Source organism: Haemophilus sp. C1 (assembly GCF_001276515.1).
GTDB lineage: Bacteria > Pseudomonadota > Gammaproteobacteria > Enterobacterales > Pasteurellaceae > Haemophilus.
This window is the reverse complement of sequence record NZ_LDVZ01000009.1, coordinates 1-56,259: the sequence shown is the minus strand read 5'-3', so window position 1 is coordinate 56,259 and position 56,259 is coordinate 1. Positions and strand designations below refer to the sequence as shown.

Annotated in this window: 67 protein-coding genes and 3 pseudogenes (1 of these 70 only partly in view); 23 read left to right on the top strand and 47 right to left on the bottom strand. The window is 38.4% G+C overall.

Annotated elements, in window-relative coordinates; all coding sequences use genetic code 11:
- The 4 genes from ABW51_RS05155 to xylF all read right to left on the bottom strand — a co-directional run.
- Positions 1–303 carry the 5' portion of a MalY/PatB family protein gene (locus ABW51_RS05155; RefSeq protein WP_053465837.1) on the bottom strand. Its footprint begins 870 nt before the window's first position, so 303 of the gene's 1,173 nt are visible here — the first part of the coding sequence; the start codon lies at positions 301–303; the stop codon falls past the left edge of the window.
- A 274-nt stretch (positions 304–577) separates the two neighbouring features.
- Positions 578–1,705 (bottom strand): sugar ABC transporter permease, encoded by a 1,128-nt coding sequence (locus ABW51_RS05150; protein ID WP_053465836.1) that lies wholly within the window; start codon positions 1,703–1,705, stop codon positions 578–580.
- Positions 1,706–1,708: 3 nt separating this feature from the next.
- Positions 1,709–3,220, bottom strand: a complete 1,512-nt coding sequence (gene xylG / locus ABW51_RS05145) for a D-xylose ABC transporter ATP-binding protein (protein WP_053465835.1) — start codon at positions 3,218–3,220, stop codon at positions 1,709–1,711.
- A gap of 50 nt (positions 3,221–3,270) precedes the next feature.
- Positions 3,271–4,269 carry a D-xylose ABC transporter substrate-binding protein gene (gene xylF / locus ABW51_RS05140; protein ID WP_053465834.1) on the bottom strand — a complete coding sequence of 333 codons (999 nt, stop codon included), beginning with the start codon at positions 4,267–4,269 and terminating at the stop codon, positions 3,271–3,273.
- Between the two features lie 233 nt (positions 4,270–4,502).
- On the opposite strand from xylF, the gene xylA reads away from it, so the two are divergent.
- Together xylA and xylB are read left to right on the top strand one after the other, a co-directional pair.
- Entirely contained in the window at positions 4,503–5,822 is a 1,320-nt protein-coding gene (xylA, locus tag ABW51_RS05135) for a xylose isomerase (protein WP_053465833.1), read from the top strand.
- A 56-nt stretch (positions 5,823–5,878) separates the two neighbouring features.
- Positions 5,879–7,360: a xylulokinase gene (xylB, locus tag ABW51_RS05130; protein WP_053465832.1), complete on the top strand. Its 1,482-nt coding sequence runs from the start codon at positions 5,879–5,881 to the stop codon at positions 7,358–7,360.
- Between the two features lie 50 nt (positions 7,361–7,410).
- Here the strand turns inward: xylB and rfaD are convergent, their stop codons facing one another.
- Positions 7,411–8,337: an ADP-glyceromanno-heptose 6-epimerase gene (gene rfaD, locus ABW51_RS05125; RefSeq protein WP_053465831.1), complete on the bottom strand. Its 927-nt coding sequence runs from the start codon at positions 8,335–8,337 to the stop codon at positions 7,411–7,413.
- A gap of 52 nt (positions 8,338–8,389) precedes the next feature.
- Complete coding sequence (locus tag ABW51_RS05120; protein ID WP_053465830.1) at positions 8,390–8,893, bottom strand: protein disulfide oxidoreductase; 504 nt, start codon at positions 8,891–8,893, stop codon at positions 8,390–8,392.
- Between the two features lie 109 nt (positions 8,894–9,002).
- Here ABW51_RS05120 and deoC point away from each other — a divergent pair, with 109 nt between their 5' ends.
- Complete coding sequence (gene deoC / locus ABW51_RS05115) at positions 9,003–9,674, top strand: deoxyribose-phosphate aldolase (protein WP_053465829.1); 672 nt, start codon at positions 9,003–9,005, stop codon at positions 9,672–9,674.
- A gap of 33 nt (positions 9,675–9,707) precedes the next feature.
- Here deoC and ABW51_RS05110 read toward each other — a convergent pair whose 3' ends face one another.
- Together ABW51_RS05110 and yihA are read right to left on the bottom strand one after the other, a co-directional pair.
- A complete protein-coding gene (locus ABW51_RS05110; RefSeq protein WP_053465828.1) occupies positions 9,708–11,237 on the bottom strand; it encodes a YifB family Mg chelatase-like AAA ATPase in 1,530 nt (509 codons plus the stop codon).
- Between the two features lie 114 nt (positions 11,238–11,351).
- The gene (gene yihA / locus ABW51_RS05105) at positions 11,352–11,969 is read right to left on the bottom strand and encodes a ribosome biogenesis GTP-binding protein YihA/YsxC (RefSeq protein WP_053465827.1); all 618 of its coding nucleotides are present in this window, start codon (positions 11,967–11,969) and stop codon (positions 11,352–11,354) included.
- 103 nt (positions 11,970–12,072) lie between these two features.
- Between yihA and ABW51_RS05100 the strand changes: the two genes are divergently transcribed.
- Positions 12,073–12,939: a VirK/YbjX family protein gene (locus tag ABW51_RS05100; RefSeq protein ID WP_053465845.1), complete on the top strand. Its 867-nt coding sequence runs from the start codon at positions 12,073–12,075 to the stop codon at positions 12,937–12,939.
- Positions 12,940–13,062: 123 nt separating this feature from the next.
- Positions 13,063–14,016, top strand: coding sequence for a transaldolase (tal, locus tag ABW51_RS05095; RefSeq protein WP_053465826.1), 954 nt, complete (start codon positions 13,063–13,065; stop codon positions 14,014–14,016).
- Positions 14,017–14,103: 87 nt separating this feature from the next.
- Here tal and aspA read toward each other — a convergent pair whose 3' ends face one another.
- From aspA to ABW51_RS10345, 3 genes and pseudogenes are all read right to left on the bottom strand, one after another.
- Complete coding sequence (gene aspA, locus ABW51_RS05090) at positions 14,104–15,522, bottom strand: aspartate ammonia-lyase (protein ID WP_053465825.1); 1,419 nt, start codon at positions 15,520–15,522, stop codon at positions 14,104–14,106.
- A gap of 155 nt (positions 15,523–15,677) precedes the next feature.
- Positions 15,678–15,764: pseudogene (locus ABW51_RS10555) on the bottom strand (urease accessory protein UreD); the annotation flags it as partial.
- Between the two features lie 40 nt (positions 15,765–15,804).
- A pseudogene (locus tag ABW51_RS10345) lies at positions 15,805–15,888 on the bottom strand (urease subunit gamma); the annotation flags it as partial.
- A 39-nt stretch (positions 15,889–15,927) separates the two neighbouring features.
- On the opposite strand from ABW51_RS10345, the pseudogene ABW51_RS09810 reads away from it, so the two are divergent.
- Positions 15,928–16,173 (top strand): annotated as a pseudogene (locus ABW51_RS09810) (IS1595 family transposase); the annotation flags it as partial.
- Between the two features lie 203 nt (positions 16,174–16,376).
- Here the strand turns inward: ABW51_RS09810 and ABW51_RS05085 are convergent.
- Complete coding sequence (locus ABW51_RS05085; protein WP_053465824.1) at positions 16,377–17,297, bottom strand: glycosyltransferase family 2 protein; 921 nt, start codon at positions 17,295–17,297, stop codon at positions 16,377–16,379.
- A 268-nt stretch (positions 17,298–17,565) separates the two neighbouring features.
- Positions 17,566–18,396 (bottom strand): YadA C-terminal domain-containing protein, encoded by an 831-nt coding sequence (locus tag ABW51_RS05080; RefSeq protein ID WP_197271844.1) that lies wholly within the window; start codon positions 18,394–18,396, stop codon positions 17,566–17,568.
- A gap of 183 nt (positions 18,397–18,579) precedes the next feature.
- Here ABW51_RS05080 and ABW51_RS05075 point away from each other — a divergent pair, with 183 nt between their 5' ends.
- The 13 genes from ABW51_RS05075 (at position 18,580) to ispC (ending at position 33,357) form a co-directional block, all read left to right on the top strand.
- Positions 18,580–18,870 (top strand): co-chaperone GroES, encoded by a 291-nt coding sequence (locus ABW51_RS05075; protein ID WP_005629492.1) that lies wholly within the window; start codon positions 18,580–18,582, stop codon positions 18,868–18,870.
- 22 nt (positions 18,871–18,892) lie between these two features.
- Positions 18,893–20,539: a chaperonin GroEL gene (gene groL / locus ABW51_RS05070; RefSeq protein ID WP_053465822.1), complete on the top strand. Its 1,647-nt coding sequence runs from the start codon at positions 18,893–18,895 to the stop codon at positions 20,537–20,539.
- A 109-nt stretch (positions 20,540–20,648) separates the two neighbouring features.
- On the top strand, positions 20,649–21,197 hold the full coding sequence (locus ABW51_RS05065) for a YecA/YgfB family protein (RefSeq protein ID WP_053465821.1): 549 nt from the start codon (positions 20,649–20,651) through the stop codon (positions 21,195–21,197).
- 11 nt (positions 21,198–21,208) lie between these two features.
- Positions 21,209–22,501 (top strand): Xaa-Pro aminopeptidase, encoded by a 1,293-nt coding sequence (gene pepP, locus ABW51_RS05060; protein WP_053465820.1) that lies wholly within the window; start codon positions 21,209–21,211, stop codon positions 22,499–22,501.
- A 101-nt stretch (positions 22,502–22,602) separates the two neighbouring features.
- Complete coding sequence (uspA, locus tag ABW51_RS05055) at positions 22,603–23,028, top strand: universal stress protein UspA (RefSeq protein ID WP_005629483.1); 426 nt, start codon at positions 22,603–22,605, stop codon at positions 23,026–23,028.
- Positions 23,029–23,215: 187 nt separating this feature from the next.
- Positions 23,216–25,840 (top strand): alanine--tRNA ligase, encoded by a 2,625-nt coding sequence (gene alaS, locus ABW51_RS05050; RefSeq protein ID WP_053465819.1) that lies wholly within the window; start codon positions 23,216–23,218, stop codon positions 25,838–25,840.
- Between the two features lie 78 nt (positions 25,841–25,918).
- Positions 25,919–26,110, top strand: a complete 192-nt coding sequence (gene csrA, locus ABW51_RS05045) for a carbon storage regulator CsrA (RefSeq protein WP_053465818.1) — start codon at positions 25,919–25,921, stop codon at positions 26,108–26,110.
- A gap of 23 nt (positions 26,111–26,133) precedes the next feature.
- Positions 26,134–27,021 carry a UTP--glucose-1-phosphate uridylyltransferase GalU gene (galU, locus tag ABW51_RS05040; RefSeq protein ID WP_053465817.1) on the top strand — a complete coding sequence of 296 codons (888 nt, stop codon included), beginning with the start codon at positions 26,134–26,136 and terminating at the stop codon, positions 27,019–27,021.
- A 123-nt stretch (positions 27,022–27,144) separates the two neighbouring features.
- Positions 27,145–28,518 carry an argininosuccinate lyase gene (argH, locus tag ABW51_RS05035; RefSeq protein ID WP_053465816.1) on the top strand — a complete coding sequence of 458 codons (1,374 nt, stop codon included), beginning with the start codon at positions 27,145–27,147 and terminating at the stop codon, positions 28,516–28,518.
- Positions 28,519–28,674: 156 nt separating this feature from the next.
- The gene (gene hslO / locus ABW51_RS05030; protein ID WP_053465815.1) at positions 28,675–29,556 is read left to right on the top strand and encodes an Hsp33 family molecular chaperone HslO; all 882 of its coding nucleotides are present in this window, start codon (positions 28,675–28,677) and stop codon (positions 29,554–29,556) included.
- Positions 29,557–29,729: 173 nt separating this feature from the next.
- Entirely contained in the window at positions 29,730–31,346 is a 1,617-nt protein-coding gene (gene pckA / locus ABW51_RS05025; RefSeq protein WP_046939458.1) for a phosphoenolpyruvate carboxykinase (ATP), read from the top strand.
- Positions 31,347–31,496: 150 nt separating this feature from the next.
- On the top strand, positions 31,497–32,054 hold the full coding sequence (gene frr / locus ABW51_RS05020; protein ID WP_005632773.1) for a ribosome recycling factor: 558 nt from the start codon (positions 31,497–31,499) through the stop codon (positions 32,052–32,054).
- A gap of 109 nt (positions 32,055–32,163) precedes the next feature.
- Positions 32,164–33,357 (top strand): 1-deoxy-D-xylulose-5-phosphate reductoisomerase, encoded by a 1,194-nt coding sequence (gene ispC / locus ABW51_RS05015; RefSeq protein ID WP_053465814.1) that lies wholly within the window; start codon positions 32,164–32,166, stop codon positions 33,355–33,357.
- Between the two features lie 31 nt (positions 33,358–33,388).
- Here ispC and ABW51_RS05010 read toward each other — a convergent pair whose 3' ends face one another.
- Positions 33,389–34,198 carry a sulfite exporter TauE/SafE family protein gene (locus ABW51_RS05010; protein ID WP_053465813.1) on the bottom strand — a complete coding sequence of 270 codons (810 nt, stop codon included), beginning with the start codon at positions 34,196–34,198 and terminating at the stop codon, positions 33,389–33,391.
- Positions 34,199–34,334: 136 nt separating this feature from the next.
- Between ABW51_RS05010 and ABW51_RS05005 the strand changes: the two genes are divergently transcribed.
- Both ABW51_RS05005 and ABW51_RS05000 read left to right on the top strand, forming a co-directional pair.
- Positions 34,335–35,414, top strand: a complete 1,080-nt coding sequence (locus ABW51_RS05005) for an anaerobic sulfatase maturase (RefSeq protein WP_053465812.1) — start codon at positions 34,335–34,337, stop codon at positions 35,412–35,414.
- Positions 35,415–35,535: 121 nt separating this feature from the next.
- A complete protein-coding gene (locus tag ABW51_RS05000) occupies positions 35,536–36,132 on the top strand; it encodes a Crp/Fnr family transcriptional regulator (protein ID WP_053465811.1) in 597 nt (198 codons plus the stop codon).
- A gap of 120 nt (positions 36,133–36,252) precedes the next feature.
- Here ABW51_RS05000 and rplQ read toward each other — a convergent pair whose 3' ends face one another.
- The 32 genes from rplQ to ftsY all read right to left on the bottom strand — a co-directional run bounded on the left by rplQ (position 36,253) and on the right by ftsY (position 54,229).
- On the bottom strand, positions 36,253–36,639 hold the full coding sequence (gene rplQ, locus ABW51_RS04995) for a 50S ribosomal protein L17 (RefSeq protein ID WP_046939463.1): 387 nt from the start codon (positions 36,637–36,639) through the stop codon (positions 36,253–36,255).
- Between the two features lie 40 nt (positions 36,640–36,679).
- Positions 36,680–37,669, bottom strand: coding sequence for a DNA-directed RNA polymerase subunit alpha (locus ABW51_RS04990; RefSeq protein ID WP_053465810.1), 990 nt, complete (start codon positions 37,667–37,669; stop codon positions 36,680–36,682).
- A 31-nt stretch (positions 37,670–37,700) separates the two neighbouring features.
- Positions 37,701–38,321, bottom strand: coding sequence for a 30S ribosomal protein S4 (gene rpsD / locus ABW51_RS04985; RefSeq protein ID WP_053465809.1), 621 nt, complete (start codon positions 38,319–38,321; stop codon positions 37,701–37,703).
- Between the two features lie 28 nt (positions 38,322–38,349).
- On the bottom strand, positions 38,350–38,739 hold the full coding sequence (rpsK, locus tag ABW51_RS04980) for a 30S ribosomal protein S11 (RefSeq protein ID WP_012072238.1): 390 nt from the start codon (positions 38,737–38,739) through the stop codon (positions 38,350–38,352).
- Between the two features lie 16 nt (positions 38,740–38,755).
- Positions 38,756–39,112: a 30S ribosomal protein S13 gene (rpsM, locus tag ABW51_RS04975; RefSeq protein ID WP_005625867.1), complete on the bottom strand. Its 357-nt coding sequence runs from the start codon at positions 39,110–39,112 to the stop codon at positions 38,756–38,758.
- A 140-nt stretch (positions 39,113–39,252) separates the two neighbouring features.
- The gene (gene rpmJ / locus ABW51_RS04970; protein WP_053465808.1) at positions 39,253–39,366 is read right to left on the bottom strand and encodes a 50S ribosomal protein L36; all 114 of its coding nucleotides are present in this window, start codon (positions 39,364–39,366) and stop codon (positions 39,253–39,255) included.
- Positions 39,367–39,396: 30 nt separating this feature from the next.
- The gene (secY, locus tag ABW51_RS04965; RefSeq protein WP_053465807.1) at positions 39,397–40,722 is read right to left on the bottom strand and encodes a preprotein translocase subunit SecY; all 1,326 of its coding nucleotides are present in this window, start codon (positions 40,720–40,722) and stop codon (positions 39,397–39,399) included.
- Positions 40,723–40,729: 7 nt separating this feature from the next.
- Positions 40,730–41,164 carry a 50S ribosomal protein L15 gene (gene rplO, locus ABW51_RS04960; RefSeq protein ID WP_053465806.1) on the bottom strand — a complete coding sequence of 145 codons (435 nt, stop codon included), beginning with the start codon at positions 41,162–41,164 and terminating at the stop codon, positions 40,730–40,732.
- Positions 41,165–41,167: 3 nt separating this feature from the next.
- Positions 41,168–41,347 carry a 50S ribosomal protein L30 gene (gene rpmD / locus ABW51_RS04955; protein WP_005543631.1) on the bottom strand — a complete coding sequence of 60 codons (180 nt, stop codon included), beginning with the start codon at positions 41,345–41,347 and terminating at the stop codon, positions 41,168–41,170.
- A 6-nt stretch (positions 41,348–41,353) separates the two neighbouring features.
- The gene (gene rpsE / locus ABW51_RS04950; protein WP_046943115.1) at positions 41,354–41,854 is read right to left on the bottom strand and encodes a 30S ribosomal protein S5; all 501 of its coding nucleotides are present in this window, start codon (positions 41,852–41,854) and stop codon (positions 41,354–41,356) included.
- Between the two features lie 14 nt (positions 41,855–41,868).
- The gene (gene rplR, locus ABW51_RS04945) at positions 41,869–42,222 is read right to left on the bottom strand and encodes a 50S ribosomal protein L18 (RefSeq protein WP_053465805.1); all 354 of its coding nucleotides are present in this window, start codon (positions 42,220–42,222) and stop codon (positions 41,869–41,871) included.
- A 13-nt stretch (positions 42,223–42,235) separates the two neighbouring features.
- Positions 42,236–42,769 carry a 50S ribosomal protein L6 gene (gene rplF, locus ABW51_RS04940; RefSeq protein WP_053465804.1) on the bottom strand — a complete coding sequence of 178 codons (534 nt, stop codon included), beginning with the start codon at positions 42,767–42,769 and terminating at the stop codon, positions 42,236–42,238.
- Between the two features lie 15 nt (positions 42,770–42,784).
- On the bottom strand, positions 42,785–43,177 hold the full coding sequence (rpsH, locus tag ABW51_RS04935; RefSeq protein ID WP_005632761.1) for a 30S ribosomal protein S8: 393 nt from the start codon (positions 43,175–43,177) through the stop codon (positions 42,785–42,787).
- A 36-nt stretch (positions 43,178–43,213) separates the two neighbouring features.
- Entirely contained in the window at positions 43,214–43,519 is a 306-nt protein-coding gene (gene rpsN, locus ABW51_RS04930; protein ID WP_053465803.1) for a 30S ribosomal protein S14, read from the bottom strand.
- An 11-nt stretch (positions 43,520–43,530) separates the two neighbouring features.
- Positions 43,531–44,070, bottom strand: a complete 540-nt coding sequence (gene rplE / locus ABW51_RS04925) for a 50S ribosomal protein L5 (protein ID WP_005625881.1) — start codon at positions 44,068–44,070, stop codon at positions 43,531–43,533.
- A gap of 17 nt (positions 44,071–44,087) precedes the next feature.
- A complete protein-coding gene (rplX, locus tag ABW51_RS04920; RefSeq protein WP_053465802.1) occupies positions 44,088–44,399 on the bottom strand; it encodes a 50S ribosomal protein L24 in 312 nt (103 codons plus the stop codon).
- A 10-nt stretch (positions 44,400–44,409) separates the two neighbouring features.
- The gene (rplN, locus tag ABW51_RS04915; RefSeq protein ID WP_005548786.1) at positions 44,410–44,781 is read right to left on the bottom strand and encodes a 50S ribosomal protein L14; all 372 of its coding nucleotides are present in this window, start codon (positions 44,779–44,781) and stop codon (positions 44,410–44,412) included.
- Between the two features lie 541 nt (positions 44,782–45,322).
- Positions 45,323–45,850 carry a hypothetical protein gene (locus tag ABW51_RS04910; protein ID WP_053465801.1) on the bottom strand — a complete coding sequence of 176 codons (528 nt, stop codon included), beginning with the start codon at positions 45,848–45,850 and terminating at the stop codon, positions 45,323–45,325.
- A gap of 278 nt (positions 45,851–46,128) precedes the next feature.
- Entirely contained in the window at positions 46,129–46,386 is a 258-nt protein-coding gene (rpsQ, locus tag ABW51_RS04905; RefSeq protein ID WP_053465800.1) for a 30S ribosomal protein S17, read from the bottom strand.
- Positions 46,386–46,577 carry a 50S ribosomal protein L29 gene (gene rpmC / locus ABW51_RS04900; RefSeq protein ID WP_005625888.1) on the bottom strand — a complete coding sequence of 64 codons (192 nt, stop codon included), beginning with the start codon at positions 46,575–46,577 and terminating at the stop codon, positions 46,386–46,388. The genes rpsQ and rpmC overlap by 1 nt, the downstream gene beginning before the upstream one ends.
- Positions 46,577–46,987 (bottom strand): 50S ribosomal protein L16, encoded by a 411-nt coding sequence (gene rplP, locus ABW51_RS04895; protein ID WP_005625890.1) that lies wholly within the window; start codon positions 46,985–46,987, stop codon positions 46,577–46,579. Before rplP ends, rpmC begins: the two co-directional genes overlap by 1 nt.
- Positions 46,988–47,000: 13 nt before the next feature.
- Entirely contained in the window at positions 47,001–47,708 is a 708-nt protein-coding gene (gene rpsC, locus ABW51_RS04890; protein ID WP_049357257.1) for a 30S ribosomal protein S3, read from the bottom strand.
- Positions 47,709–47,725: 17 nt separating this feature from the next.
- Positions 47,726–48,058, bottom strand: a complete 333-nt coding sequence (gene rplV / locus ABW51_RS04885) for a 50S ribosomal protein L22 (RefSeq protein WP_005625897.1) — start codon at positions 48,056–48,058, stop codon at positions 47,726–47,728.
- An 11-nt stretch (positions 48,059–48,069) separates the two neighbouring features.
- Positions 48,070–48,345: a 30S ribosomal protein S19 gene (rpsS, locus tag ABW51_RS04880; RefSeq protein WP_005539416.1), complete on the bottom strand. Its 276-nt coding sequence runs from the start codon at positions 48,343–48,345 to the stop codon at positions 48,070–48,072.
- Between the two features lie 24 nt (positions 48,346–48,369).
- Positions 48,370–49,191, bottom strand: a complete 822-nt coding sequence (rplB, locus tag ABW51_RS04875; protein WP_053465799.1) for a 50S ribosomal protein L2 — start codon at positions 49,189–49,191, stop codon at positions 48,370–48,372.
- A gap of 17 nt (positions 49,192–49,208) precedes the next feature.
- Entirely contained in the window at positions 49,209–49,508 is a 300-nt protein-coding gene (gene rplW / locus ABW51_RS04870) for a 50S ribosomal protein L23 (RefSeq protein WP_005625900.1), read from the bottom strand.
- Positions 49,505–50,107, bottom strand: coding sequence for a 50S ribosomal protein L4 (gene rplD, locus ABW51_RS04865; RefSeq protein ID WP_005625901.1), 603 nt, complete (start codon positions 50,105–50,107; stop codon positions 49,505–49,507). Before rplD ends, rplW begins: the two co-directional genes overlap by 4 nt.
- 15 nt (positions 50,108–50,122) lie before the next feature.
- Positions 50,123–50,749 (bottom strand): 50S ribosomal protein L3, encoded by a 627-nt coding sequence (gene rplC, locus ABW51_RS04860; protein WP_005632753.1) that lies wholly within the window; start codon positions 50,747–50,749, stop codon positions 50,123–50,125.
- Positions 50,750–50,765: 16 nt separating this feature from the next.
- The gene (rpsJ, locus tag ABW51_RS04855; protein ID WP_001181005.1) at positions 50,766–51,077 is read right to left on the bottom strand and encodes a 30S ribosomal protein S10; all 312 of its coding nucleotides are present in this window, start codon (positions 51,075–51,077) and stop codon (positions 50,766–50,768) included.
- 317 nt (positions 51,078–51,394) lie between these two features.
- Positions 51,395–52,327, bottom strand: a complete 933-nt coding sequence (ftsX, locus tag ABW51_RS04850) for a permease-like cell division protein FtsX (RefSeq protein WP_053465798.1) — start codon at positions 52,325–52,327, stop codon at positions 51,395–51,397.
- A 9-nt stretch (positions 52,328–52,336) separates the two neighbouring features.
- A complete protein-coding gene (gene ftsE, locus ABW51_RS04845) occupies positions 52,337–52,993 on the bottom strand; it encodes a cell division ATP-binding protein FtsE (protein ID WP_005632750.1) in 657 nt (218 codons plus the stop codon).
- Positions 52,994–53,011: 18 nt separating this feature from the next.
- Positions 53,012–54,229: a signal recognition particle-docking protein FtsY gene (gene ftsY, locus ABW51_RS04840; protein WP_053465797.1), complete on the bottom strand. Its 1,218-nt coding sequence runs from the start codon at positions 54,227–54,229 to the stop codon at positions 53,012–53,014.
- A gap of 96 nt (positions 54,230–54,325) precedes the next feature.
- On the opposite strand from ftsY, the gene rsmD reads away from it, so the two are divergent.
- Both rsmD and trmL read left to right on the top strand, forming a co-directional pair.
- The gene (gene rsmD, locus ABW51_RS04835) at positions 54,326–54,907 is read left to right on the top strand and encodes a 16S rRNA (guanine(966)-N(2))-methyltransferase RsmD (protein ID WP_053465796.1); all 582 of its coding nucleotides are present in this window, start codon (positions 54,326–54,328) and stop codon (positions 54,905–54,907) included.
- A gap of 10 nt (positions 54,908–54,917) precedes the next feature.
- Positions 54,918–55,400 carry a tRNA (uridine(34)/cytosine(34)/5-carboxymethylaminomethyluridine(34)-2'-O)-methyltransferase TrmL gene (gene trmL / locus ABW51_RS04830; RefSeq protein ID WP_005636234.1) on the top strand — a complete coding sequence of 161 codons (483 nt, stop codon included), beginning with the start codon at positions 54,918–54,920 and terminating at the stop codon, positions 55,398–55,400.
- Between the two features lie 46 nt (positions 55,401–55,446).
- On the opposite strand, the gene ABW51_RS04825 is transcribed toward trmL, so the two are convergent.
- Positions 55,447–56,259: glycosyltransferase family 25 protein (locus tag ABW51_RS04825; RefSeq protein WP_053465795.1), on the bottom strand; the 813-nt coding region annotated here is incomplete at its 5' end.

Sequence of the window (56,259 nt, the reverse complement as noted above, 5' to 3'; positions counted from 1 at the left end):
TCGTATATAAATAGATACAGCTTGTATTATTCTTGGGCAAAATACAATTTTTTCAGATAGAACAGAATAATGATATTGTTCGAAAATATAATCACTGATTATCTTGTAATAATCGGCTGGTAATTCAGTATAACCATAAATTCCTAAACGATTAAATTTTTCTAATTCATCTATCATTACTTGAGGTGCTGGAATATCCATATCCGCAACAGACATTGGAATAATATCATTATCTACATTCCATTTAGCACTAAATGTATTTAGGCGATCAATAATCACATCAAAATTATAAAGATTATTCATTATTCCTCCTGATGTATAAGACAAATTTACTTTAGTCAAAGAAGAAAAAAATTAAAATTACTAAAACTACTTTATCTATTACGTTTTTTCACAACTGTGATCTAGTCCACAATTGTAAATAATCACTATAAAAAATTAAATAATGTAACGGATAAGAACTTATTTTTTCATAAAAAGATGAAAAACTTCATCATCTAGAAAGCAGTATGTTAGGTAACCATTTCTATAAAATTAAAAAACCGCCATTTTATAAATGACGGTTTAAAATTAATAATTACATCTTTTTCTTATTACTAGTATCTATCCATACAGCAAGTAACAAAATGCCACCTTTGACAATATATTGCCAAAAAGTTGGCACATCAAGCATACTCATACCATTATCAAGCGATGCGATGATAAGTGCGCCAATAACGACCCCAAACACACTTCCTACACCACCAGCTAAGCTTGCCCCTCCAATGACACAAGCTGCAATCGCATCTAGTTCTGCATTTTGCCCTGCCGATGGTGAGCCTGCACCTAAACGAGCACTTAAAATCAACCCTGCTATTGCAACTAACACACCATTCATTGCAAAGATAATCAGTTTTGTTTTTTCTACATTGATACCAGATAATTTTGCCGCATCAATATTGCCACCAATCGCATAAACGTGGCGGCCGAATGAAGTTTTACGAGAGAGGAATAACCCTAAGATTGCAAGAACTGCCAGTACTAAAACAGGAAATGGAATGCCACGATAATCATTAAGTAAATAAATTGCTCCTAATACAATTACTGCAAACAAAGCATATTTCGTAAAATCTTTTGATAATGCAGACACTTCCAGCTGAAGCTGCTGGCGACTTCTACGTTGATAATTTCCCCAAAGAACAAATCCAATAACTGCAATACCACCTAAGATAAACCCTGCAATATCTGATAAATAACCTTGCCCAATAACTGTCATAGTTCCACTAATAGGAGATACAGTTGTGCCATTAGTCAAACCAATCAAAATTCCACGGAATGCGAGATAACCTGCAAGTGTAACAATGAAGGATGGCACTTTGCGATAAGCCACCCACCAACCATTCCAAATACCAAAAATTAAACCAAGAGCAATTGTTGCAATAATAGTTACAGGTAATGGGAAGCCCCACCAAACATCGGCAATAGCTGCAAATCCGCCCAGTAGGCCCATAAGTGAACCAACAGATAAGTCAATTTCAGCAGAAATAATGACAAAAACCATTCCAATTGCAAGAATGCCAGTAATTGAAGTTTGGCGTAACAAGTTAGAAATATTTCTTGCACTTAAATAAGCGCCATCAGTAGCAACACTAAAGAATGCCATAATGACTGCAATAGCTATTAACATAATGTAAACTTGTAAATTTACGGATTTTAACTTAAACATAGATTACTCCTTAAGTGCTGTTTCCATAACTTGTTCTTGAGTAAGAGCAGTATTGATAAGACTAGCTTTAAGTTTACCTTGGTGCATAACAAGAACTCTATCACTAATGCCTAAAACTTCTGGTAGTTCTGATGAAATGACAATAATAGCAATCCCTTCTTGTGCTAATTGGTTAATTAACTTATAAATTTCATATTTCGCACCAACATCAATTCCTCTTGTTGGTTCATCTAAAATCAGTATTTTAGGATTTAACAATAAACATTTTGCTAGGATCGCTTTCTGTTGATTACCGCCACTAAGTCGTCCTATTGGTAAATCTGGTGAAAAAGTTTTCACCTTTAGTCGTTTGATGGCTGAGCCAATTATTTGCTCTTCTTTTGCTTCATTAACTACCATTTTTCCGAAACAATAAGATTTCAAAGAAGAAAGCGTAATGTTTTTGCCAACTCCCATAATAGAAACAATGCCGTGTTTCTTCCGATCTTCAGGAACCATCACAATTTTATGTTCAATCGCTTGGGCACAATTTTTGATATTTACTTGTTTTTGATTGATAAAAATATTTCCTTCAAACTTACCTTCATAAGACCCAAATAAGCATTGCACCATGTCTGTACGACCTGAACCAACTAAACCTGCAACACCTAAAATTTCCCCCTCATGAAGACTAAAACTTACGTTATCAACACGCTTAATATGTGTATTGATTGGATGCCAAGCAGAAAGATTTTCTACTCGTAAAATTTCATCTTTGATTTCATGAGGTTCATGTGGATAAAGTGAGGTAATTTCCCGACCTACCATCATGGTGATAATGTCATCTTCTGTCATTGTTGAAGCGTCTTTCGTACCAACATGTTCACCATCACGAATGACGCAAATTTTGTCAGAGATCGCTTTAACTTCATTGAGTTTATGGGAAATATAGATACAAGCGATATTGTGTGCTTTAAGATCCTTAATAAGATTTAACAAAATTTCCGTTTCTTTTTCGGTAAGTGAAGCCGTTGGTTCATCTAAGATAAGAAGTCTTACTTGTTTATTCAAAGCCTTAGCTATTTCAACTAATTGCTGTTGCCCTAAACCTAATTCTACTACTCGTGTATTGGGATCGACATCTAATTGCACCTGCTGTAATAAATTTTTGCAACGTAAGTACATTTCATTATCTGCTGTCAAACCTTTATGAGTTATTTCGTTACCCAAAAAAATATTCTCCAATACAGACATATTCTTTACGAGAGTAAGTTCTTGATGAATAATTGAAATGCCTTTTTCTTCAGTATCTCTAATATTCCTTGCTTTTAGTTCACTTTCAGAAAAGTAAATATCACCGCTGTAATCTCCACAAGGATAAATACCGCAAAGTATTTTCATTAATGTAGATTTTCCAGATCCATTTTCACCACATAAAGATAAAATTTCCCCTGCTTCTAATTCAATAGATATATTATGAAGTGCGGTCACATCACCAAATTTTTTTGTGATATGTTTCATTTCCAACAATGCCATATCGTAACTCCCTAAGAGGTAAGGGAAGAGTTTTCTCTTCCCTCTTAAAGTTAGTGATAAATACTTTCCTTAGTATGAAAACCATCTTTAATTACAGTTTCATTAATATTACGTTTATCAACAGCGATAGGATCAAGTAAATACGCAGGAACATTTTTTAAGCCATTATTCAGTTCTGCATTAGCTTCTACTTTTTCATTCTTACCTAATTCAACCGCAATTTCTGCTGCTTTATCTGCAAGTTTCGTAATTGGTTTATAAACAGTCATAGTTTGCGAGCCATTGACAATACGTTTAATTGCAGCTAAATCTGCATCTTGCCCAGAAATTGCGACTTTACCAGATAAGCCTTGTGCGCTAAGGGCTTGAATCGCACCTCCAGCAGTAGCATCGTTAGATGCAACAACAGCATCCACATTATTTTTATTAGCTGTTAATGCGTTTTCCATAATTTGTAACGCTTTTTCAGCTAACCAAGAATCAACCCATTGATCTCCTACAACCTTAATTTTCCCACTGGCAATTAAAGGATCTAATACTTTCATTTGCCCTTTTCTAAATAATTTTGCATTATTATCTACAGGAGATCCCCCCATTAAAAAATAATTACCTTCTGGTTTTACAGCCACAATACTTTTAGCTTGTAGTTCACCCACTTTTTCATTATCAAAGGAAACATAAAAATCTAAATCTGCATTATTGATTAAACGGTCATACGCTAATACTTTTATTCCTTCCTTTTTAGCCTCAGAAATAACGTTACTTAATACTTCACCGTTATGAGGAATAATTACTAATACATCAATATTTTTATTGATCATATTTTCGATTTGAGAAATTTGTGCTGAATCATCACCATTCGCAGATTGGACAAATACTTTTGCACCTATTGATTCTGCTTTGTTTACGAAAATATCTCGATCTTTTTGCCATCTTTCTAAACGTAAATCATCAATGGATAAACCAATTTTAAGATCTTTGGAATGGGCAGAACTACTAAATACAGTTAATGCTCCAACAAGGGTAAGTAAAGCTGATTTGATTTTCATATTGATACCTCAATAGTTAAGTGAAGGACTAGTTATTGCTCCAGTTGTTAGTTTTCACACTTTAAAAAAGGCTTTCAATTATAAAATCTTTCTCCATTATTACGTTTTTTCACAACTGTGATCCACTCCACAGTTGCAAATAATCAACATAGAAAAATTAAATAACATAATTGATGAAAAGCTAGTTTTTCACAAAAATACGAAAAATTTCATCATCTAGAGAGGAAAATGTTATGACAACCTATTTCGATAAAATTGAAAAAATCTCCTTTGAGGGAGAAAAATCCACAAATCCTTTTGCTTTCAAACATTATGATGCTAATCAAGTAATTTTAGGTAAAACTATGGCTGAACATTTACGCTTAGCTGTGTGTTATTGGCATACCTTTTGCTGGAATGGGAATGATATGTTTGGGCTAGGTTCTTTGGAACGAAGTTGGCAGAAAAATCCAAATTTGCTTGCTGGCGCAGAACAAAAAGCCGATATTGCTTTTGAGTTTTTGAATAAGTTAGGCGTGCCTTATTATTGTTTTCATGACGTCGATATTGCACCTGAAGGTAATTCAGTGCGGGAATATGTACAAAATTTTCATCATATTGTTGATATTTTAGAACGCAAGCAAGTAGAAACGGGTATAAAACTCTTATGGGGAACTGCAAATTGTTTTACTAATCCTCGTTATATGTCTGGTGCAGCAACTAATCCTAATCCTGAGGTTTTTGCTTGGGCTGCAACACAAGTGTTTAATGCGATGAATGCCACTCAACGTTTAGGTGGAGAAAATTACGTATTATGGGGTGGACGTGAGGGATATGAAACTTTATTGAATACCGATTTGAAACGTGAACGTGAACAAATTGGTCGTTTTATGCAAATGGTGGTAGAACATAAGCATAAAATTGGGTTTAAAGGTACATTATTAATTGAGCCAAAACCGCAAGAACCAACTAAACATCAATATGATTATGATGTGGCAACAGTGTATGGTTTCCTAAAACAATTTGGTTTAGAAAAAGAAATTAAAGTTAATATTGAAGCTAACCACGCGACGCTTGCTGGCCATACCTTTCAACATGAAATTGCAACAGCTTGTGCATTAGATATTTTTGGCTCAATTGATGCTAATCGTGGCGATCCACAATTAGGCTGGGATACCGACCAATTCCCAAATAGTGTTGAAGAAAACACGCTAGTTATATATGAAATTTTAAAACATGGTGGTTTTACTACTGGAGGTTTTAATTTTGATGCGAAAATTCGCCGACAAAGTATTGATCCTTATGATTTATTTTACGCTCATATCGGTGCAATTGATGTATTGGCATTATCCTTAAAACGTGCAGCAAAAATGTTACAAGAGGAAACCTTACAAAAAATTGTTAATGAACGCTATGCAGGTTGGAATAGTGAACTTGGCCAACATATTTTGCAAGGCAAAACTTCACTTGAAACACTTGCGCAACTAGTCCAACAAAAAGATTTAGCGCCAAAACCAGTTTCAGGTCAGCAAGAATATTTGGAAAATTTGGTAAACCAAGTTATTTATAGCTAAAAATGAAGCAAAAGTGCGGTTGTATTTCACCGCACTTTTTTATTTTAGGAGACATTATGTATATAGGAATTGATTGTGGCACACAAGGAACAAAGGCGATAGTGCTTGATTCTGTCCAAAAAAAAGTGATTGGAGTTGGTTACGCAAAACATGAATTAATTACACAATCCAATGGAAGACGTGAACAACAACCAAATTGGTGGATTGATGCATTACAACAAGCATTACAAATTGCATTGAAACAAGCAAAAAATTCACCGCACTTTTCACCTAATTTAGTGAAGGGAATAGGCATTTCAGGACAACAACATGGACTGGTAATGTTAGATAAAAACGATCGTCCTCTATATAAGGCTAAGCTTTGGTGTGATACAGAAACCGCTACGGAAAATGATATACTGATCGAAAAATTAGGCGGACAAACGGCCGCATTTGAAAAATTAGGTATCATTTGCCAAACTGGTTACACGGCTTCAAAACTGAGTTGGTTTCGTCAAAATTATCCTGATAAATTTGCCAATATTCGCAAAATTATGCTGCCACACGATTATCTAAATTATTGGCTAACAGGAAAATTCTGCACTGAATTTGGTGATGCTTCCGGTAGTGGTTATTTCGATGTTGTGAAAAGAGAATGGAAAAGAGAAGTCTTCAAATATCTTGCGCCAGAATTAAATATGGATGAAGTGTTACCTAAATTACTTTCTGCCGAACAAAAAATCGGTGTGATTAAACCTGAAATTGCGACTTTATTTGGTTTTAATGAGAATGTCATCGTCTCCACAGGTGGTGGCGATAATATGATGGGAGCAATTGGTACAGGAAATATTCGAGAAGGGATTGCTACGATGAGTCTCGGTACTTCTGGTACCTTGTATGCTTATACGCAAAAGCCATTACTTAATTTACCACCAATGATCGCAAATTTTTGTTCAAGTAATAATGGCTGGTTACCACTGGTTTGTGTAATGAATATAACCTCCTCAAATAAACAGCTAATGAATTTGCTCAATATTGATATTGAAGAATTAAATAAACTTGCTCAACAAGCACCTATCGGCGCAAATGGCATCACTATTTTGCCATTCTTTAATGGTGAAAGAGTTCCTCCTTTACCCAATACAAAAGCGAGCATTTTAGGATTAGATTCAAGTAATTTCACACGAGAAAATCTTTGTCGAGCAATGATGGAAAGTGCCACTTTTACGCTTCGCTATGGTTTAGATTTATTTCGTCAAGCTGGTCTCAAAACCTCACAAATTCGCCTAATTGGAGGTGGCGCAAAAAGCTCATTTTGGCGGCAAATGATTGCTGATGTAATGAATTCTGAAGTGGTATGTTTGCAGGAAGAAGAAGCTGCTGCATTAGGAGGAGCAATTCAAGCTATGTGGGCAAATGGAGAAGGAGAACTGGAATTTTTATGCGAAACCTTCATTCACTTAGATGAAAACTCAAAAGCTTATCCCAACTTATCACAGGTGAAAAATTATCAAAGTGCTTATGAGCGTTATTTAACACATTTATCACAATTATATTAAATAAAATCCCCTATACCGATAAGCTATAGGGGATTTACTACATTAATAATTTATTTTCTATTCAACCACGCCATATATTCAGCCACACCTTCCGCGACTGTTTTGAATGGTTTATCGTAGCCTGTTGAACGAAGTTTAGTTAAATCTGCTTGCGTATATTCTTGATAACGAGATTTCAAATGCTCTGGGAATGGAATGGTTTCAATCTTGCCTTTACCGTGGAATTTCACTACCGCATCAGCCACCGCACGGAAACTTTCTGCATTTCCTGTACCAAGGTTATAAATACCTGAAATACCATTTTGCCAGCACCAAATATTCACTGCAGCCACATCGCCCACATAAACAAAATCACGGCGGAAGTGTTCGCTACCTGCAAATAATTTTGGATTTTCGCCTTTTAAGATTTGGTTATTCAAGTGGAATGCCACGCTCGCCATAGAACCTTTATGATTTTCACGCGGCCCGTAAACATTGAAATAACGGAAACCACATACTGGCGATTTTGCTTCTGGCAAAATATTACGTACATATTGGTCGAACAAGAATTTAGAATAGCCATACACATTTAATGGGCCTTCAAATTCACGTTCTTCACGGAATACTTTGGTGTCTCCATAAGTTGCCGCACTTGAGGCATAGAAAAAAGGAATTTCGCGATCAAGGCAATAGTGCAATAACTCCTTAGAATATTCATAGTTATTGTGCATAATGTATTTGCCATCCCATTCCGTAGTCGCAGAACATGCCCCTTCATGGAATACCGCATCAATATCGCCAAATTCATCGCCCGCGATAATAGAAGCAATGAAATCTTCTTTATCACAATAATCTGCGATGTCTAAATCAACTAAATTTGCAAATTTCGTGCCATCTTTTAAGTTATCCACCACTAAAATATCTTTGCGCCCTAAATCATTTAATGCTTTGACAATATTACTGCCAATAAAACCAGCGCCGCCTGTTACGATAATCATAATTCTGTCCTCTTTAAAATAAGTTTGCGTATTGTAATAGATTTTCTATCGCTTAGCCAAAAAACTCTGCGAAAAACAACCGCACTTTTAATCCCCAATAACTCGTGAGGCCTGTTGTAACAAGATCCATTTTGCCTTTACTCAACAGCACAATTGTGGGTGTCACATTAATTTGCCATTGTTGGGCAAGCTCGCCTTTCGGATCATTCACTGTGGTGAAGTGGTAGTCATTTTTACTTAAATAATTATTTACTTCCGCCTCATTGCCTGAGCGTAACGCCACCGATACAACTTGATACCCTTCTTTTGCTAAAGAATTAATTGCTGGCGAAGTATAGCGACAATAACCACACCAAGTTCCCCAAAAATAAAGCAGCGTCGCTTTATTTTGATCAAGACTTTCAAGAGAGAACGTATTCCCTTGAAGATCTTGTAACGTGATTTTATTTATTTCCTCTGGCACTACAGGGCGACGAACAAAATCCAGTATGCTACTCATCACAATAAAAGTTAAAAAGAGGGATAATCCATTCTTAAGTAGTTTTTTAATCTTCATTTTCTTTATTCCTTATCTCGTTGAGGTGATTGTAATCAAGCATAAAAGCACAGTCAAAAACAAGGGATTTTTGCTACAATAGGTAAAACATAAATAAAGGAGGAAAATAATGACACCGAATCAACTTGCTCAATATATCGATCACACTGCACTGACTGCAGAAAAAAATGAACAAGATATTTTGACACTCTGTAACGAAGCGATTGAACACGGATTTTATTCTGTATGTATCAATTCTGGTTATATTCCACTTGCTAAAGAAAAACTTGCTGGCTCAAATGTAAAAATTTGTACCGTAGTTGGCTTCCCTTTGGGTGCCAATTTAACCTCAGTTAAAGCATTTGAAACGCAAGAATCTATTAAAGCGGGTGCAAATGAGATTGATATGGTGATTAATGTAGGTTGGATAAAATCGCAAAAATGGGATGCAGTAAAACAAGATATTCAAGCTGTATTTAATGCTTGTAATGGCACGCCATTAAAAGTGATTTTAGAAACTTGTTTGCTCACTAAAGATGAAATAGTGAAAGCCTGCGAAATTTGTAAAGAAATCGGTGTGGCTTTTGTTAAAACATCAACAGGCTTCAATAAAGGCGGGGCGACCGTAGAAGATGTTGCATTGATGAAACAAACAGTCGGCAATATTGCTGTTAAAGCATCAGGTGGCGTGCGTGATACTGAAACGGCACTTGCAATGATTAAAGCAGGTGCAACTCGCATTGGTGCAAGTGCGGGCATTGCAATTATTAGCGGTACGCAAGACACTCAAAGCACTTACTAATCCTTTTACGCGTGGTATCCTGACCACGCGTTTTTACATATTCGACAATTTCTGCAACAAACGATCCATTGCTCGATAGCCCAAGGCCTCAGCCAAGTGCGGTTGAGAAATTTGTTGCTCTCCTTGCAGATCGGCAATGGTTCGAGATACCTTTAAAATACGATGGTAAGCCCGAACAGAAAGCCCAAGCTTATTCAGTGCATTTTCAAGGAAAAAGGCATCTTTATCACTTAACTTGCAATCACGTTCAATCTCTTTACTATTCAAATAAGCGTTAATTTTTCCCGCTCTTTCCATTTGAATCTCACGCACTTTTAACACTTTTTCACGAACTTGCTCGCTGGTTTCGCCACGTTCGCCCGTATTTTGTAAGCTGCCTTGTGGCAATAAAGGCACTTCAATAGACAAGTCAAAACGATCTAAAAAGGGCCCTGAAAGTCGATTCAAATAACGCATAATTTGCTGGGGTGAAGTTCGGTTATGTGTTCCTGTATAATGGCCTGTCGGACTTGGATTCATCGCTGCCACTAATTGAAAACGAGCCGGGAATTGAATTTTTGCATTAGCACGAGAAATAATAATCTCACCACTTTCCAAAGGCTGACGTAGTGCATCCAATACTTTTCGTTCAAACTCTGGAAGTTCATCAAGAAAAAGTACGCCATTTGTTGCTAAGGATATTTCACCAGGTTTTGGGATCGTTCCGCCTCCAACTAAAGCCGGCATTGATGCACTATGGTGCGGGGCTCGAAAAGGACGTTGTTTCCAATTATGAAAATTTAGCTCATTTTGTACTAAACTCGTTACAGATGCCGTTTCAATCGCTTCTAGATCGGTCATTTCAGGTAAAAGCCCTGTCAAGCGGCTAGCTAACATGGTTTTCCCTGTACCTGGCGGACCAAGAAAGAGCAAATTATGCTGCCCTGCTGCGGCAATGGTCAATGCTCGTTTGGCATGTTGTTGTCCAATAATATCCGTTAAATCTAACGTATTTTTGCCCGAAAAATTTACCGCACTTTCTTTCACAATTTCAGTGGCAAGTGGTAATTTTTCCTGGCCATTGAGAAATTGCACTACATCTAAAAGCGTTTGTGCAAAATAAGTATTTTGATCAGACACGAGCGAGGCTTCATTGGCATTTTGCTTTGCGATAATTAACTCTCGCTTTGACTTTTGCGCTGCAAGAATAGCGGGAATCACACCGTGTACACCACGCAATTGGCCCGTAAGCGCAAGCTCAGCCACAAATTCAAATTGCCTTAAGCGGCTCGCATCAAGCTGATCTGATGCGGCCAAAATCCCGATGGCAATAGGCAAATCAAATCGTCCACCTTCTTTCGGTAAATCTGCAGGTGCGAGATTCACAGTAATACGTTTGGCTGGGTATTTAAATTGTGCATTCATTAACGCACTACGCACCCGATCTTGTGCCTCTTTCACCGTTTTTTCGGGCAAACCAACAAGTGTAAATCCTGGTTTTCCGTTGCTTAAATGCACTTCAATAGTGACAAGTGGCGCTTGCACCCCCATAGAAGCACGGCTGTAAACAATAGCAAGGGACATGATAATCCTTAAAGTGCGGTAAAAATGAAGATAGTTTTTGCACTATAAAAAAAGCACATAATGAAATCATTCATCATGTGCTTTTCTTACGATCTAGATCGCAAAATTTACATTTTATTCCGCAAAAAGTGGCGAAAACCAAAAATCTAACTTCGCTGCAAGTTTATCAATACCAATTTTATTTTGTGCAGAAAAGGCTTCTACTTGAATATCACCTTGGAATGGAAGAATCGCTTCGCGCACCATTTTCACTTGTTTACTACGTGCGCTTTGGCTCAATTTATCGGCTTTAGTAAGCAATAAAAGTACTGGTAAATCTGCAGAAACCGCCCATTCAATCATTTGTTGGTCAAGATCTTTAAGAGGGTGGCGAATATCCATTAGCACAACCAATCCAGCCAAACATTCTCGTTTTTGCAAATATTCACCTAATGATTTTTGCCATTGGATTTTCATTTGCTCTGGTACGGCAGCATAACCATAACCTGGTAAATCCACCAATTTACAATTTGGTTCCACTTCAAATAAGTTGATTAATTGCGTGCGCCCCGGTGTTTTTGAGGTGCGCGCTAAATTTTTTTGATTGGTTAATGCATTAAGTGCGGTCGATTTTCCCGCATTTGAACGACCCGCAAACGCAATTTCAATGCCAGTATCTTCAGGAATAGAACGAATATTTGGTGCACTCGTTAAAAAATGAGTTTTATGGTAATTAAGTTTAATTTTAGACATAAGGATTCCTTTTAAAATTGCGCTTAGAATAGCATAAATGGAAAATTTCCTGAAATTATGTCAAAATTTGCGCCAAGATTATAACCAATTCATGGCAACCCAGATGACAACAAAAACAACTTACCAATGGCCTCAATCTAAGGATATTTATCCATATCGACCAGGGCGTTTTGATGCGCCAAAACATTGGCGTTATAACTTACGTAGCTTTTTAAATCGTAGTTCAATTCGTCGCTTTGAACAATTTATCAATCAACATCCTTTTCTCGTCAATATTTTTAATACGCATTTGGATTATAGTTATCCCGTTGCTTGTCGTTTTCTGGATAAACGTTTCAATGCATCACAACGTTTTGATGCTGTTTGTGATAACCTTTTATTTTTACCCAAAAAACTTACCGCACTTTCTACGCCGTTATGGGAAAAACCATTAAGTTTTGGTGAGGTCATTCCTGATTTTGAAATGACATTAAGCATGACAACCCATCAACCAATGGAAGGATATTGGGTCTTGGAGCTATGGCATAAACCAAGAAATGAATTAGTCTATTTGCTTACCTTTGCCAAATTGGGCGATGCGTTGCTTATTGCTGTTGTGCAAGGGCCAAATTTTGAAGGTTCAAAAGAAATGGTAAAACAACTAACCAAATCTTGCCACGGTTTGCGCCCCGCCTATTTAATGGTTGAAACCATGAAATCGCTCACAAAAATTCTAGGCTACGATAAATTGCTTGGTATTCCACAAAAATACCAAAATAAATCTCGCTTCATTCAAAGCAAACAATACACTGTGGACTATGATACAATTTTTGGTGAATCGGGAGGAGAATTAAAAGATTACTGGGAATTGCCTTTAGAAATGGATAGAAATCTGGATGATATTCCAAGTAAAAAACGTTCCATGTATCGTAAACGCTATGCCATGTTAGATGAAATAACCCTCACCATAAAAGACACCCTCAAGCTTTAAAACAATGGCGCAGTTCAACGCCTGCGCCTATTTTTTCTATCGAAAAATTTTTCCTTTTAAAATTAAATTTGTGCTATCGTAACCCACATTATTCATTCCATTTCACTCGAATAGGAGATACAAATGACAACTCAATTAGATTCACTTCGTCAAATGACCGTTGTGGTCGCAGACACCGGCGATATCGACGCGATTAAAAAATATCAACCACAAGATGCGACTACTAACCCATCATTAATTCTAAGCGCATCTGCACTTCCACAATATGCGCCATTAATTGATGAAGCGGTAGCATATGCAAAAGCTCAAAGCAATGATAAAGCACAGCAACTTATTGATGCAGAAGATAAATTAGCGGTAAACATTGGTTTAGAAATTTTAAAAATCGTTCCGGGACGTATTTCTACTGAAGTGGATGCGCGTCTTTCTTACAACACACAAGCAACTGTTGAAAAAGCGCGTAAATTAATCGCACTTTATAATGCAGCAGGCATTTCAAATGATCGTATTTTGATTAAAATTGCTTCAACATGGCAAGGTATCCGAGCTGCAGAAATCCTTGAAAAAGAAGGCATTAACTGTAACTTAACCTTATTATTCTCTGAAGCTCAAGCTCGTGCTTGTGCAGAAGCAGGCGTTTACTTAATTTCTCCATTTGTAGGTCGTATTTTAGACTGGTATAAAGCAAATTCAGACAAAAAAGAATATGCACCTGCAGAAGACCCAGGCGTTATTTCTGTTACCAAAATCTATAATTACTACAAAGAATATGGCTATAATACCGTTGTGATGGGCGCGAGCTTCCGTAATGTAGGCGAGATTACTGAACTTGCAGGTTGCGATCGTTTAACCATTGCACCGGCATTACTGAAAGAATTACAAGAAAATTCAACCGCACTTGTACGCAAACTAGAATACAAAGGCGAAGTAAAAGCGAAACCACAACCATTAACAGAAGCTGAGTTCTACTGGCAACATAATAGCGATGCTATGGCTGTTGAAAAATTAGCAGAGGGTATTCGTAAATTTGCTGTTGACCAAGAAAAATTGGAAACCATGCTTTCAGCAAGACTTTAATCCATCATTCAATATAAAAAATAACCGCACTTTTGAGTAATCAAAGTGCGGTTATTTCTATTCGAGGACTGAATAAATCATTCAGACTTATTTATTTAATTTCGCTTTGTAAGTTGGGTTCATTAAGTTTTCTACAGAAAGAATGTCATCTAATTGTTCTTCTGTTAATAAACCTTTTTCTAACACAACTTCACGTACGCCTTTACCTGTTTGCGCACAGATTTTACCCACTAAGTCGCCGTTGTGGTGACCGATAAATGGATTCAAATAAGTCACGATACCGATTGAATTAAACACATAGTTTTCACAAATTTCTTTGTTTACAGTGATACCATCCACACATTTATCGCGTAAGTTCACACAAGCATTGGTTAAGATATCGATAGATTCAAACATTGCTTGACCAATCACGGGTTCCATTACGTTTAATTGTAATTGACCTGCTTCAGATGCGAAAGTCACAGTGGTATCGTTACCAATTACTTTAAAGCATACTTGGTTCACCACTTCTGGAACAACAGGGTTTACTTTTGCTGGCATGATAGAAGAGCCCGCTTGTAATTCAGGTAAGTTAATTTCTTTCATACCAGCACGTGGACCAGAAGAAAGTAAACGTAAGTCATTACATACTTTAGAAAGTTTTACAGCAGTACGTTTTAATGCACCGTGAACCATGACATAAGCGCCGCAGTCAGATGTTGCTTCAATTAAGTTTTCTGCCGGTACGCAAGCTAATCCTGTTACTTCAGCAAGGTGTTTTACAACTAATTCCGTATAGCCTTGAGGCGTATTTAAACCAGTACCGATTGCAGTCGCACCAAGGTTTACTTCAAGGAGTAAATCTGCTGTACGTTTTAAGTTACGCACTTCTTCTTCAAGTAATACGGCGAAAGCTTTGAATTCTTGGCCTACAGTCATTGGCACCGCATCTTGTAATTGAGTACGACCCATTTTTAAGATATTCGCAAACTCTTTTGATTTATTATCAAAACCGTCGTGTAAATATTGAATTTTATCAATTAATTTTAAGATGCTGTTATACACTGCAATACGGAAACCAGTAGGATACGCATCATTGGTTGATTGGCTTGCGTTAACGTGGTCCATAGGGTTAATCACGTTATATTCGCCTTTTTTATGACCAATTTTTTCAAGCGCAAGGTTAGCAACTACTTCATTGGTATTCATATTGACAGAAGTACCTGCACCACCTTGATATACGTCTGATGGGAATTGATCTAAGCATTTTCCAGTGGTAAGAATTTCATCACAAGCTGCCACTATCGCTTTTGCAATATCACTTGGAATTGCACCTAATTCACCATTTGCTAAAGCAGTTGCTTTTTTCACCATCACCATGCCACGTACAAACTCTGGTACGTCAGAAATGGTTACGTTAGAAATATTGAAATTTTCTACCGCTCTTAATGTATGAATACCCCAGTACGCATCTGCTGGTACATCACGTTCGCCGAGTAAATCTACTTCTTTTCTAAATTGAGTCATTTGAATCACCTTTTCTGGTTAGTTAATTTGACGCCATTATAGAAATTTTAAGGAGAAAAAACTTGACCAAGATCACATTTTCAAGAAATGCTCTCAAGACATATTTTCATTTTTCGGATTAGTTTTTTTAGGGGAAAATAAGTTATCTATCAATCTTACGCAGCTTTTAACTGCTCACCAATTTTCTCAAACAGTTTCTGAATTTGCTCTGCCCTATGCCCTAACACTCGCACGGTACAACCTGATTACATCATCAACGGTTAAAAGTGTTGAGCCATGCTACATCACTTCAGCCACTCTCATCCCGTCTCTTGCAACCTCTTGTAAATGGCTCGCAATATAAGCAATAGTTTCCGGATAATTTAAGGGGCTAACGTAGATTAGCAAGAGTGCTAGTCTATAAAAATGAAGATAACTCATTGTAAATTAAAGAAATCTATACAAAATAAGTTCCTTGAATTTTTTGTATTAGAAGTGACACCCCGAACAGCGGCTGATTTACTCGGTATCCAAGCCAATTCAGCGATTTTGTTTTACCGAAAAATTCGTGAAGTCATTAGCTCTCACTTAGCCCTTGAAGCTGATGAGGTTTTTGATGGTAAAATTGAGCTTGATGAAAGCTATTTTGGCGGTCATCGTAGATGGCGGCGGATAAACCCGACGGGCCTGCGCCGACAATCACGACATCGTATTGCATACTGTCGCGGGTGATGGATTCTGTCATGGCGGTTCCTGTATGTTTGTTATCGATTTTAAAGCGGGCAATTATACAACGCAGACAGTTGCTTACCAAATAAAACAATGCCGTCTGAAACGGCTTCTCAGGCATTCAGACGGCATTTGCCCCCATATGGTCAGAGATATTTTTTATCCGGCAGTTGCGTAAAGAGGCAGTCATATTCTTTTTTCAGTTCGGGGAAATTTTTGACAATTCTGCCAATTTTATCAAATTCAATCAGTAGGATTTGACGGACAGTTTCTGCGTATCTTGAATCGGTCTGCCTTTCCATCAGCGGTACGAGATAGGTAAGCAGATTGTGAAGGTAATCGGTCAGCCTGTGGTCGGGTAGGGCAGTTGTCAGACTTCCTTTTCTGCGGTGATAAATAAAAAAGGGAATGTCAACCTCCAAGATTTTTCCGCCTGCAATCAGAAATTCAGAAATGAAAACCATATCTTCCCCAAAACGCATACCGTTGCGATAGGTAACACCCGTAGCGACAAGGTGGCGACGGTCAATCATAAAGCACATATTGTGTAGAGGCCAGTGATGAGGCAGACTCTGCATCAATATCCCCTGCATAGATGAGATTTTCCCATTGTGCTGTTCTTTAAATTGAAAAACGGGCTTACACCTCAACATATTTTTCCCCTCTTCATAAGGAGGACGGAGATATACGCCTTTAATCGCTTGAAGTCCGTTATCTTGAGCAAGTCTTGCCCACAAACCGAAATCTATGGGGTAAAGTTCGTCATCGGGGTCTAAGAACATGATGAAATCCCCCGTTGCAAGTTTTAATCCGGCATTGCGTGCCGCCGCCACCCCCCTGTTTTGGCTGCTGACAACGGTAATAAAGGGATATTGGTGCATATATTTCGCCAGGATTTCCGCACTGCCATCTGTCGAACCGTCATCTATCAGAATAATTTCTTTGCGAACCGTTTGAAGCAATATGCTTTCGAGCGCGCGAGGGATATAGGGTGCAACATTATATACGGGCAGGATGAAGCTGATACTGGGTAGATTATTGGAGGTTGCTTTATCGTTGGAGTACATCTGAATCCTTAATTTGTTGTAAAAGGCGAAGTATGCAGATGGGCAACTTTAGGATATGACCTGCATACAAAATCCAAAATGCCGCACCTGTCTGCAAGTGCGGCATTTTTACTATAGGCTGTGTTCCAATAGGTATTGATGCAACGTATTATCAGTTAAGAGATAGCTTTTATTCAAAAGAATAGATTTCTATCTAAATAAAAAATAATCAATTTTCCGTTACAAACCGCCGGAATCAATAAAACACAGCCGTATTAATGGCGGAAGATCACCATTGATAGCCGACAGCCGCTCCAAATAACGGTTTTTTGGTATTGTTGCCGGAGAAATTAAACGAAGTACCTGCCTTCAGGATTACTTTGCCGTTATCTGAGAGTCTGGAGTAACCGATTGCAAGAGCCTGTTCGCCGTTGTAGTGTGCCGTAGAAGCGGATACCATCGAGTGTCCCACATAAGTCGGTTGAGGAAGGAGTGCGATCGCTCCTGCTTTGGCGATACCGCCGTTCATTGATTTATCCAACTTGTCGACTTTTTGCTCTATAGAGGAAATCCGTTCAGAGGAGGACATATTGTTGATTTTCTTTTTCCCATTTTCGGAAAGGGTTAGAGTTAGTTGGTTATTTGAATATTCAATTTTAACGTCTGATCCAGACTCAACTCTATCAGGTAAACCTTGAATAAATTCCTCAAGCTTTTTCTCAATCTTTTCAGGTACGTAGGAATACAGTTGACCTCCGGTAACTGCATCAGTCGAACCCGGACCAATCTCACCATTTGCAATGTTGGTAATCAGGGTATCACCGCCGTCATAGCCGATGACGGGATTGTGCTCTTCAAATTCACCCGAAGATGTCTCTTCGTAAAAAAATTTATGCTCATTTTCATCATCATTTCCCGATTTTTCTATAGTCAGCTTTCTGACCGTCGTTGGCCCATTGCCGTCAGCCTGAGCGTATGGCACGGCGGATATGCCGATTCCTGTGGCTGCTGCTGTGAGGATGAGTTTAGATATTGTCGTATGTCGTATGTCGTATGTCGTATGTCGTATGTCGTATGTCGTATGTCGTATCATGATTGTACCAATTAGAGTTAAAGCCAACCTAATCCTCCGATTATATATTCAGACCCTTACTCTGTAAATAATACGTTATATTCTTTTAGGGGCTGAAGTAGATTAGCCCCAAACATTTTGTCAGAATTTTTTTATGAATAGCCCTTGAAAGCGAAAAAATGTTCCTTATATAAAAACCGCACTTACAAATTCTTAAGAAGGAAATTAATCATGAATATTCGTCCTTTACACGATCGTGTAATTATTAAACGTGAAGAAGTCGAAACCCGTTCAGCTGGCGGTATCGTATTAACCGGTTCAGCAGCGACTAAATCAACCCGCGCGAAAGTATTAGCTGTGGGGAAAGGTCGTATTTTAGAAAATGGCACCGTTCAACCTTTAGATGTAAAAGTTGGCGATACGGTCATTTTCAATGATGGTTATGGCGTGAAAAGTGAAAAAATCGATGGTGAAGAAGTGTTAATCATTTCTGAAAACGATATTTTGGCGATTGTGGAATAATTTAAATTAAGGAAAAAAGAAAATGGCAGCAAAAGACGTAAAATTTGGTAATGACGCACGCGTAAAAATGCTTAAAGGCGTGAATGTATTAGCCGATGCAGTAAAAGTAACCCTTGGCCCTAAAGGTCGTAATGTAATTTTAGATAAATCATTTGGCGCACCAACTATCACTAAAGACGGTGTATCTGTTGCTCGTGAAATCGAATTAGAAGATAAATTCGAAAACATGGGTGCACAAATGGTGAAAGAAGTAGCATCTAAAGCAAATGACGCTGCAGGCGACGGTACAACCACTGCAACTGTACTTGCGCAAGCCATCGTAAATGAAGGCTTAAAAGCCGTAGCGGCAGGCATGAATCCAATGGATTTAAAACGTGGTATTGATAAAGCAGTAAGTGCGGTTGTTTCTGAGCTTAAAAATTTATCTAAACCTTGTGAAACAGCAAAAGAAATTGAACAAGTAGGTACCATTTCTGCAAACTCTGACAGCATTGTGGGTCAATTAATCTCACAAGCAATGGAAAAAGTGGGTAAAGAAGGGGTAATTACTGTTGAAGATGGTACAGGTCTTGAAGATGAATTAGATGTGGTTGAAGGTATGCAATTCGACCGTGGTTACCTTTCTCCATATTTCATCAACAAACCAGAAACTGCAACGGTTGAATTAGATAATCCATATCTTCTTCTTGTTGATAAAAAAATCTCTAATATCCGTGAATTACTTCCAGTGTTAGAAGGTGTTGCGAAAGCAGGTAAACCGTTATTAATCATCGCTGAAGATGTGGAAGGTGAAGCGCTTGCAACCTTAGTGGTGAACACTATGCGCGGTATCGTGAAAGTTGCAGCCGTGAAAGCGCCTGGTTTTGGTGATCGTCGTAAAGCGATGTTACAAGATATTGCGATCTTAACTGCGGGTACCGTGATTTCGGAAGAAATCGGTATGGAATTAGAAAAAGCGACACTTGAAGATCTTGGTCAAGCAAAACGTATTGTTATCAATAAAGATAACACAACCATTATTGATGGTATCGGTGATGAATCTCAAATCAAAGGTCGTGTGGCTCAAATTCGTCAACAAATTGAAGAATCAACTTCTGATTACGATAAAGAAAAACTTCAAGAACGCGTGGCTAAATTAGCTGGCGGTGTGGCTGTAATCAAAGTAGGCGCAGCAACTGAAGTTGAAATGAAAGAGAAAAAAGACCGTGTAGATGACGCATTACATGCAACTCGTGCTGCGGTTGAAGAAGGTATCGTTGCGGGTGGTGGCGTTGCATTAGTTCGCGCAGCAGCGAAAGTTGCAGCAAGCCTAAAAGGTGACAACGAAGAACAAAATGTGGGTATCAAACTTGCATTACGTGCAATGGAAGCACCTTTACGTCAAATCGTCACTAACGCGGGTGAAGAAGCATCAGTTGTGGCAAGTGCGGTTAAAAATGGCGAAGGAAACTTTGGTTATAACGCAGGTACAGAACAATACGGCGATATGATCGAAATGGGTATCTTAGATCCAACTAAAGTAACTCGTTCTGCATTGCAATTTGCGGCATCTGTAGCAGGCTTAATGATTACCACTGAATGTATGGTAACTGATCTTCCAAAAGATGATAAAGCCGATTTAGGTGCTGCTGGAATGGGCGGTATGGGTGGAATGGGCGGAATGATGTAATTCGCTCATCATCAGGTAAAAAGTGCGGTCGTTTTTCCACAAGGAAAAGCGATCGCTTTTTTATTTACAAAGGTTTACACTAATTTCAAATTTACTCAGGACATCTATTATGCTCATTTCTCATTCTGACCTTAACCAACAACTTAAATCTGCTGGAATCGGCTTTAATGCAACAGAACTACACGGTTTTTTAAGCGGTTTACTTTGTGGTGGCTTAAAAGATCAAAGTTGGCTACCGCTCTTATATCAATTCAGCAATGATAATCACGCTTATCCAACAGGATTAGTTCAACCAGTTACAGAACTTTATGAACAAATTAGTCAAACCTTATCAGATGTTGAAGGATTTACCTTTGAACTTGGTTTAACCGAAGATGAAAATGTCTTTGCACAAGCGGATAGCTTATCTGACTGGGCAAACCAATTCTTACTTGGTCTCGGCTTAGTGCAACCTGAATTAGCAAAAGAAAAAGGCGAAATTGGCGAAGCGGTAGATGATCTACAAGATATTTGTCAGCTTGGCTATGATGAAGATGACAATGAAGAAGAGCTTGCGGAAGCGCTAGAAGAAATTATTGAATATGTTCGCACCATTGCAATGTTGTTCTATTCTCATTTCAACGAAGGAGAAATAGAAAGCAAACCTGTATTACATTAAGGAGATCTCGAATGGAATTGGCTTATATGGCTGAATTGCCTAAAGAAGAATTTGGGGAACGCCGCACACGAGTATTCACTCAAATGCAACCTAATTCGGCATTATTACTTTTTTCTGAAATCGAAAAACGCCGTAATAATGATTGTACCTATCCTTTCCGTCAAGATAGCTATTTTTGGTATTTAACAGGCTTTAATGAACCGAATGCTGCGCTGCTATTACTAAAAACAGAACAAACTGAAAAAGCCATTATTTTTCTCCGTCCACGTGATCCGTTACTTGAAACTTGGAATGGTCGCCGATTAGGTGTTGAGCTTGCACCACAACAACTTAATGTAAATGAAGCCTATTCTATTGAAGAATTTGATACCGTACTGCCAAAAATACTGAAAAATTTGACTGCACTTTACTATGTGCCAGAAATTCATACTTGGGGCGATAAATTAGTGACAGAAAGTGCGATGAGTTTTAGCGAGATTTTAGATTGGCGACCAATGCTTAGCGAAATGCGCCTTATAAAATCGCCTAATGAAATCCGATTAATGCAACAAGCGGGACAAATTACGGCACTTGGGCATATTAAAGCAATGCAAACGACACGCCCAAATCGCTTTGAATATGAAATTGAAAGCGATATTTTGCATGAATTTAATCGCCATTGCGCAAGATTTCCTTCTTACAATTCCATTGTTGCAGGGGGAAGTAACGCCTGTATTTTGCACTACACAGAAAATGATCGCCCACTAAATGATGGGGATTTAGTGCTAATTGACGCCGGCTGCGAATTTGCTATGTATGCGGGCGATATTACCCGAACCTTTCCTGTAAATGGAAAATTTAGCCCGCCTCAACGTGAAATTTACGAGTTAGTATTAAAAGCGCAAAAACGTGCGATTGAGTTGCTTGTACCGGGCAATTCCATTAAGCAAGCCAATGATGAAGTTATTCGTATTAAAACCCAAGGATTAGTGGATTTAGGCATCTTGAAAGGTGATGTCGATACGCTGATTGAACAACAAGCTTATCGCCAATTTTATATGCATGGATTAGGGCACCGGCTGGGTTTAGATGTGCATGACGTGGGTAGCTATGGTCAGGATAAACAGCGGATACTCGAAATCGGCATGGTGATTACCGTTGAACCTGGTATTTATATTTCAGAAGATGCTGATGTGCCAGAGCAATACAAAGGCATTGGCGTGCGCATTGAGGATAATTTACTCATGACTGAATATGGTAATAAAATCCTAACCGCAGCGGCTCCCAAAGAAATTGCAGACATTGAAAATTTAATGAATTTTTAATAAAAATGTTTAAATTGTGATCTAGTACACAGTTTTTTATTGCTCAAAATGTTAGCATTAGAACCAGTTAAAAGCCAAACCAATCAGTTAAGGAGTCGATTATGTACAAACACGTTTTAGTGGCAGTAGATCTTTCTGAAGAGAGTCCAGTTTTACTTAAAAAAGCGGTTGGAGTTGCAAAACGCCACGAAGCAAAACTTTCTATCATCCATGTTGATGTGAACTTCTCGGATCTTTATACTGGATTGATTGATGTGAATATGTCTTCAATGCAGGACAGAATTTCCACGGAAACACAAAAAGCCTTATTAGATTTAGCTGAAAGTGCGGATTATCCAATTTCAGAAAAATTGAGTGGCAGTGGTGATTTAGGGCAAGTTCTAAGTGATGCTATCGAACAATATGATGTAGATTTATTAGTGACGGGACATCACCAAGATTTTTGGAGTAAGTTAATGTCTTCAACACGTCAAGTGATGAATACGATTAAAATTGATATGTTGGTTGTTCCGCTTAGAGATGAATAATTAACAAGAAATTGTTTTTTGAATAATCTGAAATAACTTAAATTTTAACCGCACTTCTCAAATAGCGTCGTGAAGTGCGGTTTTATTTTGGGGTTTTGGCAAAAAGCCTTTTTATAAATTTCAAAAATATGCAAAAATAGTACGGTTTAGTTTTTATTTTTATTATGGGTAACAAGGATTCTTTTTAATGAAAACAACAGCAGAAATAAGACAATCATTCCTTGATTTTTTCCATAGCAAAGGCCACCAAGTAGTTGAGAGTAGCTCACTTGTGCCGGAAAATGATCCGACTTTGCTTTTCACGAATGCTGGGATGAACCAATTTAAGGATGTATTCCTTGGAATGGATAAACGGCCTTATTCTAGAGCGACCACCGCGCAACGTTGCGTACGTGCTGGTGGTAAACATAACGACCTAGAAAATGTTGGTTATACCGCGCGTCATCATACTTTCTTTGAAATGCTCGGTAACTTCAGTTTTGGTGATTACTTTAAACACGATGCGATTAATTTTGCTTGGGAATATTTAACATCCCCACAATGGCTTGGTTTACCTAAAGAAAAACTATGGGTAACCGTGTATGAAACCGATGAAGAAGCCTATAATATCTGGAATAAAGAAGTCGGCGTTCCTGCTGAACGCATTATTCGCATTGGTGACAATAAAGGCGCACCTTACGCATCAGACAACTTCTGGGCAATGGGCGATACCGGTCCTTGCGGTCCTTGTACTGAAATTTTCTACGATCACGGTGATCATATTTGGGGGGGACCTCCAGGCTCACCAGAAGAAGATGGCGACCGTTATATCGAAATCTGGAACGTTGTGTTCATGCAATTCAACCGTTTAGCCGATGGCACAATGGAAAAATTACCACATCCATCAGTTGACACAGGTATGGGCTTAGAGCGTATTTCTGCTGTATTACAACATGTTAACTCAAACTACGAGATTGATATTTTCAAAACATTAATCGCAAAAACAGCGGAAATTGTAGGCGCAACAGATTTAACTAACAAATCATTACGTGTTATTGCTGACCATATTCGTTCTTGTGCATATTTAATCGCAGATGGCGTTATTCCATCAAACGAAGGCCGTGGTTATGTCTTACGTCGTATTATTCGCCGTGCAGTTCGTCACGGTCACTTATTAGGTGCCAAAGAGGCCTTTTTCTATAAACTCGTTCCAACTCTAATTGAAGTAATGGCTGAAGCTGGCAAAGACGTAAAAGCAAAACAAGTAAATGTTGAAAAACTATTACGTTTAGAAGAAGAACAATTTGCTCGCACTCTAGAGCGCGGCTTGAGCTTATTAGATGAAGCCCTTGCTCAAGTGAAAGATGGTGTTCTTTCAGGTGAAGTTGCATTCAAACTTTATGACACCTATGGTTTCCCATTGGATTTAACCGCTGATGTATGTCGTGAGCGCAATATCACCATTGATGAACAAGCGTTTGACCGTGAAATGGAAGCACAACGTACTCGTGCTCAAGCAGCGAGTCAGTTTGGTGTCGACTACAACAGTATTATTCGTGTAGATGGCGAAACCAAGTTTGAAGGCTATACTGAAGTCGAATCTCAAGCAAAAATCACCGCACTTTTCTATGATGGTAAATCAGTGGAAAGTATCGAAGCGGGTCAAAGTGCGGTCGTTATTTTGGAAAATACGCCGTTTTATGCAGAATCAGGTGGTCAAATTGGTGACAGCGGATATTTAAGCGCACAAGGTGTTACCTTTAATGTGAAAGATACCCAAAAATATGGGCAAGTATTTGGACACATTGGAGAATTAACGCAAGGAAGTTTGAAAGTTGGGCAATCAGTGAATGCTATTGTGGATGCAGAACGTCGCCATAACACATCGCTCAATCACTCAGCAACACACTTATTGCACGCGGCCTTACGTCAAGTTTTAGGTCAACATGTTGTGCAAAAAGGCTCACTTGTTTCAGATAAAGCCTTGCGTTTTGACTTTGCACAGCCAGAAGCAATTACAAAAGAACAATTAACTCAAATTGAAACATTAGTAAACCAAAAAATCCGCGCTAACTTCCCTGTGCAAACGGATATTATGGACATTGATTCAGCGAAAGCAAAAGGGGCAATGGCACTCTTTGGCGAGAAATATGGTGAAAACGTTCGCGTATTAACCATGGGCGATTTTTCAATTGAGCTTTGTGGTGGTATTCACGCAAAACGTACTGGGGATATCGGCCTATTTAAAATTATCACTGAAAGCGCTGTAGCAGCAGGTGTTCGCCGTATTGAGGCAGTAACAGGTGAAAATGCGATTGAGTGGTTACATAATCAACAACGTATTCTGACCCAAAGCGCGGACTTATTAAAATCAGACGTAAATACCTTAGTGGAAAAAATCCAACAACTTCAAGACAAAGCGAAGAAAGTGGAAAAAGAATTACAAGGTCTAAAAGAAAAAGCCGCAATGCAGGCTGGTTCTGATTTTGTAAAAAGTGCGGTCAAAATCAACGGTGTTTCTGTTATCGCACAACAATTAGACGGCATAGAAACAAAATCATTACGTGTGATGGTCGACGATTTAAAAAATCAACTCGGCTCAGGCGTAATCGCATTCGCATCGATCTTAGATGAAAAAGTCAACCTTGTCGTTGGTGTAACAAACGATTTAACTACCAAAGTAAAAGCTGGAGAGCTCGTTAATTTAATGGCTCAACAGGTCGGGGGTAAAGGCGGTGGTCGTCCGGATATGGCAATGGCAGGAGGCTCCCAACCAGAAAATGTGGCACAAGCAGTTAAGGTGGCGCAGGACTGGTTAAACGAAAATCTGTAGTACAAGCCGGTTGGTGGGATGCCAACCCTTCCTTGATTGATAGGGATATCTAATAAATGCAAACTAAGGAGATAAAAGATGTTAATCTTGACTCGTAAAGTTGGCGAAAGTGTACTTATTGGAAATGATATTTCTATCACGATTTTGAGTGTACGTGGAAACCAAGTTAAACTCGGTGTAGAAGCGCCTAAAGAAGTATCCGTTCACCGAGAAGAAATTTACCAACGAATTAAACAGATGCAAGATGAACAATTAGACAGTTCATCATAATCGTAAATAATGGATTTTATATTATGAAAGCAATTATTCCTGTAGCCGGTCTTGGTACACGTATGTTGCCTGCCACGAAGGCAATTCCGAAGGAAATGCTTACTTTGGTTGATAAACCATTGATTCAATACGTGGTAAATGAATGTGTTGCCGCAGGCATAAAAGAAATTGTGCTTGTCACGCATTCATCAAAAAATGCTATCGAAAACCATTTTGATACCTCTTTTGAACTAGAAACAATGCTAGAAAAACGCGTTAAACGTCAGCTTCTAGAAGAAGTACGTTCTATCTGTCCAAAAGATGTAACTATTATGCATGTTCGCCAAGGCAACGCAAAAGGATTAGGACACGCTGTATTATGCGGTCGCCCACTTGTGGGCAATGAGCCATTTGCAGTTGTACTACCTGACGTATTGTTAGCCGATTTCAGTGCAGACCAGAAAAAAGAAAATCTTTCTGCAATGATTCGACGCTTTAATGAAACTGGTACAAGCCAAATTATGGTAACGCCTGTTTCACAAGAAAATGTGAGTAGCTATGGTGTTGCAGATTGTGGTGGTGAGAATCTTAATGGCGGTGAAAGTGCAAAAATTAATAGCATTGTTGAAAAACCCTCTATTGAAGATGCGCCATCAAACCTTGCTGTAGTTGGTCGTTACGTTTTCTCAGCAGCAATTTGGGACTTGTTGGAAAAGACGCCAATTGGTGTTGGCGATGAAATCCAATTAACCGATGCTATTGATATGCTCATTGAAAAAGAAACCGTTGAAGCATTTCATATGACAGGTGAAACATTCGACTGTGGCGATAAAATTGGCTATATGGAAGCTTTCGTAGAATATGGTATTCGTCACGAAAAATTAGGTAAAGAATTTAAATCCTTTATCAAAAATTTGGCAAAAACGCTATAAATAGCACCAATATAGATAAAATGGACAAAATGAGAGGTTTTGTCCATTTTGTTTTATTATTCAATAGTATATTGCTACTATACATAACGGTAGAATAATTAATTAGAATAAAAAGGAAAAATTATGGCACTTTGGGGTGGGCGTTTTACACAAGCCGCAGATAAACGTTTTAAAGATTTTAATGATTCATTACGGTTTGATTACCGTTTGGCAGAACAGGATATTCAAGGCTCAATTGGTTGGTCCAAAGCCTTGGTGAAAGTGAATGTATTAACTATCGAAGAACAGCATCAACTTGAACAAGCACTAAATGAATTACTTATTGAAGTGCGGTCAAATCCGCAAGCAATTTTACAAGATGATGCAGAAGATATTCATAGTTGGGTTGAAAGTAAGCTAATTGATAAAGTAGGCAATCTTGGTAAAAAATTACATACTGGCCGTAGTCGTAACGATCAAGTGGCAGTAGATATAAAACTATGGTGCAAACAACGTGTGGTTGAATTACAAGAATCAGTACGTAATTTGCAACGCCACTTAGTTCAAACCGCAGAAAACACACAACAAGCAGTAATGCCTGGCTATACCCATTTACAACGAGCTCAACCAATCACTTTTGCGCATTGGTGTATGGCATATGTAGAAATGTTCGACCGAGACTATTCACGTTTAACAGATGCGTATAATCGAATGAATACCTGTCCACTTGGTAGTGGTGCGCTGGCTGGTACGGCTTATGCCGTAGATCGTGATTCACTTGCGCACGATCTTGGTTTTGCTTTCGCGACTAGAAATAGCTTAGATAGCGTCTCTGACCGCGATCATATCGTAGAATTGCTTTCCATCGCCTCCCTCAGTATGGCGCATCTTTCTCGCTTTGCTGAAGATATGATTATCTTTAACAGCGGAGAGGCAAATTTCGTAGAACTATCCGACCGCGTGACGTCTGGCTCATCATTAATGCCACAAAAGAAAAATCCTGACGCATGTGAGTTAATTCGAGGCAAAGCCGGCAGAGTGATCGGCTCATTAACAGGCATGTTAATTACCTTAAAAGGCTTGCCACTTGCGTATAATAAAGATATGCAAGAAGACAAAGAGGGCATTTTTGATACCTTAGATACTTGGCAAAACTGTGTGGACATGGCAACGTTCGTATTAGATGAATTGAAAGTAAATGTTGAACGTACTCGTGAAGCCGCGTTAAAAGGTTATTCAAACGCAACTGAATTAGCGGATTATTTGGTTTCTAAGGGAGTACCTTTCCGAGATTCCCATCATATCGTGGGTGAAACGGTTGTTTATGCCATCGAGAAAGGCAAAGGATTAGAAGATCTTACTATCCCTGAATTTCGCCAATTTAGTGAAGTAGTGGGAGATGATGTTTACGAGATTCTTTCGCTCCAATCTTGCTTAGACAAACGTTGTGCAAAAGGTGGTGTATCGCCATTGCGTGTTGCCGAAGCTATTGCAGAAGCCAAAACAAGATTTGCTTAATCATATTTTAAGGCGCATATCACAATTGGATTTCACAAGACTCCCTTGCAATCCAGTGAATAGCCCCAATTATGAGTAGCAACACTTAAATAAGATGATAAAAACAAAAAGTGCGGGAAAAACTACCGCACTTTTTATTTCAATTAGGAATGATCAATGACCAATCAACGAGACTATACTCAAGACAATGACAAGCTTTACCGTTATCTTTTCCAAAATCGTGCGGTTCGTGGGGAATGGGTTCGCTTAAATAAAACATTCACTGATACATTAAATACCCATCGGTATCCGAAAGCAGTACAGGATTTATTGGGTGAAATGATGGTGGCGACTAATTTGCTCACTGCCACACTAAAATTTGACGGTAATATCACCGTACAAATTCAAGGCGATGGTCCATTACGCTTAGCATTAGTAAATGGCAATGATCAACAACAAATCCGTGCCCTTGCTCGAGTGGATGGGAACATCACTGAAAATATGAGTCTGCACAATATGATTGGCAAAGGCGTATTGGTCATTACTATTGCACCCAAAGAAGGTGAACGCTACCAAGGTGTAATTAGCTTAGATAAACCGACAATCACAGAATGCTTAGAAGATTATTTTGTACGCTCAGAACAGCTTCAAACTCAATTAATTATTCGTACTGGAGAATATGAAGGCAAGCCAACTGCAGCAGGTATGTTATTACAAATTATGCCTGATGGTTCTGGTACACCAGAAGATTTTGAGCATTTAACTACGCTCGCAGCAACAGTAAAAGACGAAGAATTATTTGGCCTCCCAGCAGAAGAGTTACTCTATCGTTTATATCATGAAGAAACCGTCAATCTTTATCCAGCACAAGATGTACAATTTTTCTGTGGCTGCTCTGCAGAGCGTTCTGGTTCTGCATTACTGCTCATCTCCGATGAAGAAATTGATGAAATACTAGCCGAACATAAAGGCAGTATTGATATGCAATGTGAGTGTTGTGGCACACACTACTTCTTTAATAAAGAAGCGATTGAAAAATTAAAATCAACAAAACCTTAAAAACAATCCCGACGCCATGTCGGGATTTTTGATCTACATCATTAATACACCTAAAAATAGGTAATGGAGAGCTATAATTTTTCAAAAATGAGATCTAGTTAACATTTTTTTACATTGACATTCTTTAGAATAGGTGACAGTTAAATTTTAATCTTAAATATTAGAGGTGACTTATGACAGACTTAAACAAAGTAGTAAAAGAACTTGAAGCGCTAGGCATTTATGACGTAAAAGAAGTTGTCTACAATCCAAGCTACGAGCAATTGTTTGAAGAAGAAACCAATCCGGGTTTAGAAGGCTTTGAAAAAGGTACTTTAACTACGACCGGTGCAGTAGCTGTGGATACAGGTATCTTCACTGGCCGTTCACCAAAAGATAAATATATCGTGTTAGATGAAAAAACCAAAGATACTGTTTGGTGGACATCTGAAGCAGCGAAAAATGACAACAAACCAATGAACCAAGCTACATGGCAAAGCTTAAAAGACTTGGTGACTAACCAGCTTTCTCGTAAACGCTTATTTGTGGTTGATGGTTTCTGTGGCGCTAGCGAACACGACCGTATTGCAGTACGTATTGTAACTGAAGTTGCATGGCAAGCACATTTTGTAAAAAATATGTTTATTCGCCCAACTGAAGAACAACTCAAAAATTTTGAACCTGATTTCGTTGTAATGAACGGTTCTAAAGTAACTAATCCAAACTGGAAAGAACAGGGTTTAAATTCAGAAAACTTTGTTGCATTCAACTTAACTGAGCGCATTCAATTAATCGGTGGTACTTGGTACGGTGGTGAAATGAAAAAAGGTATGTTCTCAATGATGAACTACTTCCTACCACTTAAAGGAGTAGGCGCAATGCACTGCTCAGCTAACGTTGGTAAAGATGGAGATGTAGCAATCTTCTTCGGCTTATCTGGTACAGGTAAAACAACCCTTTCAACCGATCCAAAACGTGAATTAATCGGTGACGATGAGCACGGTTGGGATGATGTTGGTATCTTTAACTTTGAAGGTGGTTGCTATGCGAAAACCATTCACCTTTCAGAAGAAAATGAACCGGATATTTACCGCGCTATCCGTCGCGATGCATTATTAGAAAACGTAGTTGTTCGTGCAGATGGTTCTGTTGATTTCGATGATGGCTCAAAAACAGAAAATACTCGCGTGTCTTACCCAATTTATCACATCGATAACATTGTAAAACCAGTTTCTCGTGCTGGTCACGCAACTAAAGTGATTTTCTTAACAGCAGATGCATTTGGCGTATTGCCACCAGTATCTAAATTGACACCAGAACAAACTAAATACTACTTCTTATCAGGTTTCACTGCAAAATTAGCAGGTACTGAACGTGGTATTACTGAACCAACTCCAACTTTCTCAGCCTGTTTCGGTGCAGCGTTCTTAACCCTTCACCCAACTCAATATGCAGAAGTGTTAGTAAAACGTATGCAAGCAGCAGGTGCTGAAGCTTACTTAGTGAATACTGGTTGGAATGGTACAGGCAAACGTATCTCAATCAAAGATACTCGTGGAATCATTGATGCAATCTTAGATGGCTCAATTGAAAAAGCTGAAATGGGCGAATTGCCAATCTTCAACTTAGCAATTCCTAAAGCATTACCTGGTGTAGATTCTGCAATCTTAGATCCTCGCGATACTTACGCAGATAAAGCACAATGGCAATCAAAAGCTGAAGACTTAGCAGGTCGTTTTGTGAAAAACTTTGTTAAATATGCAACTAACGAAGAAGGCAAAGCTTTAATTGCAGCGGGTCCTAAAGCTTAACTAAAAATACTAAAAATATTAACCGCACTTTGGGTGACTGAAGTGCGGTCATTTTTTATCTGTTTTCAAGCTGATAAATGTATTCAAAAATTGACAAAAATCCAGTAAAATCACCGCGTTTTAACTTTCGTCAATTAAAAGGACAATGCAATGCTTAACCAAATTAAAAAAGATGCTCAAGATCGTATGGAAAAAAGCCTTGAAGCATTAAAAGGCCATATTTCGAAAATCCGTACTGGTCGTGCACAACCGAGTTTACTTGATGCAATTCAAGTTGAATATTATGGTGCAGCGACCCCACTTCGCCAATTAGCAAACGTAGTGGCAGAAGATGCGCGTACATTAGCTGTAACTGTTTTTGATCGTTCTTTAATCTCTGCGGTAGAAAAAGCAATTTTAACCTCAGATTTAGGTTTAAACCCATCTTCAGCGGGTACCACAATCCGTGTTCCGCTTCCTCCATTAACAGAAGAACGCCGTCGCGATTTAATCAAAATCGTAAAAGGCGAAGGTGAACAAGGTAAAGTTGCGGTTCGTAATGTGCGTCGTGATGCGAATGATAAAATCAAAGCATTATTAAAAGACAAAGAAATTAGCGAAAACGAACAACATAAAGCAGAAGAAGAAATCCAAAAAATCACAGATATTTACATTAAAAAAGTAGATGAAGTATTAGCGGATAAAGAAAAAGAATTAATGGATTTCTAATCATAAAAAATGCGAAAGGCAGACAGTTTTGTCTGCCTTTATTTTATTAGGTATGCGAATTTAGACGTACCAATGAAAATATAATCAACAATAGTGCGGTAAAGATTCTATGCAAAAACAAAACATTGTCATTCTTGGTTCAACGGGATCAATTGGTAAGAGCACCCTTTCAGTTATCGAAAATAACCCTCAGAAATATCATGCATTTGCACTTGTCGGCGGAAAAAATGTAGAAGCAATGTTTGAACAATGCATAAAATTCCAACCTAACTTTGCGGCTCTTGATGATGTAAATGCGGCTAAAATTTTACGTGAGAAATTAATTGCTCATCATATTCCAACCGAAGTATTAGCCGGACAACAAGCTATTTGTGAACTTGCAGCACACCCAGATGCCGATCAGATAATGGCATCTATTGTTGGCGCTGCAGGATTGTTACCTACTCTTTCAGCGGTTAAAGCAGGTAAACGGGTATTACTGGCAAATAAAGAATCATTGGTAACCTGCGGACAGCTTTTTATTGATGCCGTAAAAAACTATGGTGCGAAGCTTTTACCAGTAGATAGTGAACATAATGCGATCTTTCAATCGTTACCGCCAGAAGCACAAGAAAAAATTGGTTTTTGCCCACTTTCTGAATTAGGTGTAAGTAAAATTATACTCACTGGTTCTGGCGGGCCATTCCGTTACACGCCACTTGAACAATTCACCAACATCACACCAGAACAAGCGGTTGCACACCCTAATTGGTCTATGGGTAAAAAAATTTCTGTCGATTCAGCTACAATGATGAATAAGGGCTTGGAATACATTGAGGCTCGCTGGCTTTTCAATGCAAGTGCGGAAGAAATGGAAGTCATTATTCATCCACAATCGATAATTCATTCTATGGTGCGTTATGTTGATGGCTCAGTCATTGCTCAAATGGGAAATCCAGATATGCGAACACCAATTGCAGAAACTATGGCATATCCTCACCGCACTTTTGCTGGAGTAGAACCACTCGATTTCTTTAAAGTCAAAGAACTGACGTTTATTGAACCTGATTTTAATCGTTATCCAAATTTAAAACTGGCTATTGATGCCTTTGCTGAGGGTCAATATGCGACAACAGCAATGAATGCAGCTAATGAAATTGCCGTACAAGCATTTTTAGATCGTCAAATTAGCTTTATGGATATTGCAAAAATTAATGCAAAAACAATTGAGAAAATTTCGCCTTATACCATTCAAAATATTGATGATGTACTCGAAATTGATGCACAAGCAAGAGAGATTGCGAAAACGCTAATTGGGGAATAGACCTAGAATAACTAGGTCTAGTTTATTTGATTTAATGGAATACAAATTCCAAAATGCACATATAGGCTGCAATACAAAATAAGATAATCGCCAATAATTTTCTTGTTAAAGCTGGATTCATTAATCCACGCAATTTCATTGAGAAGAAACTCATTCCAAATGACCCCAAGGTAACGACACTAACTACAAGAAAATTTACATATCCTAATTGGCCACTTAGACTGACATCATAAGGGAAGGCCCTTGTGAGATAGCCATATAAATTACCAATACCACCAATAATCATCATGTAGTTCGTATAAACGGCAATTTGTTGTGTTTTTACCCCTTTTAATTGGCCAACAAGCGGAGCAAGGATAGAGCCGCCTCCAATACCTGTAATACCCGCAATTAATCCTCCGCCACAACAGCTAATACTACCTTTCGCTCGTTCTATAGGAGACATATTAAACACTTCTATTTGTATTCTCGATCTGTTCAAAAATGTTTTAACCGCTAGTGCACTCAAACTGACCGTAAAAATTAAACTAATTATCGCTGTAGAAAAATAAAAACTTAATTCAAAACCAATTTGCACCCCAATCACCATCGCTATAGACCATAAAATCATATTGATATGATCAATTTTAATTTTTTGCTTATGGAAAAATAATAAATTAATCAATGCGGTACACATCACAATGGTGAGTGATGTAGCTGAAATAACTTGAATCGGCAATTCGGGAAATAATGTACGTAAAATTGGCACCATCAATACCCCACCGCCAATACCAAAAATAGCAGAAACCATATTGGTACAAATACCGCAAATCAGTAAGATAAAAATTGTACTAATTGCCATTGCTACTCCTATCAAGAAAATCAGCTTAATAATATATTCTAATTGTGGCGTAAGGGGATGAGCATATCTTATGATCAGCATCATATACACTTAAAAATATTCTGTTATGATGAAAAAAATAGAAAGGATATGATGTATGAACGCATTTCAATTAATGGCAAAACCTACTGGCTCAATTTGTAATTTAGATTGCCAGTATTGCTTTTACTTGGAAAAACCTCATTTAAATCAACGAGCCATGAGTGATGAGGTGTTAGAAACCTATATCAAATCTTACATAGAGACATCCCCTCAACAACAAGTGACTTTCCTCTGGCAAGGCGGTGAGCCAACCATGGCAGGCCTTGATTTCTATAAAAGAGCGGTCAATTTTCAGCATAAATATGCTAATGGGAAACAAATTGAAAATTCGCTACAAACCAATGGTGTATTACTTAATGCCGATTGGTGCCGTTTTCTACATGATCATAATTTTCTTGTGGGGCTTTCTATAGATGGTCCAGAATACTTACATGATGCCTACCGTTTAACTAAAAATGGCAAAGGCACATTTCAACAAGTAATAGATGCACTAGATTTACTACATAACTATCAAGTATCTTTTAATACTCTCACAGTCGTGCATAATCTAAATGTCCTACATGGCAAAGAAATCTATCATTTTCTAAAACGAATTGGATCGCCATATATGCAATTTATTCCACTAATGGGAGATTATAAGCAACAGGCCTCTGCAAAGGATTATGGGCAGTTTTTAATTAATATTTTTGATGAATGGTACGCTAATGATGTAGGAAAAATTGGGATTCAGTTTATTGAACAATGGTTTATGGCCTATCTTGGATTACAACCTAGTTTATGTATTTTTCGTGAAACCTGCGGTGATCAATTAGTTATTGAACAAAATGGGGATATTTATAGTTGCGATCATTATGTTTACCCTGAGTACAAGTTGGGAAACCTCATAGAAACACCACTAGTAACATTAGTTGATAACATAAAACAAAAACATTTCGGTTCAACGAAATCCTTTCTTTCCGAACGATGCAAAAGCTGTAAATTTCGTTTTGCCTGTCATGGAGGTTGCCCAAAACATCGAACTGTTCAAGGATTTGGAAAACCACATAATCAACTCTGCGAAGCCTATTATATGGCACTCTCTCACATAGAACCCTATTTGAAAGAATTTGCAAAATGCTTTGGTAAAGCAACATAATATTATTCATTTAAAATAAAAATTTTGTTACCAAGTTAACACTTTTAAAACTTGCTTATAGCGGATAAAAACAGAAATTTGTATAGTAACCTAAAGTTGTTTATGTATTAAAAGGATATTTATGTCAAGCTCATCACCTTATTTACCTCAAAACTTACATCAATGCATTATTTCTGAAAGTAAAACACTAGGGAAAAACAGCTTAATTTATACTCAAGGTGAAAAACCTAAAGAATTTTATTTTTTAAAACGAGGGCTTGTAGGGCTTTATCATAGCTTAGAAAATGGTAAAGAAACCTTGATTCGACTTTATCATGCTAACGAGTATTTTGGGTTTAGAACAATCTTTAGTGAAACAACTTATCATTGTAGTGCAAAGGTATTACTAGAAGCAGATATTATTCGTATATTTCCTGGAAATCACACTAGTTTTATCGCAAATAATCCTGATTTTTCCTGCTATCTTATGAAACAACTCTCGAATGAATTATATGACGCAGAACACCGAGTAAGTAATACAGCCTATAAACGAAGTTACGAACGTATAATTGATGCAATTGAAAATCTAACTGAAAGTTATCCCTATTATCCTTGGACCTACCGAGAAGTAGCTGAATTTTGTGGATGCGAAACAGAAACTGCTATTCGTATTAGTCAAGAATTAAAGAAACAAGGAATTCTAGACAAAAATACAAGACATTTAAGAATCTGCTCTTAAATTCAAGATTATGTTTTTGGGCTATCTATCCAAATAATATTTCAGTAAGTAAAGTGCTTTTTACCTACATATAAAATAAAAAAGCTCACTATAAAGTGAGCTTTTCCTTTAAATTGATTTTTATTCCTCAGTAGCTGCTTCAGCAACTTCTGGGCGATCAACTAACTCAATGTATGCCATTGGTGCATTATCGCCTGCACGGAAACCACATTTCAAAATGCGAGTGTAACCACCTGCACGTTGAGCAAAACGTGGACCTAATTCATTGAATAATTTCGCAACAGTTTCGATGTTACGAGTACGAGCGAATGCTAAACGACGGTTTGCAACGCTATCTACTTTTGCTAATGTAATTAACGGTTCAACTACACGGCGTAATTCTTTAGCTTTAGGCAAAGTAGTCTTAATGATTTCATGACTAACTAAAGCACTTGCTAAGTTACGAAACATCGCTTGGCGATGGCTGCTATTACGGTTTAGTTGACGACCACTCTTACGATGGCGCATGATCTTATCCTTCTCAGAAAAATCTTAACCTATGACCAAACTAGTCTTCAGCAATACTTGCTGGTGGCCAATTTTCAAGGCGCATACCAAGTGACAAGCCACGTGAAGCGAGCACATCCTTAATTTCAGTAAGAGATTTCTTACCAAGATTAGGTGTTTTTAATAATTCAACTTCTGTACGTTGTACTAAATCACCGATATAATGAATTGTTTCTGCTTTCAAACAGTTAGCAGAACGAACTGTCAACTCTAAATCATCTACAGGACGCAATAAAATCGGATCAAATTCCGGTTTTTCTTCCTTAATTTCAGGTTGACGAACATCACGCAAATCAACGAATGCATCGAGTTGTTCTGCTAAAATTGTTGCTGCACGACGAATTGCTTCTTCAGGCTCAAGCGTACCGTTAGTTTCTAACTCAATAACAAGTTTATCTAAGTCCGTACGTTGTTCTACACGCGCTGCTTCTACATTGTATGCAATGCGATCTACAGGGCTATAACAAGCATCCACTAATAAACGACCGATTGGACGCTCCTCAGTTTGGCTATGTGTACGAGCTGAAGCTGGAACATATCCTCTACCACGTTGAACACGAATACGCATACTAATTGATGCATTCTCGTCTGTTAAGTGACAGATTACGTGATCCGGATTCACAATTTCAACATCACCATCGTGGGTAATGTCTGCTGCAACAACAGGGCCAATTCCAGATTTATTTAATGTCAGAATAACGTCATCTTTATTCTGTACTTTAACCGCTAGACCTTTAAGGTTTAAAAGTACTTCAAGAACATCTTCTTGAACACCTTCCTTACTACTATATTCGTGCAATACGCCATCAATTTCTACTTCAGTTACAGCACAACCTGGCATTGAAGACAGAAGGATACGACGCAATGCATTACCTAGAGTATGGCCAAAACCGCGCTCTAACGGTTCTAAGATCACCTTAGCATGAGTTGAACTAATTTGTTCAATATCTACTAAACGTGGTTTTAAAAATTCTGTAACAGAACCCTGCATTTTATCCTCTCTTTGCTTTTAAGCTTAACTATTATTTAGAGTAAAGCTCAACGATCAGATGTTCGTTAATGTCTGCTGATAAATCAGAACGTTCAGGAACACGTTTGAACACACCTTCCATTTTCGCAGAATCAACTTCTAACCAAGTTGGTTTCTCTCTTTGTTCTGCTAATTCTAATGATGCTTTAATACGTGCTTGTTTTTTAGATTTCTCACGAACAGCAACAACATCATTTACTGAAACTTGGAATGATGGAATATTAACAACACGACCATTTACAACAATCGCTTTGTGGCTCACTAATTGACGAGCTTCTGCGCGAGTTGCAGCAAATCCCATGCGATAAACAACGTTATCCAATCTACCTTCTAATAACACTAATAAGTTTTCACCAGTGTTACCTTTTAAACGGTTTGCTTCTTTATAGTAGTTACGGAATTGACGTTCTAAAATACCATAGATACGACGAACCTTTTGTTTTTCACGTAATTGACTACCATAGTCAGACAAACGCGGTTTACGAGCACCGTGTTGACCAGGTGCTGTATCAATTTTACATTTTGAATCAATCGCACGCATGCCTGATTTAAGGAATAAATCAGTGCCTTCACGACGGCTGAGCTTGAGTTTTGGACCCAAATATCTTGCCATTTTCTTTCTCCAACTATCCTATTACGTCTTAAACACGACGTTTTTTCGGTGGACGACAACCGTTATGAGGAATCGGAGTCACATCTGTAATGTTCGTGATACGGAAACCCGCTGCGTTTAACGCGCGAATTGTTGATTCACGACCTGGACCCGGACCTTTAACCATAACTTCCAAATTCTTTAAACCAAATTCTTTAACCATTTCTGCGCAACGCTCTGCAGCAACTTGAGCAGCAAATGGAGTTGATTTACGAGAACCACGGAAACCTGAACCACCAGCGGTTGCCCAAGCTAGTGCATTACCTTGACGGTCAGTAATGGTTACGATTGTATTATTGAAAGACGCGTGAATATGTGCTACGCCATCTACAACTTGTTTTTTTACACGTTTACGTGCACGAACTGGTGTTTTAGCCATTCTTTATTTACCCCGACTATTTTTTGATCGGCTTACGTGGACCCTTACGGGTACGCGCATTAGTTTTAGTACGTTGACCACGTACCGGTAAACTACGACGATGACGTAAACCACGGTAACAACCTAAGTCTAAAAGACGTTTGATGTTTAGTGTTACTTCACGACGTAAGTCACCTTCAACGGTAAATTTACCAACTTCGTCACGCAGTTTGTCAATCTGCTCTTCAGACAATTCTCTGATCTTAACATCTTCAGCAATACCCGCTGCAGCACAAATAGCTTTAGAACGAGTTTTACCGATACCGTAAATTGCAGTTAAAGCGATTACAGCGTGTTTATGATCAGGAATGTTAATGCCTGCAATACGGGCCACTATGCACTCCTATTATTTTAACTAATTTGGCACTCTGATCTTGAAAAGCCCGTTTTCAGGATACTCAAACAGAATGCCAAGGACATAAATGAGTTGAGCAGTATAACCGCCCAACTGGTTCTTTGCAAGAAGAATATCAATTAACCTTGACGTTGTTTGTGTTTAGGGTCGCTGCATAATACGCGCACAACACCTTCACGCTTAACGATTTTACAGTTACGACACATTCTCTTTACGGAAGCACGAACTTTCATTGCTTATCCTTTTTTTTATTAAATGAACAATTATTGTCCAAAACCCTTAAGGTTTGCTTTTTTCAACGCAGATTCATATTGAGACGACATTAAGTGACTCTGAACTTGCACGATGAAATCCATAATAACAACGACTACGATCAATAATGAAGTACCACCGAAGTAGAATTTCACATCCCAAGCCGATGTCATAATATAAGGAACTAAACACACAAACGTTACATAAAGACCGCCAATCAGTGTAAGACGAGTCATAACTTTATCAATATAACGAGATGTTTGTTCCCCTGGTCTAATTCCTGGAATAAATGCACCAGATTTTTTTAGATTATCTGCTGTATCTCGCGGATTATACTGCATTGCAGTGTAAAAGAAGCTAAAGAAAATAATTGCTACAGCATAAACAAGTAAATAAAGAGGCTGACCAGGATTCAACAACATAGATAAGTTATTTAACCACTCAAACTTATCATTTTGTCCAAACCATTGAGTTAAGGTAGCTGGAAATAAAATAATACTTGAGGCAAAAATTGCCGGCATTACGTTTGCCATATTTACTTTCAATGGTAAATGTGTCGAATGACCACCTAAAATTTGACGACCTTGTTGACGCTTTGCATATTCAACGCGAATTCTGCGCTGTCCTCTTTCAACAAAAACAACGAAATAAGTTACTGCAAATACAATAGCTGCGATCAGAAGAAGCACTAATGGATGCATCTGTCCTTGACGAGCCTGCTCAATAGTTTGAAGTATAGCTGATGGTAAACCAGCTACGATACCGCCAAAAACAAGAATTGAAATACCGTTACCAATACCTCTTTCAGTAATTTGTTCGCCTAACCACATGAGGAACATAGTTCCTGTTACTAAGCTAACAACTGAAGTGAAGTAAAAACCAAATCCAACATTTGGCACTAAGCCTGGTAACATATTTGGTAAACCTGTTGAAATAGCTACTGCCTGAATGGTTGCAAAAACAACTGTCGCATATCGAGTATACTTAGAAATTTTACGTTGACCAGCAGCACCTTCTTTCTTTAATTCTGCTAAAGCAGGAGAAACCGTAGCAAGCAACTGAATAACGATAGAGGCCGAAATATACGGCATAATTCCTAACGCTAAAATAGAAGCACGGCTTAACGCACCACCAGAGAACATATTAAACATATCAATGATGGTGCCTTTTTGTTGTTCAACTAATTGAGCTAGCACGGCTGCATCAATACCAGGAACCGGAATGAATGAACCAATTCGATAAACGATAAGTGCACCTAAAACGAAAAGTAATCGGCTTTTTAACTCACCTTTACCGCTATTGGTACTTCTTGTTTGATAACCTGGTTGTTTAGCCATCTGCTAATTATTCCTCAACTGAACCGCCAGCAGCTTCAATTGCTGCTTTTGCACCTTTAGTTACACGTAAACCGCGCACTGTTACTGCAGATTTCACTTCACCCGCTAAGATTACTTTAGCGAATTGGATATCTTTAGTTAAGATGTTAGCTGCTTTTAATGTTTCTAAGGTTACTACGTTACCTTCAACTTTAGTCAATTCATTCAAACGAACTTCTGCAGTTACTGCAGCTTTCATTGAAGTGAAACCAAATTTTGGTAAACGACGGTATAATGGCATTTGACCACCTTCGAAACCGCGACGAACACCGCCACCGGTACGAGATTTTTGACCTTTGTGACCACGGCCACCTGTCTTGCCTAAACCTGAACCAATACCACGACCAAGGCGTTTAGCACTGTGCTTCGCACCTTCAGCCGGAGATAGAGTATTTAAACGCATCTCTTACTCCTCCACTTTAACCATGTATGAAACTTGGTTAATCATACCACGTACTGCAGGCGTATCAATTAACTCAACAGTGTGGTGCATATGGCGAAGACCAAGACCACGCAAGGTAGCTTTATGCTTCGGTAAACGAGCGATTGAGCTACGAACTTGTGTTACTTTAATAGTTTTAGCCATTATTCATTACCCCAAGATTTCATCAACAGTTTTACCGCGTTTCGCAGCAACCATTTCTGGTGATTTCATATTTGCTAATGCATCAATAGTTGCACGAACAACGTTAATTGGGTTGGTAGAACCATACGCTTTAGAAAGAACGTTACGTACACCTGCAACTTCTAATACTGCACGCATTGCACCACCTGCAATAATCCCCGTACCTTCACTTGCTGGTTGCATAAATACGCGTGAACCGGTATGAACACCTTTAACTGGGTGTTGTAATGTACCTTCATTTAAAGCGACATTGATCATATTGCGACGTGCTTTCTCCATCGCTTTTTGGATTGCTGCTGGAACTTCGCGTGCTTTACCATAACCAAAACCTACACGGCCATTACCATCGCCCACTACAGTTAATGCAGTGAAACTCATAATACGACCACCTTTTACGGTTTTTGATACACGGTTTACTGCGATTAGCTTCTCTTGCAGTTCACCAGCTTGTTTTTCGATGTTTGACATCTCAATTTACCTCATTAGAACTGTAGACCAGCTTCACGTGCAGCGTCCGCTAAAGTTTGGACACGACCATGATATTTGAAACCGGAACGGTCAAAAGCAACAGCTTGAATGCCTTTTGCTAATGCGCGCTCAGCAACTGCTTTACCTACTGCAGCTGCAGCATCTTTGTTACCGGTGTATTTTACTTGCTCACGAATTGCTTTTTCAACAGTTGAAGCAGCGGCAAGCACTTCTGAACCGTTTGGTGCAATAACTTGTGCATAGATATGACGTGGAGTACGGTGAATAACTAAACGAGTTACACCTTGCTCTCTCATCATATGACGTGCACGAGCTGCACGACGGATACGAGCTGATTTCTTATCCATAGTGTTACCTTAATTATTTCTTCTTAGCCTCTTTGATACGTACCACTTCATCAGCGTAACGTACCCCTTTACCTTTATAAGGTTCAGGACGGCGATAAGCACGAATATCTGCTGCAACTTGGCCGATTAACTGTTTGTCAGCACCTTTCAACACGATTTCGGTTTGAGATGGGCATTCTGCAGTAATACCTGCCGGCAAAGTGTGCTCTACTGGGTGAGAGTAACCTAAACTTAATGCAATTGCATTGCCTTTAAGTTGAGCTCTGTAACCAACACCCACCAATACTAATTTCTTAGTGAAGCCTTCAGTAACACCGATAACCATTGCATTAACTAATGCACGAGCTGTACCCGATTGAGCATTCGCCTCAACAAAACCTTCACGTGGTGTGAAAGTAAATTGTCCGTTATCTTGTTTTACTTCAACTGATTTGTGAATTTCGCGAGATAACTCGCCATTTTTACCTTTTACTGTTAATAGCTGACCGTCGAGTTTAACTTCAACGCCGGCAGGAATATTAACAGGTGCCTTTGCAACACGAGACATTTTCCTACCTCTCTATTAAGCTACGTAACAGATAATCTCACCGCCTAAACCTGCTTGACGAGCAGCGCGGTCAGTCATAACACCTTTAGATGTAGAAACAACTGCAACACCTAAACCACCCATAACTTTTGGTAATTCGTCTTTACGTTTGTAAATACGAAGACCAGGACGGCTTACACGCTGGATGCTTTCTACAACTGGTTTACCTTGGAAATATTTTAAAGTAATTTCCAATTCAGGTTTTGCACCTTCTAAAACTTTAACGCTTTCGATATAACCTTCAGCAGCTAATACATTGGCGATTGCCACTTTTAGCTTGGATGAAGGCATATTGATCGCAACTTTGTTCGCAGCTTGACCGTTACGAATACGGGTCAGCATATCTGCGATTGGATCTTGCATACTCATTGTACTTTTTCTCCGATTCCAAAATAAAGTGGTATATTACCAACTCGCTTTCTTAAGGCCTGGGATTTCACCGCGCATCGCAGCTTCACGAACCTTAATACGGCTTAAACCAAACTTACGTAAAACGCCATGAGGACGTCCAGTTTGGCAGCAACGGTTACGTTGACGAGATGGGCTAGAATCACGTGGTAAAGTTTGTAACTTTAACACTGCGTCCCAACGATCTTCATCAGAGGCATTGACATCAGAAATGATTTTCTTTAATTCAACACGTTTTGCGTAGAATTTTTCAGCCAATTTAACGCGTTTTACATCGCGTGCTTTCATTGATTGTTTAGCCATTATAACCTGCCTTATTTACGGAATGGGAAATTAAAGGCAGCAAGTAGTGCTTGACCTTCTTCATCATTCTTAGCAGTAGTTGTGATAGTGATATCTAAACCACGCACACGATCTACTTTATCGTAATCGATTTCAGGGAAGATGATTTGTTCACGCACACCCATGCTATAGTTACCACGACCATCGAATGATTTCGCACTTAAACCGCGGAAGTCACGAATACGTGGAACAGCAATTGTAATTAAACGTTCAAAGAACTCCCACATACGCTCACCGCGTAGTGTTACTTTACAACCGATTGGATATCCCTGACGGATTTTAAAGCCTGCAACAGATTTACGAGCTTTAGTTACTAAAGGTTTTTGACCGCTGATTGCTGCTAAGTCCGCTACTGCGTTGTCTAGCAATTTTTTGTCGGTCAATGCTTCACCCACACCCATATTCAGGGTAATCTTTTCGATTCGTGGGACTTGCATGACAGATTTGTAGCCGAATTTATTTTTTAATTCGCTTACTACTTGATCTCTGTAGTAATCATGCAGTTTCGCCATCGCATTACTCCAGTTTGTTAGATAATTTCATTGTTAGATTTGAAGAAACGTACTTTTTTGCCGTCTTCGAATCTAAAACCTACACGGTCAGCTTTACTTGTTTTAGGATTGAAAATCGCAACATTTGAAGCATCAATTGCAGCTTCTTTTTTCACTAAACCGCCAGCTTTTCCTAATGCAGGAACTGGTTTTTCATGTTTAGTAATGATGTTGATACCTTCAACAAACACTTTACCGTTTGGTAACACTTTAGTTACCTTGCCACGTTTGCCCTTATCTTTACCAGTAAGAACAATTACTTCATCATTTTGACGGATTTTAGCAGCCATTACATTCCCCTTACAGTACTTCTGGAGCTAAAGAAATGATCTTCATGAATTTCTCAGAACGAAGTTCACGAGTCACTGGTCCAAAAATACGAGTACCGATTGGTTGCTCAGTGTTATTATTTAAAATTACACAAGCATTACCATCGAAACGAATAACTGAGCCATCTGGGCGACGAACACCCTTCTTGGTGCGCACAACAACTGCTTTTAATACATCACCTTTTTTTACTTTACCGCGTGGAATTGCTTCTTTTACAGTAATTTTGATGATGTCACCAATCGCAGCATAACGACGGTGCGATCCACCTAGAACCTTGATACACATTACGCTGCGAGCGCCTGAATTATCAGCAACATCCAGCATAGTCTGTTCTTGGATCATATTAGTGCTCCGTTAAGATTAAAAAAACACCCTTTCGGGACGAATCTAGCCGCGCAATTCAGAATGAAAGGCGGATAGGTGGTGGATTTTAGCAAAAGCAGAAGATAAAAGCAACGATAATTTGTGATTATTCCTTGCTGGAAAAAGGAAAAGTGCGGTAAAATTGACCGCACTTTCTCACGTAGGGTGCATCTTGATGCACCGTGCCTAACGATAAAAATATTGAATAAATCAATATCGTCAAGGTAGCCTCGGTGCTACAAAAAAGCCAATGGTATTTACCACTGGCTTTCCGGCGATCTCAGAAAAGGTACTTTTAAAAAACGATTATAGGCAGGAACAAGCACCTTCGTACTAATATTGTCTCTTAGTGAGCTGTCCCTTTTAAAAATGTGTTTTGACTTTTTGTATATTTCATTAGCCATCACTAAGGTACGATTGTGTAAATTAGATGTTCTAATGTATATAAATTAAGAAATGCCTAAATGAAATGCAATATGCTCAAGATCAACAAAATAAGGCTCTTTCATTTATTTTTCCTTCATTCAATAGTGATTAAATAAACCTTATTACTGTCATTTTCAAACTCTTCAATATCAATGACTTTGCGTTTTAATGAAGCTAAAATGGCTTCCTGTCGTTTTATTTTCTCCGCTTCAATTTCTTCTTCTGTCGGTCCTCTAAGAAAAGGAAAAAATAAAGATCCAAAATCAATCTGAGGGAATCCATCTTTAGCTTCTTTTTGCTGTTCTTCCCGCTCTTTCTCTCTTCGAGCTTTTTCTCTATTTCTTAAATCATCTGAAATTGTTGAATTATTAACAAAAAATAAAAACTCTTTATCATTATCTCTATTATCCTTACAGCGTCTGGCTGCTCCATCCCATTTGCGTAGCTCCTCATCGTAAACTTTAACCTGGGCTTTCGTTTTATTTGAAACCGTTACAATATCTTCAATCTTTGCAAAAAAAGACACGCTCTTTAGGAAGTAAAAAGCAGTAAATGCCGAATGAAAAGTAAGCACTCTTTTAGGTGTATCAGGATAGCCTGTATTTGCTTCAATAATGACCATAAATTTTTCCATTTACATAATTATTTTTCAAGGTGTTTTACTTGTTATGTCAATAACAAGTAAAACCAGTATACTGGTTTGAAAAATTTGATATTTTTTCTAAAAAGTGCGGAGGGAATTTTGAAATTTTTGGGAAAAGAAGATAGCCGCGTAGGAGTTAATTACATTCACCCTACTACCCTATTTTGATATTTAGGGCAAATGTAATTTGCCCCTACAATAAATATAAAAAACCCTTTTGCATTTCTGCAAAAGGGCTTGATTTTTTATTGTGTTAATTAAGCAATAACTGCTTTTTCAACTACACGAACTAAAGTCCAAGATTTGGTTTTTGATAGAGGGCGGCATTCGCGAATCTCTACGATATCACCAACGTTGGCTTCATTGTTCTCATCGTGTACGTGTAATTTAGTTGTACGACGGATAAATTTACCATATAAAGGGTGTTTTACCTTACGTTCAATAGCAACAACGAAAGATTTTTCCATTTTGTCGCTAACAACTTTACCTTGTACGCTACGAATTTTATCAGTCATTACTCACCCGCCTTTTCGGTTAATACAGTTTTCACACGTGCAATATCACGACGCACTTGTTTAGCCTGATGGGTTTGTTGAAGCTGACCGGTGGCTGTCTGCATACGCAACTTGAATTGTTCACCTAAAAGGTTTACTAATTCAGCATTCAGCTCTTCAACACTTTTTGTACGTAAATCTTGAGCTTTCATTACATCACCGTCTTAGTTACGAAAGTGGTCTTAACTGGCAATTTAGCAGCTGCTAATGCAAATGCGTTTCTTGCTACTTCTTCAGACACACCATCCATTTCATAAAGCACTTTACCCGGTTGGATTAAGGCTACCCAGTACTCAACGTTACCTTTACCTTTACCCATACGGACTTCTAATGGTTTTTCAGTAATTGGTTTATCTGGAAATACACGAATCCAAATTTTACCTTGACGTTTTACTGCACGTGACATTGCACGACGTGCCGCTTCAATTTGACGAGCGGTTAAACGACAACGACCAACTGCTTTTAAACCGTAAGTACCGAAGCTAACTTCAGTACCGCCCGCGATACCACGGTTGCGGCCTTTGTGAACTTTACGGAATTTTGTACGTTTTGGTTGCAACATTTAGCGTTTCTCCTTACTTACGACCTTTACCGCGTGGAGCCTTTTTAGGCTTGTCGGCAGGTTGTTGTTCTGATTGCGCAACGGCAGCCATTCCACCAAGAATTTCACCTTTGAAGATCCACACTTTCACGCCGATTACGCCGTAAGTTGTGTGAGCTTCTGCAGTGTTATAATCGATGTCCGCACGAAGAGTATGTAGAGGTACGCGACCTTCACGATACCATTCTGAACGTGCGATTTCTGCACCACCTAAACGACCGCTAACCTCAACTTTGATACCTTTAGCACCTAAACGCATTGCGCTTTGTACCGCACGTTTCATTGCGCGACGGAACATTACACGACGTTCTAATTGAGAAGCGATGCTATCTGCAACTAATTTCGCATCTAATTCAGGTTTTTTCACTTCAGCAATGTTGATTTGAGCAGGAACGCCAGCGATTTTAGACACTGCGTTACGTAATTTTTCAACATCTTCACCTTTTTTACCGATAACGATACCAGGGCGAGCTGTGTGAATTGTTACACGAATACTTTTAGCTGGACGCTCAATAGTAATACGTGAAACCGAAGCGTTTGCTAATTCTTTATTTAAGAATTTGCGTACTTTGAAGTCACCGTCAAGATTGTCGGCGAAATCTTGTGTATTCGCGAACCAAGTAGAGTTCCAAGGTTTTACAATACCTAGGCGAATACCATTTGGATTTACTTTTTGACCCATTGCTATTCCTCTACTTATTAACGATCTGACACAACCACAGTAATGTGGCTAGTACGTTTTAAAATACGATCTGCACGACCTTTAGCACGTGGCATAACACGTTTCATGCTAGGACCTTCGTCAACGAAGATTTTAGCAACTTTAAGATCATCGATATCTGCACCATCATTATGCTCTGCGTTCGCAATAGCAGACTCTAATACTTTTTTCACTAAAGCCGCAGCTTTTTTGTTAGTAAAAGTTAAGATTTCTAATGCTTGCGCAACTTTTTTACCACGAATTAAATCGGCAACTAAGCGAGCTTTTTGGGCAGAAGTGCGAGCGTAACGATGTTTTGCGATAGTTTCCATCTATTTACCTCTTATTTCTTAGCTTTCTTATCTGCCGCGTGACCGCGGTATGTACGAGTCGGTGCAAATTCACCTAATTTATGGCCGATCATTTCATCAGATACATAAACAGGAACGTGCTGACGACCATTATGGACTGCGATGGTCAATCCGATCATTGAAGGAATGATCATTGAACGACGGGACCAAGTTTTGATTGGTTTTTTATCCCCGCTTTCCACCGCCTTCTCTACCTTCTTCAACAAGTGTAGGTCAAGGAAAGGACCTTTCTTGAGAGAACGTGGCATGGCTTATCCTCTTATTAATTTAAATTATTTGCCACGACGACGTACGATGAATTTATCAGTACGTTTGTTGTGACGAGTTTTCTTACCTTTAGTTTGAACGCCCCAAGGAGTTACTGGGTGTTTACCAAAGTTACGACCTTCACCACCACCGTGTGGGTGATCTACTGGGTTCATTGCAGTACCACGAACTGTAGGGCGAATGCCTCTCCAGCGGTTAGCACCAGCTTTACCCAATACGCGAAGCATATGTTCTGAGTTACCAACTTCACCGATTGTAGCAACACATTCAGCTAATACTTTACGCATTTCGCCTGAACGTAAACGTAAAGTTACGTAGTTGCCTTCACGAGCGATGATTTGTACATAAGCACCAGCAGAACGAGCGATTTGACCGCCTTTACCTGGTTTTAATTCAACGTTATGTACTGTTGAACCAACTGGGATATTACGCATTGGTAATGAGTTACCCACTTTAATTGGTGAGTTAACGCCAGATTGGATTTGATCGCCAACTGACAAACCTTTAGGTGCTAAGATATAACGGCGTTCACCATCTTTATAAAGCACTAAAGCAATGTTAGCAGAACGGTTTGGATCATATTCTAAACGCTCAACAACCGCTGAGATGTCTAACTTGTTACGTTTGAAATCGATTAAACGGTAGTGTTGTTTGTGACCGCCACCAATGTGACGAGTAGTAATACGACCATAGTTGTTACGACCACCAGTTTTAGATTTAGTATCTAGAAGAGGTGCGTAAGGTTTACCCTTGTGTAATTCAGGGTTCACGATTTTAACAACGTGACGACGACCAGCGGAGGTCGGCTTACATTTAACGATAGCCATTCTCTAATTTCCTCCGATTACTCTGCACTGTCCACGAAGTCCAAGTTTTGGCCTTCAGCTAAAGTTACATAAGCTTTTTTCCAGTCGCTGCGACGACCCATTTTGCTACCACGGCGTTTAGTTTTACCTTTAACAACCACGGTACGAACAGAGTCAACTTTTACTTCAAATAATTGAGCAACAGCAGCAGCAATTTCAGCTTTGTTCGCATCTAAAGCAACTTTAAGTACAACAGTGTTAGATTTTTCAGCATTGTTAGTTGCTTTTTCAGAGATGTGCGGTGCACGTAGCACGCTTAGCAAACGTTCTTGACTCATGCTAGGATCTCCTCAATTTGTTTCACAGCGTCAACAGTAACAATCACTTTATCGAAAGCGATTAAGCTAACTGGATCGATACCTTGAACATCACGTACATCAACTTTGTATAAGTTACGCGCTGCTAAGAATAGATTTTCATCTAAACTTGCTGTGATAATTAATGCATCTTCAACTGCTAAATCTTTTAATTTTTGTACTAAAACTTTAGTTTTTGGTGCATCTAATTCGAATTTTTCAACAACAACCAAACGATCTTGACGAACTAATTCAGAAAGAATGCTTTTGATGGCACCACGGTACATTTTCTTGTTCACTTTTTGGCTGTGATCTTGTGGTTTAGCCGCGAAGGTTATACCACCAGAACGCCAGATTGGTGATTTGATATCACCAGCACGAGCACGACCTGTACCTTTTTGACGCCAAGGTTTTTTACCTGAACCAGACACTTCAGCACGAGTTTTTTGCGCACGAGTACCTTGACGCGCACCTGCTGCATAAGCAACAACAACTTGGTGGATCAACGCTTCGTTAAACTCACGTCCGAAGGTAGTTTCAGAAACAGTTAGTGCGTTTGCACCTACAACTTGTAATTCCATCTCTATCTCCTAGACTTATGCTTTAACTGCTGGCTTAACGATAACATCGCCATTGATAGCACCAGGTACAGAACCTTTTACTAATAGCAATTTACGCTCAGCATCTACACGAACAACTTCAAGTGATTGAACAGTTACACGTTCAGCACCTAAATGTCCTGCCATTTTTTTACCTTTAAACACACGACCTGGAGTTTGGTTTTGACCAATAGAACCAAGTACACGATGTGATAAAGAGTTACCATGAGTCGCATCTTGAGTACGGAAGTTCCAACGTTTAACACCACCTTGGAAACCTTTACCTTTAGAAGTACCAGTAACATCTACTTTTTTAACATCTGCAAAGATGTCAACATTGATTTCTTGACCTAAAGTGAATTCTTCACCTTCAGTACGAAATTCCCATAAACCGCGACCAGCTTCAACACCTGCTTTCACGAAATGGCCTGCTTCAGGTTTAGTTACACGATTCGCTTTTTTAGAACCAGTAGTAACTTGAACTGCAGTATAGCCATCGTTTTCAAGAGTTTTAACTTGAGTTACGCGGTTGGCTTCGATTTCGATAACGGTAACTGGTACAGAAACACCGTCTTCATTGAAGATACGGGTCATACCAACTTTACGACCGACTAAACCAATCATTGTAATAACCTCTTAATTAACCTAGGCTGATCTGCACGTCCACGCCGGCAGCCAAATCTAAACGCATTAATGCATCAACAGTTTTTTCTGTTGGCTCTACGATATCTACTAAACGTTTGTGAGTACGAATTTCGTATTGGTCACGTGCGTCTTTGTTTACGTGTGGAGAAATCAACACGGTGAAACGCTCTTTACGAGTTGGTAAAGGAATTGGACCACGAACTTGTGCACCAGTACGTTTAGCTGTTTCTACGATCTCCGCAGTAGATTGATCGATCAAACGGTGATCGAAAGCTTTTAAGCGGATACGGATTCTTTGGTTCTGCATTAGACCAGAGCTCCAATAAAATTTAGCTAATAAAAAACTAACACCAATCACAATTCTAACTTCAAAATAGAAAAGGAGGTGCAAGTTACCTGTTATATAGTCTCCAAATCGGAAACATTGTTAGTATTACATATCGTAATACTCGTTTAATAAATGATTACATTAAACGGCTCTCACATTGAAAGCCCGTGAATGCTACACAAAAGTTAAACAAATTGCAAGGAATTTATTCAAAAAACAAAAAGTGCGGTTATTTTTCTCCATAATTTCTCTTTCAAAAAATATATTGAAAAATAACCGCACTTTAACATCTTCAATTAATAACGATTATCTAACACCGACAAATGCCGTTTTGCAGAAATCCACGCCCCAACATAGCCCATAATTAAACAGCACACTAATAAGAATACAAACTCGCCAACACCTAATCCATTCAAACTGAATTGGACGGCAAAAATATCCGTTACATATTTCACTGCAGAAGTAAAATAGCTGATAATAAAACTACTAAAAATTGCAGCGGCTAATCCACCTAATACAGCATAAATCATCCCTGTATAAAGGTAAGGACGGAGAATAAATTGATCTGTTGCACCAAGCAATTTCATCACATCAATACTTGATCGGCTACTATACACATCAGAGCGGATACTGTTACCAATAACCAGAAATACCGCTATCGCCATTAATACAGTACAGAAAATTGCCACATGAGCAATTAACCAAGAAAGTGCGGTTAATTTTTCCATCCAATCATTATCCAAGCGAACTTCTTGTACCCCTTTGATTTTATTTAAATTGGTACGTAATTCATCACGTTTTTCTGACACATTAAATTCGCTCGTCGGTTTTACCATCACGACCGCAGGCAATGGATTATCATCTAAAATTTCCAATTCTTCGCCAAAGCCAGACCAGCTTTTAAATTCCTTTAAACTTTCTTGACGAGAAACATAATTCAGTGATTCCACACCATCTTGCTGACGAATTTTCTCTACCACTAAATTCGCATCTTCTTCACTTAAATTTTTGTGAAGATAAATCGTCAATTCACTTTCAGGATAAAATTGAGTGGTCGCTAAATGTAAATTTTTCCACATTAAATAGCTCACAGTTGGAATTGTCAGAGATACAGCAATAACCAAGATCGTGAGCAGCGTGCCAAATTTACGTTGCCATAAATCCACCCATACTGCACGCAAAGTATAGGCTGTTTGAACAAAAACAGATGCATCCGTTGATCGGCTCATGATTATTCCTTAATAACGTAAATAACCTTGTTCAAGCACAAGACAAGGTTTTGGTTTTTGTTGAATTAAATTAATGTCGTGAGTAGCAATTAACACTGTCATTCCGAGACGATTAAATTCTTCAAACAAATTAAAAATGCCTAAAGAAAGTTCATCGTCTAAATTACCCGTTGGTTCATCTGCTAATAAAAGTTGAGGTTTATGCACAATCGCACGCGCAATATCAACACGTTGCTGCTCCCCTCCAGAAATTTGTGGTGGCAAATAGTGCGCTTTATTACGCAATCCTACACGATCTAAAGATGCCATTGCTCGAGTATTCGCATCTTTTGGATGCATACCTGCAATAATCAACGGCAATGCCACATTTTCCACCACCGTACGATCTGTTAATAAACGATAATCTTGATGAACCATACCAATTTGGCGACGCAGAAATGGAATTTCATATTTTGACAAGCGAGTAATATCGTGCCCGTTAAACCAAATCTGACCTGCGTTGGCTTTTTCCATCCCCATAATAAGCTTGAGTAATGTACTTTTTCCTGCGCCTGAATGTCCAACCAAATAAGTCATACTTCCCACTGGAAGATGAAAATTCAAGCCTTGTAACGCTGGCTGCGTTGCACCATGATAGGCTTTAGAAACATTTGAGAACTTAATCACAATTTTTCCTTATTCTTTTTATTCTTCTTCGTAAACGAATAATGCCTCAATAAATTCTTTCGCATTAAACTCACGTAAATCTTCTATTTTCTCGCCCACGCCAATATAACGAATAGGCAACTTAAACTGATCGGCTATGGCAAAAATCACGCCGCCTTTTGCCGTACCATCTAATTTTGTTAGAGATATCCCTGTTAAACCAACAGCCTCATTAAATAACTTCGCTTGGCTAATAGCATTTTGTCCCGTTCCAGCATCCAGCGTAAGCATAATTTCATGTGGTGCAGTTTCGTCATATTTTTTCATAACACGAACAATTTTTTTCAGTTCGTCCATTAAGTTATTTTTATTCTGAAGACGACCCGCCGTATCCGCAATAAGAATATCAATATTGCGTGCAGCCGCTGATTGCATCGCATCAAAAATGACCGATGCAGAATCAGAGCCAGTGCTTTGCGAAACAACTGGAATATGATTGCGTTCTCCCCAAACTTGAAGCTGCTCAACAGCCGCTGCACGGAAAGTATCGCCCGCCGCAAGCATCACTGATTTTCCTTCAGCCTGAAATTTACGTGCAAGCTTACCAATTGTCGTTGTTTTACCCACGCCATTTACGCCCACCATTAAAATCACATAAGGTTTTTTCGTGCTATCAATCTCTAACGGTTGTGCTACTGGCTCAAGAATATCCGCCATTTCTACTTTTAATTGTTGATATAAAAGCTCGGCATCTTGTAATTCTTTGCGACTTGCATGTTCAGTCAAATTTTTGATGATTTTACTTGTTGTCGGCACGCCAATATCCGCAATCAAAAGTTGTTCTTCTAATTCTTCAAACAACTCATCATCAATTTTCTTTCCTAAGAAAAAACTACGAAAACCCGCGCCAATATTTTGTTTAGTTTTCAGTAATCCCTTAACTAAACGACTAAAAAAGCCCCCTTCACTTGGCTTTTCGCGAGTTTCAATTTCAACAACGGGCTGAAGATCATCTTCTAAATTTTTCGCTTCGATGATTTCTTCGACTGGCTCAAGTACAACTGGCTTAAGTGCGGTTGAAATTTCCTGTATTTTTTCTTCTTCGACTAAATCATTAGCTTCAAATTTTTCAATAGACGGCTCGACATCTTTAATCTTTTCTTCTTCAATTTTCGGCTCAATTTTAGGTTCATCTTGCTTTTTATTACGCCCAAATAACGATGCCCAAAATCCGCCTTTTTTATTTTCTTCAGCCATAAAATGCTCTCTTAACTGTAATCCGATAAAAATGTCGTTTATTCTAGCAAAAAATCGTCTAAACTAAGCACAATTTTCAATAAAAATCGAATCTTTATGAAAAAAATACAAACGCCAAATGCAAAGGGCGAGGTTCGCATTATTGCTGGGCTATGGCGAGGTCGAAAACTTCCAGTATTAAATTCTGAAGGCTTACGCCCAACTGGCGATAGAGTGAAAGAAACGCTTTTTAATTGGTTAATGCCTTATATCCACCAATCTGAATGTTTAGATGGCTTTGCAGGGAGTGGCTCATTAGGTTTTGAAGCACTTTCTCGCCAAGCGAAAAAAGTGACTTTTTTAGAATTAGATAAAACCATCGCCAATCAATTAAAAAAGAATTTACAAACGCTCAAATGCTCATCAGAACAGGCTGAAGTGATTAATCAAAGTAGTTTGGATTTTCTAAAACAGCCACAAAATCAACCGCACTTTGATGTGGTGTTTTTAGATCCACCTTTTCATTTTAATTTGGCAGAACAAGCAATTAACTTGCTTTGTGAAAATAATTGGCTAAAACCCAATGCGTTAATTTACGTAGAAACAGAGAAAGATAAACCACTCATCACACCAGAAAACTGGACGTTATTGAAAGAAAAAACGACAGGAATGGTGAGTTATCGTTTATATCAGAATTAGAGAGAAAATTATGTTAGATATCGTTTTATATGAACCAGAAATTCCCCAAAATACCGGTAACATTATCCGCCTTTGTGCCAATACAGGATTTCGCTTGCACTTAATTGAACCGCTAGGGTTTACTTGGGATGATAAACGCTTACGCCGCTCAGGTTTGGATTATCACGAATTTGCAGAAATCAAACGTCACAAGACTTTTGAAGCCTTTTTAGAAAGCGAAAAACCCAAGCGTCTCTTTGCACTCACAACAAAAGGCAGTCCAGCACATAGCCAAGTAAAATTTGAACTTGGGGATTATTTAATGTTTGGCCCAGAAACTCGTGGTATTCCGATGTCAATTTTAAATGAAATGCCGATGGAACAAAAAATCCGCATTCCAATGACAGCCAATAGCCGCAGTATGAACTTGTCTAATTCTGTTGCAGTAACGGTTTATGAAGCGTGGCGACAATTAGGCTACGAAGGTGCAGTAAATTTACCAGAAGTAAAATAAACAAAAGTGCGGTTAAAATTTAATAAGATTTTTAACCGCACTTTTGTTATTTAAATGGAACTTGTTTTCCAAATATCCGTTTTTTTATTCTAATTAGTTCATTTTTTATTTTATCTAAAGGTTTAGCTGGAATTTGGTTTTTATGTACTTTTTCTCTGCCATTATGCAAACTACTCTCAAAATAATTTTCATCATGAAGAATAAAACTTTGAGCACATATTGCAGGAGAAAGTTGCATAACTTTATAATCTTTTTGGCTTAATAATTCATCAAAAATTAGAGTATCAATCGCAAGATAAAGTTGTTTGTTTCTTATTTTATTTAATAAATACCTAGCACCCTTAGTTGTGATTGAATAGCCAGCCATTCCAGTATGTTTAAATTTCAATCGGGAAATATTTCTATTACATTTTATTTGCTCACGCTTTCCATAAATTATTTTCCCATGAGCTTCTAACTTCAATATATCAGTATCTTCAGGTATATAATCAATATTCAATAATTCTTTTGCATTTTCTCCCAAATAAATATCGTCTTCAAAAATATTAATATAATCTAAATTATTTTCTAAAACGAAATTCCATAAAACGATATGGCTTAATGCACAGGCTATCTCAGCATCACACAAAGTTGCTTTTGATGAACGATCAAAGGTTATATTAAATTTTTTAGCAGTTTCTTCAATAATGTCGGGCGTGATAGCATCAAAAAATGCGAAAGGAATATTTTGCTTACCGAATTCCTCTGTAATATGTTTTCGGCGTTTTTGTTCAGTTGTTAAACTAATGACATAATTGTTTTGTGCTGTGCTGTGCTGTGCTGTGCTGTGCTGTGCTGTGCTGTGCTGTGCTGTGCTGTG

Excerpts from the sequence above, each read along its gene's own strand:
- rplV (WP_005625897.1), bottom strand. The coding sequence starts at position 48,058 with ATGGAAACTATCGCAAAACATCGTTACGCTCGCACTTCTGCCCAAAAA.
- ABW51_RS05120 (WP_053465830.1), bottom strand. The coding sequence starts at position 8,893 with ATGAAGATTAAAAAACTACTTAAGAATGGATTATCCCTCTTTTTAACT.
- rpsN (WP_053465803.1), bottom strand. The coding sequence starts at position 43,519 with ATGGCTAAACAATCAATGAAAGCACGCGATGTAAAACGCGTTAAATTG.
- rpsS (WP_005539416.1), bottom strand. The coding sequence starts at position 48,345 with ATGCCACGTTCTCTCAAGAAAGGTCCTTTCCTTGACCTACACTTGTTG.
- ABW51_RS05085 (WP_053465824.1), bottom strand. The coding sequence starts at position 17,297 with ATGTACTCCAACGATAAAGCAACCTCCAATAATCTACCCAGTATCAGC.
- xylA (WP_053465833.1), top strand. The coding sequence starts at position 4,503 with ATGACAACCTATTTCGATAAAATTGAAAAAATCTCCTTTGAGGGAGAA.
- rplW (WP_005625900.1), bottom strand. The coding sequence starts at position 49,508 with ATGAGTCAAGAACGTTTGCTAAGCGTGCTACGTGCACCGCACATCTCT.
- galU (WP_053465817.1), top strand. The coding sequence starts at position 26,134 with ATGAAAGCAATTATTCCTGTAGCCGGTCTTGGTACACGTATGTTGCCT.
- yihA (WP_053465827.1), bottom strand. The coding sequence starts at position 11,969 with ATGTCTAAAATTAAACTTAATTACCATAAAACTCATTTTTTAACGAGT.
- rplB (WP_053465799.1), bottom strand. The coding sequence starts at position 49,191 with ATGGCTATCGTTAAATGTAAGCCGACCTCCGCTGGTCGTCGTCACGTT.
- alaS (WP_053465819.1), top strand. The coding sequence starts at position 23,216 with ATGAAAACAACAGCAGAAATAAGACAATCATTCCTTGATTTTTTCCAT.
- pckA (WP_046939458.1), top strand. The coding sequence starts at position 29,730 with ATGACAGACTTAAACAAAGTAGTAAAAGAACTTGAAGCGCTAGGCATT.
- ABW51_RS05075 (WP_005629492.1), top strand. The coding sequence starts at position 18,580 with ATGAATATTCGTCCTTTACACGATCGTGTAATTATTAAACGTGAAGAA.
- rpmJ (WP_053465808.1), bottom strand. The coding sequence starts at position 39,366 with ATGAAAGTTCGTGCTTCCGTAAAGAGAATGTGTCGTAACTGTAAAATC.
- rpsJ (WP_001181005.1), bottom strand. The coding sequence starts at position 51,077 with ATGCAGAACCAAAGAATCCGTATCCGCTTAAAAGCTTTCGATCACCGT.
- rplN (WP_005548786.1), bottom strand. The coding sequence starts at position 44,781 with ATGATCCAAGAACAGACTATGCTGGATGTTGCTGATAATTCAGGCGCT.
- rplC (WP_005632753.1), bottom strand. The coding sequence starts at position 50,749 with ATGATTGGTTTAGTCGGTCGTAAAGTTGGTATGACCCGTATCTTCAAT.
- rfaD (WP_053465831.1), bottom strand. The coding sequence starts at position 8,337 with ATGATTATCGTAACAGGCGGCGCTGGTTTTATTGGCAGTAATATTGTC.
- uspA (WP_005629483.1), top strand. The coding sequence starts at position 22,603 with ATGTACAAACACGTTTTAGTGGCAGTAGATCTTTCTGAAGAGAGTCCA.
- rpsD (WP_053465809.1), bottom strand. The coding sequence starts at position 38,321 with ATGGCAAGATATTTGGGTCCAAAACTCAAGCTCAGCCGTCGTGAAGGC.
- ABW51_RS05010 (WP_053465813.1), bottom strand. The coding sequence starts at position 34,198 with ATGGCAATTAGTACAATTTTTATCTTACTGATTTGCGGTATTTGTACC.
- ABW51_RS04910 (WP_053465801.1), bottom strand. The coding sequence starts at position 45,850 with ATGGTCATTATTGAAGCAAATACAGGCTATCCTGATACACCTAAAAGA.
- rplF (WP_053465804.1), bottom strand. The coding sequence starts at position 42,769 with ATGTCTCGTGTTGCAAAGGCACCTGTTAATATTCCTGCCGGCGTTGAA.
- rpsC (WP_049357257.1), bottom strand. The coding sequence starts at position 47,708 with ATGGGTCAAAAAGTAAATCCAAATGGTATTCGCCTAGGTATTGTAAAA.
- frr (WP_005632773.1), top strand. The coding sequence starts at position 31,497 with ATGCTTAACCAAATTAAAAAAGATGCTCAAGATCGTATGGAAAAAAGC.
- groL (WP_053465822.1), top strand. The coding sequence starts at position 18,893 with ATGGCAGCAAAAGACGTAAAATTTGGTAATGACGCACGCGTAAAAATG.
- argH (WP_053465816.1), top strand. The coding sequence starts at position 27,145 with ATGGCACTTTGGGGTGGGCGTTTTACACAAGCCGCAGATAAACGTTTT.
- ABW51_RS04990 (WP_053465810.1), bottom strand. The coding sequence starts at position 37,669 with ATGCAGGGTTCTGTTACAGAATTTTTAAAACCACGTTTAGTAGATATT.
- rplE (WP_005625881.1), bottom strand. The coding sequence starts at position 44,070 with ATGGCGAAACTGCATGATTACTACAGAGATCAAGTAGTAAGCGAATTA.
- rpsK (WP_012072238.1), bottom strand. The coding sequence starts at position 38,739 with ATGGCTAAAACACCAGTTCGTGCACGTAAACGTGTAAAAAAACAAGTT.
- xylB (WP_053465832.1), top strand. The coding sequence starts at position 5,879 with ATGTATATAGGAATTGATTGTGGCACACAAGGAACAAAGGCGATAGTG.
- tal (WP_053465826.1), top strand. The coding sequence starts at position 13,063 with ATGACAACTCAATTAGATTCACTTCGTCAAATGACCGTTGTGGTCGCA.
- csrA (WP_053465818.1), top strand. The coding sequence starts at position 25,919 with ATGTTAATCTTGACTCGTAAAGTTGGCGAAAGTGTACTTATTGGAAAT.
- ABW51_RS05065 (WP_053465821.1), top strand. The coding sequence starts at position 20,649 with ATGCTCATTTCTCATTCTGACCTTAACCAACAACTTAAATCTGCTGGA.
- ABW51_RS05000 (WP_053465811.1), top strand. The coding sequence starts at position 35,536 with ATGTCAAGCTCATCACCTTATTTACCTCAAAACTTACATCAATGCATT.
- rplX (WP_053465802.1), bottom strand. The coding sequence starts at position 44,399 with ATGGCTGCTAAAATCCGTCAAAATGATGAAGTAATTGTTCTTACTGGT.
- rpsE (WP_046943115.1), bottom strand. The coding sequence starts at position 41,854 with ATGTCAAACATCGAAAAACAAGCTGGTGAACTGCAAGAGAAGCTAATC.
- rsmD (WP_053465796.1), top strand. The coding sequence starts at position 54,326 with ATGAAAAAAATACAAACGCCAAATGCAAAGGGCGAGGTTCGCATTATT.
- rpmC (WP_005625888.1), bottom strand. The coding sequence starts at position 46,577 with ATGAAAGCTCAAGATTTACGTACAAAAAGTGTTGAAGAGCTGAATGCT.
- xylF (WP_053465834.1), bottom strand. The coding sequence starts at position 4,269 with ATGAAAATCAAATCAGCTTTACTTACCCTTGTTGGAGCATTAACTGTA.
- rplQ (WP_046939463.1), bottom strand. The coding sequence starts at position 36,639 with ATGCGCCATCGTAAGAGTGGTCGTCAACTAAACCGTAATAGCAGCCAT.
- ftsX (WP_053465798.1), bottom strand. The coding sequence starts at position 52,327 with ATGAGCCGATCAACGGATGCATCTGTTTTTGTTCAAACAGCCTATACT.
- rplO (WP_053465806.1), bottom strand. The coding sequence starts at position 41,164 with ATGCGTTTAAATACTCTATCTCCGGCTGAAGGTGCGAAGCACAGTGCT.
- rplR (WP_053465805.1), bottom strand. The coding sequence starts at position 42,222 with ATGGATAAGAAATCAGCTCGTATCCGTCGTGCAGCTCGTGCACGTCAT.
- ABW51_RS05110 (WP_053465828.1), bottom strand. The coding sequence starts at position 11,237 with ATGTCCCTTGCTATTGTTTACAGCCGTGCTTCTATGGGGGTGCAAGCG.
- trmL (WP_005636234.1), top strand. The coding sequence starts at position 54,918 with ATGTTAGATATCGTTTTATATGAACCAGAAATTCCCCAAAATACCGGT.
- rpsH (WP_005632761.1), bottom strand. The coding sequence starts at position 43,177 with ATGAGTATGCAAGATCCAATCGCAGATATGCTGACCCGTATTCGTAAC.
- rpmD (WP_005543631.1), bottom strand. The coding sequence starts at position 41,347 with ATGGCTAAAACTATTAAAGTAACACAAGTTCGTAGCTCAATCGCTCGT.
- deoC (WP_053465829.1), top strand. The coding sequence starts at position 9,003 with ATGACACCGAATCAACTTGCTCAATATATCGATCACACTGCACTGACT.
- pepP (WP_053465820.1), top strand. The coding sequence starts at position 21,209 with ATGGAATTGGCTTATATGGCTGAATTGCCTAAAGAAGAATTTGGGGAA.
- ABW51_RS05150 (WP_053465836.1), bottom strand. The coding sequence starts at position 1,705 with ATGTTTAAGTTAAAATCCGTAAATTTACAAGTTTACATTATGTTAATA.
- ABW51_RS05005 (WP_053465812.1), top strand. The coding sequence starts at position 34,335 with ATGAACGCATTTCAATTAATGGCAAAACCTACTGGCTCAATTTGTAAT.
- ftsY (WP_053465797.1), bottom strand. The coding sequence starts at position 54,229 with ATGGCTGAAGAAAATAAAAAAGGCGGATTTTGGGCATCGTTATTTGGG.
- ispC (WP_053465814.1), top strand. The coding sequence starts at position 32,164 with ATGCAAAAACAAAACATTGTCATTCTTGGTTCAACGGGATCAATTGGT.
- aspA (WP_053465825.1), bottom strand. The coding sequence starts at position 15,522 with ATGACTCAATTTAGAAAAGAAGTAGATTTACTCGGCGAACGTGATGTA.
- rplD (WP_005625901.1), bottom strand. The coding sequence starts at position 50,107 with ATGGAATTACAAGTTGTAGGTGCAAACGCACTAACTGTTTCTGAAACT.
- rpsQ (WP_053465800.1), bottom strand. The coding sequence starts at position 46,386 with ATGACTGATAAAATTCGTAGCGTACAAGGTAAAGTTGTTAGCGACAAA.
- secY (WP_053465807.1), bottom strand. The coding sequence starts at position 40,722 with ATGGCTAAACAACCAGGTTATCAAACAAGAAGTACCAATAGCGGTAAA.
- hslO (WP_053465815.1), top strand. The coding sequence starts at position 28,675 with ATGACCAATCAACGAGACTATACTCAAGACAATGACAAGCTTTACCGT.
- xylG (WP_053465835.1), bottom strand. The coding sequence starts at position 3,220 with ATGGCATTGTTGGAAATGAAACATATCACAAAAAAATTTGGTGATGTG.
- rplP (WP_005625890.1), bottom strand. The coding sequence starts at position 46,987 with ATGTTGCAACCAAAACGTACAAAATTCCGTAAAGTTCACAAAGGCCGC.
- ABW51_RS05100 (WP_053465845.1), top strand. The coding sequence starts at position 12,073 with ATGACAACAAAAACAACTTACCAATGGCCTCAATCTAAGGATATTTAT.